Source organism: Actinoplanes sp. TBRC 11911 (assembly GCF_012933445.1).
In the GTDB taxonomy this organism is placed as follows: Bacteria; Actinomycetota; Actinomycetes; order Mycobacteriales; family Micromonosporaceae; genus Actinoplanes.
Genome location: NZ_JABBNC010000012.1, coordinates 171,262 through 227,657 on the forward strand (window position 1 = coordinate 171,262; position 56,396 = coordinate 227,657).

Consider the following 56,396-nt stretch of genomic DNA (forward strand, 5'->3'; position numbering starts at 1 on the left):
ACGGCCGCGCTCGCCACCCCGGTCGCGGCCGGCACCAAGCCCGGCGCGCAGTACGTCTACTCCGACATCGGGCTCATCGTGCTCGGCGTGCTGGCCGAGCGGGTGACCGGCAAAGGGCTCGCGCAGGCGGTCCACGACGGGGTGACCGGGCCGCTGGCGATGCGCGACACGGGCTTCAACCCGGCACCGGAGACTCGCGACCGGATCGCGGCGACGGAGGTCGAGGCGTACGCGGGAAGGGGTTTGGTCTGGGGTGTGGTGCACGACGAGAACGCCTGGAGCCTGGGCGGCGTCGCGGGCCACGCCGGCGTCTTCTCCACCGTCGATGACCTGGCGATCCTCTGTCAGACGCTGCTCAACGGCGGGGCGTACCGGGGAACGCGGATCCTCTCCGAACGGATGGTCCGCGCCGCGCTGGTGAACTACAACGAGGGCATCGAGGACAGGTTCCCGGACAGCGATCGCGGGCTCGGCTTCGAGCTCGGCAAGCACTCCTATATGGACGCGATGGCGTCGCCGGTGACGTTCGGGCACACCGGATTCACCGGCACGTCCGTGGTCATCGACCCGATCGCGCACTCGTTCCTGATCCTGCTGAGCAACCGCGTGCACCCGGACCGGAACTGGGGCACGAACACGGTGGCGCGACGCGCGTTGGCCCGCACGTTCGCCGAGGCGATCCCGATCGGCCACGGCTGGCACACGGCAGGGAAGGACAACGCGAGCCTCACCCTCGTCGGGCATCTGCCGCGACCCGCGCCCATCGGTGCCATCGCTTCCTTCCTGCTTTGGTACGACACGGAGCCGCGCTACGACACCGCACACATCGAGACGTCGGCCGATGGCGGGGCGAGCTGGCGGCCGTTGCCGATGACACTGCGCGCGGGCCACGACGGGTTCACCAGCGACGGCAGCCTCACCGGTTACGGCGGACGGAAATGGTGGCACGTCACCGCGGCGGTCCCGGCGGGCACCACCGATCTGCGCTGGAGCTACCGGACCGACGTCAGCGCCCGGGGCCGCGGCGTTCACCTCGACCACGTGCACGTCACCGGCTCCGGCGCGCCGGACATGGCGGCCGACGGCTGGACCTTCTCATGACCACGTAGCGGGAGGCAGCGGAGATGGCACATTCGATCAGCCGGCGCGGACTGTTGCAGGGGGCGGCGGCGGCCGGCGTGGGCGCGCTCACCGCCGGGTGCGCGACCGGTGGTGGCGGCGACGACGAGGGCGCCAAGGGGTCGGCGAACGCGAACAATCCGCTGGCAGTCAAGGAGGACGCGCCGCTCGAGGTGGTCATCTTCAACGGCGGGTTCGGTGAGGACTATGCCAAGGCGCACGAGGCGATGTACGCCGAGCGCTACCCGAAGGCGCAGATCAAGCACTCGGCCACGCAGCAGATCGGCGAGACGTTGCAGCCGCGGTTCGTGGCCGGGGACCCGCCGGACGTCATCGACAACTCCGGCAGCAGCCAGATCGACCTCGGCGGTCTCGTCTCCCAGAACGCGCTGACGGACCTCGGCGATCTGCTGAACGCGCCGAGCCTGGACGTGCCCGGCAAGACCGTCAAGGACACGTTGCTGCCGGGCATCGTGGACGTCGGGTCGTACGACGGGAAGTTTCTGGTCCTGAATTACGCCTACTCGGCGTACGGGATCTGGTATTCGGAAAAGCTGTTCTCCGCCCGCGGCTGGCAGTATCCGCGGACCTGGGACGACATGATCGCGCTGTGCCGGGAGATCAAGGCGAGCGGCATCGCGCCGTGGACCTACACGGGCGTGCACGCGCGGTACATGAGCTGGCCGATCCTGTCCGCGGCCGCGAAAATGGGCGGCGTCGACGTGCTGAAGGCGATCGACAATCTGGAGCCGAACGCGTGGCGGCACGACGCGGTGAAGGCGGCCGCGGACGCGTACTACCAGCTCGCGGCCGACGGCTTCCTGGAGGCCGGCGCGCCGGGCATGGACCACATCCAGTCGCAGACCGAGTGGTGCCGGGGCAAGGCCGCGTTCATCTCGTGCGGGTCCTGGCTGGAGAACGAGCAGAAGGCCGTCACCCCGGCCGATTTCGCGATGGCGGTCGCGCCCACGCCCAGCCTCACCACCGGCGACAAGCTGCCGTTCGCGGCCTTCCGCGGCACCGGCAGCGAGCCGTTCATCGTGCCGGCCAAGGCGAAGAACGCGCGCGGTGGCCTCGAATACCTGCGGGTGATGCTGTCCAAGAAGGGCGCGGCCGACTTCACCCGCAAGGTCTCCAGCCTCACCGCGGTTTCCGGGGCCAGCGACGGGATCCCGCTGCCGACCGGCCTCACCTCGGTCACCAAGATGATCGGCGCGGCCGGGCCGGACACGTTCAACTGGCTCTACAACTCGTTCTATCGCAAGCTGGAACGGCAACTGGTCAACGCGGCGTGCGCCGACATGTTCGCCAAGCGCATCAACGCTTCGCAGTGGGTGGACCGGTGCCAGCAGGCCGCCGACTCGATCGCCAAGGACTCGTCGATCAAGAAGTACAAGCGGGTCTGAGGTGCGGGGCAAACGGCTGTTCATCGCCGTCTTCCTGATTCCGCCGCTGCTCCTCTACGGCATTTTCGTCATTTCCCCGTACGCCCAGGCGTTCCAGATCTCCGGCACCGATTGGGGCGGGCTGACACCGGACTTCGAGTACGTGGGGGTGGCCAACTTCCGGCGGCTGCTCGGCGACGGGGTGTTCTGGAACGCGTTGCGGCACAACGGTTTGCTTCTGGTGCTGCTGCCCGTGACAACCATCCTGTTAGGACTCTTCTTCGCCTCGATGATCAGCGTGGGCGGGCGGCGGGACCGGGTCGGCGTGCACGGTGTGCGGGGCGCGGGGTTCTATCGGGTGGTCTACTTCTTCCCGCAGGTGCTGTCGGTGGCCATCATCGGCGTGTTGTGGAAGCAGATGTACGCCCCTAGTACCGGCTTGATAAATGGGACATTTCGGGCGGTTGGGCTGGACGCTTGGGCCACGCCGTGGCTGGGTGACCCGCGGTTCTCCTTCTGGTGCGTCTTCGCCGTCATGTTGTGGATGAACGTCGGCTTCTACGTGGTGCTGTTCAGCGCGGCGATGCAGTCGATTCCGCGCGACATCTACGAGGCGGCGCTGCTCGACGGGGCCGGCCGGGTGTCCACGCTGTTCCGGGTGACCGTGCCGCTGGTCTGGGACACCATCCAGGTCGCCTGGGTCTATCTGGCGGTCATCGCGATCGACGGGTTCGCGATCGTGCAGATCATCACGGACGGCGGGCCCGGGTTCTCCTCGGACGTGGTGGGGCTGCGGCTCTACAAGACGGCGTTCACCGACGCGCAGTTCGGGTACGCGTCGGCGATCGGGGTGGCGATGTTCTTCCTGACCCTGACGGTGGCGGCGGCCTTCCTGCGGGTGACGCGGCGCGATCGGGTGGAGCTCTGAGTGGCCGCCCGCCGTCCGGTCTTCTCGCACGTGTTCCTGGTCGGCTGGGCGCTGCTGACCACGTTGCCGCTGGCGTGGGCGGTGCTGAGCTCGTTCAAGAGCGACGAGGAGATTCTGACCGACCCGTGGGGGCTGCCCTCGACGTTGCGATGGGAGAACTGGTCGCGCGCGTGGGGTTCCGCCCACATTGGACGATACTTTCTGAACAGCGCGATAGTGGTCAGCGGCGCCCTGGTCCTCACCATGTTGTTCGGCGCGATGGCGGCCTACGTGCTGGCCCGCTACCGGTTCCGGGGGCGGCGGGTCGTCTACTTCGCGTTCGTCGGCGGCATGATGTTCCCGGTCTTCCTCGCGCTGGTGCCACTCTTCTTCGTGGTGCGCGATCTCGGCCTGCTGGGCTCGCTGGGCGGTCTCATTCTCGTGTACGCGGCGTACTCGTTGCCGTTCACGGTGTTCTTCCTGACCGCGTTCTTCCGGACGCTGCCCGCCACGGTGGCTGAGGCGGCGATGGTGGACGGGTGTGGCCACTTCGGACTGTTCTTCCGGGTGATGCTCCCGATGGCCCGGCCGGGGCTGGTCAGCGTCGGCATCTTCAACTTCCTGTTCCAGTGGAACCAGTACGTGCTGCCGATCGTGCTGATGCAGGGGGAAGGGGCCGAGAAGAAGTGGGTGCTCGCGCAGGGGTTGACGGCGCTGGCGGTGAACGAGGGGTACCGCGGTGACTTCAGCGGCCTGTTCGCCGGCATGGCGATCGCGATGGTGCCGGTGCTGATCGGGTATCTGGCGTTCCATCGGCAGGTGCAGAGCGGGCTGGCGGCGGGCCAGATGCGCTAGAAGAGTGAGCCCTGACCGTGGTGGTAGGCGGTGAGTGACCTGGTCAGGGTGTGGCAGCGCTGAGGCGCTGTGGCGATTCGTTCGCGGCCGGGCGATTTGTGCGCGGTCCCACTATGTGGACACCGCGGTCACATCGTGGATTTTTGTGAACCTTGGAGAGTTGCGCCCACATACGAGCCATAACTCTCCAAGGTTCACATTCGGCCGGAGAAAGCTGCCGGGCGAAAGCCTCGTTATGTGACAAAGATATTCTCCACAATGGACGTTAGTCTCACATCGCGGACGGTGGGTCCATGATGCGGGCGCGGGTCTCAGCAGGCGGTCACCCGTCTCACGGAATGGAAGCGCCGCGGGGCCGCGCGTCGAGCCCGCCCGTCCAGCGGCCCAGCCAATCCGGCAAATCTCAGGAAATGTCGGATATGCGAGACGGGGTGGCGGGGCTGACCGACGGACGGCGATCAGGTCGCGATCGCCTACGGCCACGGGTAGCGGTCCGTACTCGACGACGTTCGTACGGGAGATTGGATGTGCGCCTCGCGAGCGGCGAAATCGGCGTACTGGGAAGTGGTGGTAGACACCCCCACATAGTTGCGTGACGTCGCATAAGTCTGGGTAGCGTTCTCGGCATGAAAGCAATCTCTGTAGAGGAGTACGGCGACCACGATGTGCTGCAGCTCCGGGAGGTGCCCGATCCCCCCGTGGGCTCCGACACGGTGCGCATCCGGGTCAAGGCTGCAGGGGTGAATCCGGTCGACTCGTACATGCGGCTCGGGTCGATGCACAGCTCATATCCCCAGCATCTTCCGCTGATCCCGGGCTGGGACGTGGCGGGTGTGGTCGACCGGGTCGGTGCCGCCGTCACGCGGTTCGCCCCCGGGGACGAGGTCATGGCGTACGCGCGCAAGGACAGCGTGCAGCACGGCACGTACGCGGAGCTGGTCAGCGTGGCCGACACGGTGGTCGGGCGGAAGCCCAAGGCGCTGAGTTTCGCGCAGGCCGGCGGGATTCCGCTGGCCGGGCTGACCGCGTGGCAGGCGGCGCGCACACTCGATGTCGGGCCCGGTGACGTGGTGCTGGTGCACGCGGCCGCCGGTGGGGTCGGGCATTTCGGGGTGCAGATCGCGCGGGCGATGGGCGCGGCCCGGGTGATCGGGACGGCGTCGGTGGGAAACCACGAGTTCCTGCGCAGCCTGGGCGCCGAGCCGATCGAGTACGGTCCGGACCTTCCGTCCCGGCTCGCCGAGCTCGTCGGCGGTGACGGCCGGGTGGACGTGGCGCTGGACTTCTTCGGGGGCGACGCGTTGAAGCAGTCGCCGTTCCTGGTGCGGAACGCCGCCCGGCACGCCTCGATCGTGGATCCCGCGGTGAAGGAGCAGGGCGGGCAGTACGTCTATGTGCGCCCGAACGCCGACGACCTGAACGCGTTGGCGGATCTGGCCGATCGCGGGCGGCTGTGGACCGAGGTGTTCCGGGAGCTGCCGCTGGCTTCGGCGGCGGAAGCTCAGCGGCTGGTGGAGGAGCGGCACACGCGCGGCAAGGTCGTCCTCATTCCCTGAGGCGTCGCCGTTCCAGCCCCTCCAGCAAGAGATCCAGCACGAAGGCGAACTCGGCGTCGTCGTCACAGACGCCGAGGGCGCCGGTGTGCGAGACCTCGCCGGCCAGTTCCGAGATGTGCGGCAGGGCGGCGACCATCGCTTCCATCTGGGCGATCGTCGCCGGCGGCTGCGCCGTCTCGTTGAACAGGTCTTGGCTGAAGCCCATCAGACGGCTGCCGAACAGGTGCAGGGCGTGGTGGCTGAGATCCACCGAGCAGCCCCCGGCGCGCATGATGGCCAGGACCTTCTCGATGTGCGCGAGCACCGCCGGGGTCGGGTTGTCCTGTGCCTCGAGCACGCGGGCGGCCCACGGGTGGGTCAGCATCGTCCGGCGGGCCTGCATGATCAGCTCACGGAGTTGGTCGGTCCACGGGCGGCCGTTTTGCGTGTTTTCCCCGATGGACGCGGCGACCGCGTCGACCATTTCGGCCAGCAGCGTGTCCTTGTCGCGTACGTGGTAATAGATCGACATCGGGTCCACGCCCAGGTGCTGGGCCAGCCGCCGCATGCTCAGGGACGCCAGCCCGTCGGCGTCGGCGAGATCAACGGCGGCGGCGACTATCCCCTCTCGAGTCAGCCGGCCGGACTGTCTGGTCCCGGATCGCTCTGCGGCACGTCTTGGCACGCGAGAATCCTACGCTGTAGAGTGCCCCTACGCCGTAGACCTACGCCGTAGGGGAGGAACAATGCCCAGCAAGCTACCTCCGAGATGGTTCATCCGCACCGCCTGGGTCGTGCACCGGGTTCTGTTACGCATCGTCGGCGATCGGCGGGGGCTGCGCCGCCCGCGGCCCGGCGGCGGGTTCGGGATGCTGCGCCTGCACACGGTCGGTCGTCGCTCGGGGCAGCCCCGGGCGGTCGTGCTCGGCTACCTGGAGGATGACGACCGGTTCGTCACTCTCGCCATGAACGGCTGGGATCCGGCCGAGCCCGCGTGGTGGCTCAACCTGCAGGCACGGCCGGACGCCACGGTCGACCTGACCGGCGGCTCCCGCCCGGTGACGGCCTATCGCGCCGACGGTCCGGAACGCGAGCGACTATGGGCGCTGCTGCGCGACTGCACCGGCTACGGCGATCTCGAAGCGTTCGCCGCGGGTCGCGGGCGGGAGACGGCGGTGGTGGTGCTCAGACCGCGGCCGGCAGGTTCGTCGTCGTGAACGCGCGGCCGTCGTCGGTGACCACCGCCGACTCGTATCCGTCGGCCGCCCGCTTTGCCAGCCAGGGCAGGCCGCTCTCCCCCATGGCCAGGGCCGCGGTCGCGTACGCGTCGGCCAGCGCCAGGTCGGCGCCGACCACGGTCACCGAGCGCAAACCACGAGCCGGCGTACGCGTCCGGGGGTTGATCACATGATCCCCGCGTTCGTAGGTGCCGGAGGTCGCGATCGCGCCGTCGTGCAGGGCCAGTACCCAGCTGACCTTGTCGGCCTCCCACGGGTGCCGGATCCCGACCCGCCACGGACCGCCGTCCGGGTGCTCGCCACGCATCCGGATGTCGCCGCCCGCGTTGATGTAGTGGCTGGTCGAGCCGCGTTCCAGCAGCCGGGCGGAGGCGACCTCGACGGACCAGCCCTTGACGTATCCGGAGGGGTCGAGCAGGCCACCGGCGTACGCGTCGAAGTAACCGTCGGTGTCCCGCCAGAGATCGGCGCACGCGCCCAGCACCCACCGCAGGTCCGCGGACGCGTCATCCACCGCGAGCTCGCGCCGGCGCACGCGCATGACCTCGCTCCCCGGCTTGTACGTGCTGAAGCGCTGGTCCACCTCGTGCAGCCACGCGCACGTCTCGTCGATGAGCGAACGCAGCTCGGCGTCCGGCCGGTCGTCGGCCAGTTCGATGCTGACCGTCGTCCCCATCACATGTTCGACGTGGCGCACGAGGCGGAACCCTACTACGCCTTGGCGGCGTCCAACGCGGCCTGCAGCGACTCCTTGTACGACTTGCTGGTGTACGTGGCGCCGGAGACCGCGTTCACGTCGTCGGCCGTCTTCGCGGTCAGGGTTTCCTGCTTGAGACTGGCGATCGCGGGCGGGTTGATGGTCGCGCTGTCCCCGGTGAGGGGGAAGGTGGCCGACGCCGCCGCGATCTTGCCGTCGGTCACCCGGATCGAGACCTGGATGGTCCCGTACGGGTTGTTCGAGGCCTTGCCCTTGAAGACGCCGTCCTTGAAGGGGCTCTTCACCGCTTCCTTGTCGACGGCCGGCTTCTTGGCCTCCGGCTTCTTCGACGCCGATCCGGACGGTGGCGCCGACGGCTTGGCCGAGGTGTCGCTGTCGGCCAGGTCCAGCGGGGCCTGCGCGACAACCGGTGCGGCCGGCGGCTGCACACTCAGTCGCACCCCCACGATCAGGGCGGCGCCGGTCAGGGTGCCGATGGCAGCAGCGGTACTCCGTCGCATCGCGAAAACTCCCGGGGGATCAGAACTCGAAGGGGTCGAGGTGCAGCTGGCTGTCCGGAACGTCCAGCTCGCGCAGGGTGGTCACGGCCGCCTCGACGAGGCCGGGGGGCCCGCAGAGGTAGACGTCGCGCCGGCTCACGTCCGGCACCAGGCTGAGCAGGCCGTTCTGGGTGAACAGCCGGCGCGGGCCGGGGTCGTTGCGGGAACCGACGATGTAGCGGACCCAGGCGTCGCGGCTCTCCGCCAGGTCCTCCAGCTCGCCGCGGAAGACGAGTTCGTCCGGGCGGCTGGCGCGGTAGATGACGATCGTGTCCGGTGGCATGTCCTCGAGCAGGGCACGGATCGGCGCGATACCGCTGCCGCCGGCGATCAGCAGGGCCCGCCGGCGGGTCCGCCGCTGCGCGGTGAAGACGCCGAACGGGCCCTCGGCCCAGACCGGCGTGCCCGGCTTCATCTTCGCCAGGCGCGCGGTGTGGCCGCCGACCGCGGTGACGGTGAGGCGCAGCCACTGCGAGTTCGGGGCGGCGGAGAGCGAGAACGGGTGCGACTGCCACCAGCCGTTGCGGGTGAGGAAGCGCCAGCGCATGAACTGGCCGGCCTGCGCGGGCAGCTTCTCCAGCTTCTTGCCGTCGATGTAGACGGAGAAGGTGTTGGTGCCCTCGGAGACGACCTCGGCGACCTCGAAACGGTGCCGCACGTTCAGCCAGACCGGCTCGATCAGGCGGCCCCAGACCAGGGCCGAGATCACCAGCGCGCTCAGCCCCGGCCAGAAGACGGAGGCGAATTTGCCGCTCAGGTCGGCGCCGCTGGCGACCTGGTGGCCGTATCCGAGCAGCAGCACCACATAGCTGGTCAGATGGATCAGGTGCCACAGCTCGTACGGGAGTTTCGCGCGCGCGGCCCGGATCGAGATGAGCGCGATGACCACCAGGATCGTGGTGGCGGCGACGGCGCTGAGCATCTCCGGCAGCGTGGTGATGATCGTCCAGGTCTGCTCGACGACGCCGGTGTCCGCGGTCAGGGCGTAGCCGTAGACGATGAAGACGATGTGCGCGATGACCGCGACGACCAGCGTGGTGCCCAGCCAGCGGTGCCAGCGCAGCAGGTCGCGGGCGCCGACCCATTCCTCCAGCCAGGACACCCGGCTCATCATCAGCAACTGGATGAAGAGGAGGTATCCGCCGACCAGCCCGGTGATCCGGCCGGCCGCCAGCATGAAGGTGGCGGTGTCGTTGACCGCGCCGGCCTGCGTGTCGAACAGCCAGAGCGCGACGCTGGTGGCCAGCCCGGAGAAGAACAGCAGCACGGTGAGGAGCCGGTTGCCGGAGGTCGCCTCGGCCGGCGGGCGGTCGTCGGGGATCGGGGGTTGGGCGGGGCCGGTGGCTTTCCACCCACTCGGGTCCGTCTGCGACTCGAAGAGGATGTCGCTGCGGCGATAGGGATCCTCGCGGTACGGGTCGTTGGCGAGCCAGTTCTCCGGGTCGGCGTCGGCCGTGGGTGCGGTGGCGGGGGTCCAAGAGTCGGTCTCCGGGGCCGGGGGCCAAGGGTCCTTCTCCGGGGCCGGGCTCCACGGGTCGTCTGCGGGGGCGGGGGTCCAGCGGTCATCCGCGGGGGGCGTGGTCCAGGCCTCGTCCGTCGGGGTGGAGGTCCAGGCGTCGTCGGCCGGGGCCGGCTGGCGGTCGTCCGCCAGGTCCGAGGTCCACCGGCCTGATGACGGCGCGTTCCAGCGGTCGTCGGAGGCCGGGGTGTCCCAGCGATCATCGGAGGCCGCGGCGTCCCGGCGATCATCGGAGGCGGGTGCATCCCAGCGGTTGGTGGACGCGGGGGTGTCCCAGCGGTCGCCTCGGCGCCGCGCGGGGGTCCTGGCGTCGCCGTCCTCGTCGGGCGCTGGATGCCTGGGGGCGTGGCGGGCGGCCGGGCGATCGTCATACGGGTCGTCGTCGTAGCGGGTGTCGCCTAAGCGGGTCGCGCCGTGCTCGGTGTCGTCGAAGCCAGCGGTTTCGCGGCGGCGGTCGTCGAAGCGGGTCGCGTCGTGACCAGCGTCGTCGCGGCGGCGGTCGTCGAAGCGGGTGTCGTCGTGACCAGCGTCGTCGGGGCGGCGCTCGCTGCCGGCGCTGTCGTAACCAACGTGGTAGCGCTCGTCGAAAGGGGTGTCGTAACCAGCCTCGTCGCGGCGGCGCTCGTCGAAGCGGGTGTCGTCGTAGCGGCGGCTGGGCTCTGACTCGTCGGCGTACTCGTCGTCGTAGGTGCTGGTGGCGGGGCGCAGGTCGGCGAAGCGCGGGTCGGCCGGGCGGCGCTCGGTGCGGCGGTCGGACCACGGGTCGTCTTCCGGGTCGGCTCGCAGGTCGGCGAAGTACTGCTCGTCGTCGTCCGGCATGGAGCGCTGGTCTTGGGAGCTCTGGAACACCGGCGGTCCCTGCGCCATCGTTCTCACCGTCCCGGTTGTGTCGTGGCACCGGCCACCCCCTGCGGCCGGCGTGACGACCCGGTCTCCGGGAGCCGTCTCGCTGTTGTACGCATGTGACATCGGCATCGCTCAACCAGATGCGGAAAATTCACGGCCGGGACCACGCGCTACGGTCTGAGCGTGCAAGCCGACAACTCCGACCTGGTCACGGTGGTCGGCATCGGCGCCGGCGGATGGGCCGATCTTGCCGACGCGCCGCGCGAGGCGCTACGGAACGCCGGAGTGATCTTCGGAAGCGAGCGCCAGCTCGAGCTGCTCCCGGCCGAGGTGGAGGGCGAGCGGGTGCCGTGGCCGTCTCCGCTGCTGCCGGCGCTGCCGGGGCTGCTCCAGCGCCCCGGGCCACTCCAACAGCCAGGGCCAGTCCAACAGCCAGGGCCAGTGCCGGAGAAGGCTGGCGGGCGATGTGTGCTGGCCAGCGGTGACCCGATGTTCCACGGGATCGGGGCGACGCTGGTGCGGTTGCTCGGGGCCGAGAACGTGCGTGTGCTGCCGCATCCGTCGTCGGCCTCGCTGGCTGCGGCGCGGCTTGGGTGGTCGCTTGCTGCGGTCGACGTGTTCAGCCTGGTTACCGGGGAGGTCGCGGGGCTGCGGCGGCTGCTCAACCCGGGACGGCGGATCCTCGTGCTGTCGCGCGGCGCGGACACCCCGGCCGCGGTGGCCACCGAACTCACGGCGGCCGGCTACGGCGCGGCCCGGATGACCGTGCTTTCCCAGCTCGGCGGGCCGGGCGAGCTGGTCACGAGCGGTATCGCCGGAGACTGGGCGGAGCCGGCCGGTGATCCGCTCAACGTGATCGGGGTCGACTGCGGGGACGGGCCGGCCACGTCGGTCGTGCCGGGGCTGCCCGACGAGGCGTACGGGACGGATGGGCAGCTCACCAAGCGTGAGGTTCGGGCGGTGACGCTGGCCGCCCTGGGGCCGGTGCCGGGGGCGCTGCTGTGGGACGTCGGCGGCGGGTCGGGCAGCATCGGGATCGAGTGGATGCGGGCCCATCCGGCGTGCCGGGCGATCGCGATCGAACCGAACGAAGGCCGGGCCGCCACGATCCGGGCCAATGCCGACAAGCTGGGCGTTCCGGGGCTGCGGGTGGTTGAGGGGCGGGCCCCGGAGGCGCTGGCGGGGCTGCCTACGCCGGACACCATCTTCATCGGTGGCGGGGTGACTCGCGACGGTGTGCTGGAAACCTGCCTGGCCGCGCTGCGGGACGGCGGGCGCCTGGTGGCCAACGCCGTCACGGTGGAGTCCGAGGCGGTGCTCGCGGAGGCTTACCGGAAATTCGGCGGCGAGCTGACCCGGCTCACGGTCAGCCGCGGCTCGCCGGTGGGCGGCTTCACTGGTTGGCGAACGATGATGCCGGTAACCATCTGGTCGGTGACCCGGTGACCGCGACGCTATCTGGGCACGCCCACTCTCGTGGCGCGGATGGCATCTTGAAATCTGGGACGAATCGATCGCATCGTGGGATCGTTCCCAACCTTGGAGAGTTGCGCCCACATATGGACCCTAAGTCTCCAAGGTCTCGTTCGGGGCGGCGAAGCTCGACGGACGAAAGCCGCATGCCGGGAGGAATTTCCGTCCATAGTGGAGATCGATCTCACATCGCGGACTCGGATTCACGATGTGGACGCCGGTCCCAGCCAGTGGGCAGCCGTCCCAGCTTGTGGATGCGCCGATGGAGCCGCGAAGGGGGACGGGCGCGAAACAGCGCACACACGCGGGGAGCGGCGGACGCACGCGAGCGGAGCGCAGACAGAACCCGCCAACACGCCCGCAACGCGGCCACGAGCGGGCGCGGCGGGCGGCGCCCTGGGATCGGACGGAGATACACGGCGTGACTGTCTACTTTATCGGGGCCGGGCCGGGGGCCGCTGACCTGATCACCGTGCGCGGGCAGCGGTTGCTCTCGGAGGCGCGCGTCTGCCTCTACGCCGGCAGCCTGGTGCCCGCCGAGATGCTCGCGGTCTGCCCGCCCGGCTGCCGGCTTGTCGACACCGCGAACATGGACCTCGACGCGATCATCGGCGAGATGGTCGCTGCCCACGCGAACGGCCACGATGTCGCCCGGCTGCACTCGGGTGACCCCTCCGTGTTCAGCGCGGTCGCCGAGCAGATCCGCCGGCTCGACGCCGCGGAAATCCCGTACGCGATCGTGCCCGGCGTGCCGGCGTTCGCCGCCGCGGCCGCCTCGCTCGGGCGGGAATTCACCGTGCCCGAGGTGGCGCAGACCGTGATCCTCACGCGTACCGCCGAGCGCGCGACGGCGATGCCCGCCGGTGAGGACCTCGCCACGCTCGGCGCCAGCCGGTCCACGATGGTGCTGCACCTGGCCGTGCAGCGGATCGACGCCGTGGTGGCGGAGCTGGTCGGGAACTACGGCTCGGACTGCCCGGTCGCGGTGGTGGCGCGGGCGAGCCGCGCGGACGAGCTGATCGTGCGCGGCACGCTGGACGACATCGCGGGCAGGGTGCGCGCGGCGGGGATCAAGCGGACCGCGGTGATCGTGGTGGGTGCGGCGTTGACGGCGGCGCAGTTCCCGGACAGCCATCTCTACTCGGTGAGCCGATCCCGAGAAACTCCTCCTCCCGGTCGGCGGCCATGGCGACCGTCCTGATCCTCGGCGGCACGCGGGACGCCCGCGAGCTTGCCGGATCGTTGCCGGGCCACACCGTGATCAGCTCGCTGGCCGGCCGCACCACCTCGCCGCTGCTGCCGCCGGGTGAGGTGCGCGTCGGTGGTTTCGGTGGTGCCGAGGGTCTCGCTTCCTTCTTGCGTACGCGACGGGTCGACGTCCTGGTCGACGCCACTCATCCGTTCGCGGCCCGGATCAGCGCCAACGCCGCCGTGGCAGCGCAGGTCACCGGGGTGCCGCTGCTCGTGCTGCAACGGCCCGGGTGGGTTCCGGGGCCGGGTGACGACTGGCGTCGCGTACGGGATCTGTCGCAAGCCGCCGCCGAACTGCCCGGGCTGGGCGAACGGGTTTTCCTGACCACCGGGCGCCAGGAGATGGCGGCTTTCGCGGCGGTAAAAGAATGCTGGTTCCTGGCCCGCTCGATCGAGCCGCCGGAACCACCGATGCCGCAACGACTGGCGGTCATCAGAGACCGCGGACCGTTTACTTTGGACGGTGAGCGAAACATCCTGAAAGACCACCGCATCGACGTGCTGGTGACCAAGGACAGCGGCGGGCCGGCGCCGAAGCTGTCGGCGGCCCGGGAGCGCGGCATCCCGGTCCTTGTGGTGGACCGTCCGAGCGCGCCCCCGGGGACCGAGACGGCGGCCACCGTACCGGAGGCCGCCGCGACCATCGCTAGCTGGACTTCTTCACCAGGTCGATGATGTCGGCGGTGGTGCCGACCTCGCCCAGCCGCGGGAAGATCTTCTCGATGCTGTTCTGGTGGGTCTCCTCGTTGAGGTCGCTCACCGCGTCGACCGCGACGGTGACGTTATAGCCGTGCTCGTGCGCCGAACGGGCCGTCGACTCGACGCCGATCGCGGTGGCGATGCCGGTCAGCACGATCTGGGTGACGCCGCGCCGACGCAGGTGCAGGTCGAGGTCGGTGCCGTAGAAGGCGCCCCAGTTCCGCTTGGTGACGATGATGTCGCCGGGGCCGCGGACCTCGTCGACGATCACGTCCCAGCCGTCCGGCCGGGTCATCCGCTGCGCGCCGCCCTCGATGCGGCCGGGCGCCCAGTCCGAGCCGTCCGGCGCCGTGGAGACGTGCACGAGGACGACCGGCAGGCCACGTTCGCGGAAGGCGGCGGCCAGCTCGGCGGTGCGGGCGACGACGTCGGCGGCGGGGTAGGGCACGGTGGGCGCGCCGACGATGCCGGCCTGGAGGTCGATGACGATCAGGGCGGTCTTGGGGTCGATCGTGGTGACGGTCATGCGGTGGAACCTTCCGGGGTTGTTGTCTTCTTGCCGACCTTGCCGAGGGACCGGTCGGCCACGATCACCACGAGCGATATCGCGGCGACCACGATCAGGAAGTAGGCGAGGCTGTGCAGCCCGGCCGTGGTGGCACCATGCTTGAACGTGATGCCGGTGGCGGCGGACGAGACCATCGCGCCGAGGTAGACGAACGTGCGCAGCAGCCCGGCCGAGGCACCCATCCGGTCGGGGTGCGCCTGGTAGTACACGGCGTTCTGGTTGGCCAGGTTGTTCAGGCCCTGCGGCAGGCCCAGGATCAGCGCGACGCCGACCAGCAGCCAGATCCCGCTGCCGGCGTCGAGCACCAGCAGCAGACCGCAGACGACGATCTGGCTGATCGCGCCGACCATCAGCTTCGCCTTGAACTCCTTGCGCTTGCCGGTCAACGTGGACACGCCGATCGCGACCGCGGACATCGGCAGCTGCACCAGTCCCGCGTTGACCGCGGAGAAACCGTGCCCTTCCTCCAGCCACTGCGTGTAGCCGTAGAGGAAGGCGTACGCGATGGTCTGCGCCAGCAGCGTACGGACGTACGTGATGATCAGTGGCACGTTGCCGCCGAAGACGCGCAGGTCCAGGAACGGGTCCTCGGCTCGCCGCTCGCGCAGCACGAACCCGGCGCCGAGCAGGACCATCAGGGCGAGCAGCCACAGGTCGCGCAGCGTCGGGGTCATCAGGTAGAGCATCAGCGAGGTGAGCATGGCCGCGAACAGCCCGATGCCGAGAACGTCGATCGGCTTGCGCTCGCGAGACTCGGTGGCGATGCGCGGCAGCCGCCGGAAGGCCAGCCAGAGGCAGGCGATCGCGATCGGGATGTTCGCCGCGAAGATCGACCGCCAGCCGCCCAGCGCGATCAGCAGGCCGCCGATGGTGGGGCCGACGACGACCACGGTCTGCGCGGCGACGGCCAGGGCGGTGAGCACCCCTTGTGGGCTGTCCACGCCGGTGCGTTTGGCCTCGCTGCGGATCAGATACATGGCCGAGGGGTAGCCGGCGCAGGTGCCTAAGCCGAGCAGCACCCGGGAGGCGATCAGGACGCCCAGGTCGGGTGCCAGCCAGCCCATCACCCCGGCGACGCCGACCAGCACGCTGGCCACCAGGTACAGCGGTCGGGGGCCGTACCGGTCGACGAGCCGCCCGACGACCGGCTGGCCGGTCGCGGTGGCCAGGTAGAGCGCGGAGACCAGCCAGGCGGTCTGGGCCGGTAACGCGTGGAAGGTGACGCCGATCGGGACCAGCGCCACGGAGATCATCGACGAGTTGATCGGGTTCAGGATCGACCCGAGGATCATCGGCGATATCAGCTTGCGATTAAAATTCCCATTTTTTACGGATATGGGGGCGGTTTGTGTCATTTCTCGACCAGTTTGTCGAGCAGCAGCAACGCCTCCAGGACGGTCTGCCGCTGCTCTTCGGTGAAATCGTCGGCGAACGCGCGCGAAAGCCACTCCTCCCGGGCTCGACGCGAGCCGGCGATGGCTTCGCGGCCGGCCTCGGTGAGCGAGATGACCTGGCGCCGGCCGTCCTCGGGGTCGGGGGCGCGCTCGATCAGCCCGTGCTCCTGGATCGCGGCGAGGGTCGCGGCCATCGACTGCGGCCGCATGCGCTCGGCGGCGGCCAGGTCACTCATCGAGGCCGGGCCGTTCTTCTCCAGGCGGCTGAGCACCGCGGTCTGGGTGGGGGTCAGATCACCGAAGCCGGCCACCTCGCGCAGCCGCCGGCGCAGGCGGCTGACCACCACCCGCACCTCGCGTGCCGCCTGAAGGGCCGACTCCGGAACGTCCGTCACGGGTCAAGCGTAAACTCTTCAGTTAAAACTGACCAGTCTTGCCTGAAGAACCGTTACTGGCCCAGCAGCCACCGGTGCGGTGCCGCGAGCTGACGGGCCGCCGCCGGACCCCACGAGCCCGGCTTGTACGTGTGCGGCTTCGGCCGGTTGTCCAGCAGCGGCTCGATCGTCCGCCAGGTGGCGGCCAGGCCGTCCGGGCGGGTGAACAGCGCCCGGTTGCCGATCAGCACGTCGTGGATCAGCCGGGAGTACGCGGGCAGCGGGTCCGCGTCGGGCAGCCGGTCGAGCGGGAGCACGACCGAGGCCGGTTCCACGTCCGCCGTCACGCCCGGTTTCTTGGCCAGGAACGACAGCTCGATCTGGCCGTTGCCGGCGAGCGAGAAGGACAGCACGTTGCTCTGCGGCGGAAGATCCGGCCACGGGCTCTGTGGCTTCTTCAGCACGATGCTCACCCGCTGCGCGCTCTCCGCCAGCATCTTCCCGGTGCGCAGCAGGAACGGCACGCCCCGCCAGCGCGGATTGTCGATCCACACCTTGGCCGCCACGAACGTGTCCGTGACCGAGCCCCGGCGAACGCCCTTGAGCTGCTTGTACCCGGCGTACTGGCCGAGCACCACCTCGGCCGGGTCGATCGGCCGGAAGGCGCGGATCACCTTTTGCCGGGCGGCCTGCAGGGCGTTCGGGTCGAAGCTTTCCGGCGGTTCCATCGCGACCTCGGCGGCGACCTGGAACAGGTGGGTGACCACCATGTCGAGGATCGCGCCGGTGGCGTCGTAGAAAACCGCGCGGTCGCTGACGTCGAGCGTCTCCGGCACGTCGATCTGCACGCTCTCGACGTGCTCCCGGCTCCACATCGAGGCGAACGCCTCGTTGGCGAACCGGGTCACGTGCAGCTGCTGGGTCGCCTCCTTGCCGAGGAAGTGGTCGATCCGGTAGACCTGCTCCTCGCCGAGCACGCGGTGCACGAGCCGGTTGAGTTTGTGGAACGACTCGGGCGACGTACCGAAGGGCTTCTCGTAAACGACCCGCGCGCCCTCGGCGAGACCGTGGGCGCCGAGCCCGCGGGTGATCTCCGGGAACGCGACCGGCGGGATCGCCAGATAGTGGATCATCTGGGCCTCGGCGCCGAACTCCTTGCGCGCCTCGTCGATCACGTCGAGCAGGCTGCCCGGGTCGTCGCTGTCGAAGCCGCCGCCGGCGAACCGCAGCCGGGACGCGAACTCACGCCACGGACCCTTCGCGGGCGCCGGGCCGAACTGCGTCAGGGATTCCCGTACGCGCTGCCGGAAGTCCTCGTGCGAGACGTCGCCGCGACCGTTGCCGATGAGCACCCACTGCTCGGGCAGAAGTCCCTCGATCGCCAACGTGTAGAAGGCCGGCAGCACCAGGCGCTTGGAGAGGTCGCCGGTCGCACCGAACAGCACAAACACCACGGGGCCTGGAGTCGTCGCCATGCCGGAGATTGTCCCCCAGCACGGGCGTCCTCACACGGGCTGTGATCGGAACAACCCTCGATACGCCTGAGGCGTGGTGCTCAAACGCTGGCCGAAGTGATGCCGGAGAGTCGCGGCGCTGCCGAACCCGGCCCGCACCGCGATCGTGTCCACGCCCAGATCGCTGTCCTCCAGCAGGCGGCGGGCGAACAGCACCCGCTGGTTGGTGAGCCAGTCATGCGGAGTCGCGCCGATCTCGCTGCGGAACCGGCGGGCGAACGTCCGGGGTGCCATGTGCGCGAGCGCGGCCATCGACTCCACCGAGTGCGGCTGACCGATCGTCTCGATCACGTGGGCGAGCACCGGCTGCAGCGTCTCGCACTCGATCACCGGCAGCGGCGCCTCGACGTACTGCGCCTGGCCGCCGTCGCGCTGCGGCGGCACCACCATCCGGCGGGCGATCATGGCGGCGACCGCCGAGCCCTGCTCCCGGCGGATCAGGTGCAGCCCGGCGTCGATGCTCGCGGCGGTGCCGGCGCTGGAGAGGATCTTGCCGTCCTCGACGAACAGGACATCGGGGTCGACCTCGGCCAGCGGGTGCCGGCGGGCCAGGTCCGCGGCGTGCCGCCAGTGCGTCGTGCAGCGCCGGCCGTCGAGCAGGCCGGCCGCGCCGAGCGCGAACGCGCCGGTGCACACGCTCATCACCCAGGCGCCGCGCTCGGCTGCCCGGCGCAACGCCATGATCGCCTCGGCCGGTACGTCGTGGTCGAGCCCGTAGGGCACCACGGCCACCAGGTCGGCCTCGTCGAGGCGGGAGATGTCGTGCTGGACGTCGATCGAGATGCCCGCGCCGGTGCGCACCGGGCGGCCGTCGACCGTGGCGACGGCGAAGTCGTAGCCCGGGAGGCCGTCGGCGGTGCGGTCGCTTCCGAAGAGCTCGCAGAGCACTCCGAGCTCGAAGACACCCACGTCGGCCAGGGCGAGAACGGCGATGTTGCGCAGCATGTGACATAGCCTACGGCCGATTGGCAGGATTTTGAAGGTGTATGGCATCTCTGCCACTTCCGACCATGACTCAGCGCGACGATGCTGAACACATGGAAATCATTCTTGCAGCATTCGTCCTGGTCATCCTGGTTGCTTCGATCGCCGGCTGGACCGTCGACACGCGCGACAGCGCCGACTGGAAACCCACCAATGGCGGGTTCCGGTCAAACACCTGATATCGCCGCCACCCAACTGCAGCCCGGCGGAACTGTTTGGCACAGTGGACGGATGCTGACCGACGTCGACCTGCCCGCGCCGGGCCTGCTCTGGCCCCGATGGGTCACGCTCGCCGCGTCCCTGACCGGGATCGGCTGGTCGGACGTCTGGTACGTGGACGACGAGGGCGCGCACTACGACGATCACGGCGGGACGTGGGCACGGTTCGCACTGCTCGACGGCGCGCGGGCCGTTTTGTTCGGATATGACCGCGAGCACAGCGCCACGGCCGACGCCGATCCACCGATCGACCTGCTCACCGGCGCGCCTTCGTGGCTGCCGTGGGACGCACTGACCCCGCTGGCCGAGTCCGACCGGCTGGGTTTCGTGGTGTGGCACGAGCAGGGCCGCTGGTCCCGGGTCCGCTACCGCGACGGCGTCGGCGACGGGCTGGTCGAGGCGGTGGGCGCGGTGCTCAGCGGCGAGAACGCGATGGGCCAGCTGACCGAGATCATCGCCGAGTGGGGGCGGCACGAGCTGGACACGCCGCAGGAGCGCGACGAGGTCCGCGCCGCGAGCGAGCAGATGCTGGCGGCCGCGGTCCGGGGCGTGATCTCGGCGAACGAGTTCGAGCGGCTGCTGGGCCGGGTGCCCGCTCTCGATCTCAAGGCGGCGCTGTTCGCGGCCGGGCGCGGCGGCGTCACCGCCGGGACCCGCCCGCCGCGCATCCCGGCCGGGGTGCGGCCGACGATGCGCCGCGTCCGGCGGCTGAGCCGCGGCGAGCACGACCGGCTGATCTGGGCCGCCATGCAGGACGCGCGCGAGCTCGACCGGATGCGGCCGCCGCACACCGACGAGCTGGACGCACTGGTGGCGTGGATGCGCGAAAGCGCGGTCGGCACGGTCATGGCCTATTCGGACGCCACGAGCGTCAGCATCCAGGGGCGGGAAGCGGATCAGCAGCTCAGCCGGCTGCTGAGCGCTCTGCGCCGCGCCGAGGCCGACCCCCGGCACGGCAGCTGGCTGTTCCTGCTGGTCGAGACCACCGCCACCGACGTGCGCGCGGAACGCCACTACGACTCGTGGCCGCCGTGGTGGCCGGACGACGAGGGCCCGTGGCGCTCGCACCTGGTCGAGGAGATGGACGCCCGGGATCCACGGTGGCGGCCGGGCTGGACCAGGCTGCTCGACCCGTCAGTCGCCTACAAGGAGAGCTCTACGAGGTGAGCTGAGGCAGCACGTCGGACGCGATCACGTCGAGGTGGCCGAGGTCGGTCATGTCGGTCACCCGCAGGTGGACGCGGCCCGCCCCGATCTCGGCCATCTCGCCGATGCGCTGCACCAGTGCGGCCGGCGAGCCCTCCACCGGGTCCTCCGGCGGCAGCGCGCTCGACACGTGCAACGGTGCGGCGCGCTGGGCGATCTCGCGATCGTTGCGCCCGACGGCAACCACGATGCCGGCGGAAAGCAGCAGGTCACGGTCGTGCCGAAAACACGCCTCCCGTACGCGGTCGAACTGCTCCGCGGTCTGCGCCACCGACTTGAACGGCATGTTGTACTCGTCCGCGAACCGGGCGGCCAGGTCGGGGGCGCGTTTCTGACCTTTGCCGCCCATGATGATCGGCGGATGCGGACGCTGCACCGGGCGGGGCAGGGCGGGCGCGTCCACGAGGCGGTAATGCGAACCTTCGTACGAAAAGGTCGACCCATCCGGCGTACGCCATAAACCGGTGATCACCGCGAGTTGTTCGGCCAAGCGATCGAAACGCTCGCCGACCGGCGGGAAGGGGATGCCGTAGGCGACGTGTTCGCGTTCGAACCACCCGGCGCCCAGACCGAGCTCGACGCGGCCGCCGCTCATCTCGTCCACCTGAGCCACCATGATCGATAGTGGACCCGGGAGCCGGAACGTCACCGAGTTGACCATCGTGCCCAATCGGATGGTTTTCGTCTCGCGCGCCAGACCCGCAAGGGTGACCCACGCGTCGGTGGGACCGGGCGGCATCGGCGCCGGACTCATCGCCCGATAGTGGTCGGCGCGCAGCAGGCTCTCAAACCCCAGTTCCTCGGCGTGCCGGGCTAATCGCAGCTGCGTGTCGTATGTGGCGCCGCGATGCGGCTCGATGAACAGGCCTACGCGCATCTAGTGTCTCCTCGCATAACCGGCTCATCATGATCGATCAGTCGTTCGGCGTCTACTTCGACCTTTGAGACAAAGTTGTCATCGATACATCGACCAGTTTGCCCTACGATCGCCCGTCGGGGCACGACTGTCCCCCGAACGTCCCGGGAAGGATCACCGTGCAGAGAAGGACCCTCGTACTCGCCGGCGCTCTCGCCGTCGCGCTGAGCGTGACGGCCGGTTGCAGCGACGACTCGAAAGACGATGGTGGCGGCGGCAACGGCGGCCAGGCGCTGGAGAAGGTCGTCTACCTGACCTCGTTCGGCAACTTCGGGCGGGACTCCTACGCGTACGTGGCCAAGGAGAAGGGGTACTTCAAGGACGCCGGATTCGACGTCGACATCAAGCCGGGCGCCGGCACCGGCGAGAACATCAAGCAGATCGTCGCCGGGAACGCGCTGTTCACCCCGACCGACCTGACCGGCGGCCTGCTCTCGGCCGGCGGCAAGGACAAGGTCACCGGCTTCGTCGCGGTCGCGGGCATCCAGCAGCGCACGATGGCCGCGATCATGGCGCTCGACGGCAGCGGGATCACCTCCCCCAAGGATCTCGAGGGCAAGACGCTCGCCGACCAGCCGGGCTCGGTGGTGCGCATGCTGTTCCCGACCTACGCGAAGCTGGCGAAGGTCGACGACACCAAGGTCAAGTGGATCAACAACCCGGCACAGACGCTGATCGGCACGCTGGCCACCGGCAAGGTCGCGGGCATCGGCCAGTTCGTGGTCGGCAAGCCCACCGTGGAGAACGTCGCGAAGGGCAAGAAGGCGGTCGTCCTGCCGTACAGCGACTACCTCCAGGACCTCTACGGCAACGTGCTGATCACCAACACCGAGTACGCCAAGGCCAACCCGGAGAAGGTCAAGAAGTTCACCACGGCGCTGCTCAAGGGCCTGGCCGACTCGATCAACAACCCGGCCGAGGCCGGCAAGATCATGACCAAGTACGTGCCGACCTCCAACGCCGACGGTGTGGCCGCCGAGCTCACCCTGATGGAGCCGTTCGTGCGGTCCGCCGCGGCCGGTGTGCCGGTGGGCGCGCTGGACGCCGAGCGGGTCGCCCGTAGCATCGCCATCCTGCAGGGATCCGGCCAGATCGACGCGGGTCTGAAGCCGGAACAGGTCATCGACTTCGACCTGGTTCCCAAGGCCTGACGAGATCATTCGCGGTGGGCGGGCCGGCGTGCGCGCCCACCGCACCCGATAAGGAGCTTCGGTGCAGGAGACCATGACCGCGCCCGCCGCCGTATCGGCCGCCCGCCCCTCCCGGCGCTCGCCCTCGGCGGTGCTGTGGCCGTTGATCGGCGTGGTGGTGGCCGTAGCGGTCTGGTGGCTGGCGACGGCCGCCTTCGACATCCAGACGATCATCCTGCCGTCCCCGCCGGAGGTGGTGGACGGCTTCCGGCGCTACCCGTCGTTGCTGCTCAACGCCACCTGGGACACCACGCTCAACGCGGTGCTGGGCTTCACCCTCTCGGTCGTGGTCGGCGTCGCCATCGGCACCGCGATCGCCGCGTGGAAGCCGTTCGAGCGGGCGTTCGCGCCGCTCCTGGTCGCGATCAACGCGGTGCCGAAGGTCGCGCTGGCGCCGCTCATGGTGGTCTGGTTCGGCTTCGGCACCACGCCGATCCTGGCGATGGCCTTCCTGGTGTGCTTCTTCCCGATCGTGCTTTCCACCGCCACCGGCCTGATCAGCACGCCGGCGGATCTCGCGGAGCTGGCGCGCTCGCTGGACGCGTCGCGTTTCCAGACGTTCCGGGCGTTCCGCGTGCCGGCCGCCCTGCCGCAGATCTTCGTCGGTCTCAAGCTGGCGATGCCGCTCGCGGTCATCGGCGTCTCGGTCGGCGAGATGCAGTCCGGCGCCACCGACTCCGGCCTCGGCACGATCATCGTGCAGACCAGCGGTCAGGGTGACACCTCGACGGCCTTCGCGGCGCTGGTGCTGATGGCGCTGGTCAGCATCGTTCTCTACTACCTGCTGGTGCTGCTGGAGTGGCTCGCTCTGCCGTGGGTGCGCGCGACGACGGCGTAGCTAGCTGGCCCGGCGATACGCCGGGCCCTTCCACCAGCGCCGCCCTTCGGCGGCGACCCCTTCCAGCACGAACAGGGTGTTGCGCAGTCCGGTGGCATCCTGTGCGCCGGCCGCCAGGATGTCCGGGTCCTCGTCGGTCTCCGCCTGCCCGGGTTCGGTCACGTCGACCTCGATGCTGTCGCCGTTGACGAGAAACAGCCGGAACTCCCGGGCACCATCGTCGCGCTCCTGCACCCGGACGGCGGCCACCGCGTCGTAGCGGTAGTTGGTCCGCTCCCAGTCGTGCAACGTCGCCGCCGCGAAGTCCAGCTCGACGGTCACCTGCCGGACCCCGTCCGCGGTCAGCAGGAACACCAGCAGCTGGTAGCGCGAGAACCGCCACGGGCCGTTCTTCGCCCGCGCCTTGCGACTGTCGCCGCCGCGCGCCTCCAGCGAGGCGTACGCGCTGATGTCGCTCCACTTGAGCTGGTACGTCTCCAGCGCCCGGTGCAGCAGCATCCGGCGGTCACATTCGAGCCAGCGCGCCATGTCCATGTCCGTGGGCCGGTCGGACAGCCGATGCCGCCAGCGCTGAAACTCGAACCAGTACGTGGTCATGCGCTGGTCCCGCTGGAACTCCTCGACCGTTGCGCGCCGCCGCTCGGCGAGAATGTGCAGCCCGGTCAGCACCGCGACCCAGCCGGTTACGGCCAGCACGGCGACCGCCTCCACCGTGCGCAGCGGATTCTGCCGGGCCGCGGCCTGAATCGCCCACACCATCCCGACCATGGCGGCGACGGCGCCACCCGCGGTGAAAGCCTTGGTCTGCGGCAGGACACTCCAGCGCTGCCGGTAGCCGACCAGCGTGCCGTCCACCCACTGCTGTTTGATCTCGCGGACCTGGAACCTGATCAGCCACTTGATCTGGTCCGCCCGCACCCGCGTCTCCCGGTACGCCTCGACCATCTCGTCGCGGAGCAGGCTCATCGGCACGTACGAGTCGACATACCAGGTCGCGCTGCCGGGACCGTCCGGGGCGTACTTGCGGGCGTACCGGAGATACATCTTGTCGACCTTGCGAGCGAAACCCGCCCGGGGCGCGGCGTCACTCGGCAGCCGTGCGATCCGCCGCAGCCGCTCCTCCTTGCGCCGCTGCTCGTCCCGGAACCGCCACTCCGCCCCGTTGACGACGGCCACTCCCGCGGCGACCACGGCCAGCGTCAGCATGATCAGTGCCGGCGCGTCGTCGTTCTGGAGCAGCAGCCAGCCGATCACCCCGACGGCACCGGCGACGACCGCGGTGGTGAGCCCGGCGAGACCGAGCTGACCGGCGGAGACGTCGGCCGGCTTCACCGCCCGGGTCCGAGGGTTCGCCGGATCCGGTTCGAAGAACATCCACACCCGGTCCTCGCGGCGCTCGGTCTTCTGCCCGGCCCTGGCCTGATACACCTCCTCGTGCCACAGGTCGTCCTTGAGCGACCCGTGCAGGACGCGTTCGAGGTGTCGCAGCACTTCGCCGCGCATCTCGTCGTCGAGCCGATAGATGCTCGCCTGCACCTGCGCGGACACACCTTCGTCGGTGCTGCGGGACCGGCTGGCGGTAACCAGCTCGCGGACCGCGTCGATCCCCCGCGACCAGGTGTTGCGTGGCAGCGAGCCGATCTGCCGTTCCGCCGCGGTGTAGCTCTGCTCGTCCTCGGCGGTGAGCTCCCAGAGCGTGCGCCCGCTGAAGAAGGCGAGCAGCCAGTAGAACCAGACTTCGTTAGAGGCGCGAATCGAGCCGGTGACCTCGGAGAGCAGGGCGCGCGCCGTGGTCGCCTGCCCCGAGGCGAGGTGGTTGAGTGCGATCTCAAACTTCTCGTCCGGTGCGGCAGCGTCGGGAACTTGGTAGTAGCTGTTGTAAACGCCACCGTGAATTGTCCCAGCGACGGCCCCGTGGCTGCCCCCGTCCGCGCGGACGTTGGTGCCACCACCGTCGCCGGTCACGACGGCCGTCCTTGGTTGTGTACGTCGCCGTTGATGACCCCGGCGACCGCACCGTGCCGGCCGCCGTGCACCTCGACGTGGATGTCCGGGCCCTCCCCCGCGTCCGCTCGCGTCCCCGCCGGCACGGCGATGAGGTCGGCGGCCAGCGCGGCGGCGAAGCCCGCGGCGTTGCGCGCGGCTTCCGCCTGCGACCGCCGGTCGCCGTGCTGCGTGCCGCCCGCGCCTTTGGCGGCAGTTTGTGACTTCGTGCCGTCGGCGCGGTCGCTGATGGCGCGGATGACGCCGACCGGGGTGCCGCTGAGCTGCCCCGCCTGGGCGGCTCCGGCGGCCTCCATCTCGATCGCCAGCGCGTCGTCGTAGTGCTCGCCGATCCAGCGCCGGTGCGGGGAGTCCGTCGCGTCGTGCAGCACCTCCCCCGAGGCGACGGGACCGAACCGCACCCGGCCGAATCGCCGGGCGAGGTGATGGGCGGCCTGCTGGACGCGGTGATCGAGCTCCCAGACGCGGGGCCGCGACTTGGGCCCGGCGTCGCGGGCCGCCGCACCGTGGTACGCGTACACGTGCGTGGCCGCGACGATGTCGCCGAGTATCAGATCCGGCTTGAGGGCTCCCGCCACCCCGGCGAAGAGCACTGCGATCGGCGAGAACCTGCGGATGGCGCGCTCGGCGATGACCGCCGAGGGATGGTTCCCTTTGCCGGTGAGGGCCAGGACGACTTCCCCACCCGCGTAGAGGGTCCCGGTCTCGAACAGCGTGCCGGCCACGGAATCGAGCCGGTGGACGGTGACGAGCCGTTCCCGGACGGCTCGGTATTCAACGTCAAGGGCACTGAGAATCACGACCAGCGATCGACGCTCGTTCATGTCATCAACCCAACGTGGTGTCGGAGCAAGAACGGGTTACGAGGAGGCGATACACATCGTCGCCGCTGGTCCTACCGAAGACCTACCGCCGTTACGTCGTGACGTTCAGCCAGCCTCCGTCCACGTAATACGTCGAGCCCACCGAGTACGAGGCGCGCTCCGAACACAGGAACACGAAGAAGTCGGCCACCTCCTCGGGCGTCGCGAACCGGCCGATCGGCGCGTTCTCGTCGGCGATCTTCTGCAGGTACTGCTGCCAGGTCTGGCCGGTGCCCTCGGTCAGCAGCTTCGCGGTCTTGACCCAGTCGCCGGTCATGACCAGGCCCGGGTTCACCGCGTTCACCCGGATGTTGTCGCCGATCAGCTCGTTGGCCAGGGTCTTGGAGAACATGACCAGCGCGGCTTTCGTCACGTTGTAGATCGGCTCGTAGCCCAGCGGCTGCGTGGCGCAGATCGACGCGTTGTGCAGGATCACGCCGCCGCCGCGGGTCTTCATGCCGGGGGCGAGCGCACGCGCCAGCCGGACCGCGGCCATCACGTGCAGCTCCCAGTACATCTGCCAGCGCTCGTCCGGCGCCGTCATGATTTTTTCTTCGCTGCCGGTGCCGGCGTTGTTGATCAGGATGTCGGCAGCCCCGAACGACTCCCGCACGGCACCGGCGACCGCGTCGGCACCGGCCGGTTCGGTCAGGTCGGCGGGGACGGTGACGACGCGTACGTCCTTGATCTCGGCGGCGACCTCCGCCAACTGCTTCTCGTCGCGGGCGCACAACACGAGATCGACACCTTCGGCCGCGAGGCCGTGCGCGATCGAACGGCCGATACCGGCGCTTCCCCCGGTGATGACGGCAACCTTGCCGGCGAGGCGTAAGTCCATGGTGGCAGGCTAACGCCCGCGCAACTCGGCCCCGACGTCGTGCAGGTGGCGCAACCCTTGCGCGTACGACTCGGCGAGACCGGTCAGCTCGTACGGGACACCGATCTCCCGGCAGTACGCCTGCACGATGGGCTGGGCCTTGCGCAGGTTCGGTGTCGGCATCGCCGGGAACAGATGGTGCTCGATCTGGTAGTTCAGGCCGCCGAGCGCCGTGTCGACCAGCCACCCGCCGCGCACGTTGCGCGAGGTCAGCACCTGCTTGCGCAGATAGTCCTCGGTGCCGTCGGGATGCGGCATGCCCTTGTGGTTCGGCGCGAACGTGAGGCCCAGGTAGATCCCGAACAGCGCGTGGTGGACCACGAAGAACACGAGCGCCTGCACCGGGTTGAGCACCAGCAGCAGAGCCGAGACGTAGAAGATCAGGTGGGCGGCGAGCAGACCGGCCTCGAGGCGGCGCTGCTTGACCGTGCCGTCGCGCAGCGCCCGGATGCTGTCCCGCTTCAGCGACAGGCCCAGCAGGGTGAGCAGCGGGAAGAAGAAGTACGCCTGGTAGCGGGTCAGGAATCCCTTGCCGCGGGCCGCCTCCCGGCTCCAGACCAGCACGCCGGGCCCGACATCCGGGTCGAGATCGTCATGGTTCGGGTTGGCGTGGTGCTTGGTGTGCTTGTCCATCCAGTAGCCGTAGGACATGCCGATCGCCAGGTTGCCCGCGATCCGGCCGGCTCGGGCGCTCGGCTTGTTGGTACGGAAGACCTGCCGGTGCGCGAGGTCGTGCGCGACGAGGGCGACCTGCGCGAACACCACCGCGAGGAAGACCGCGACGAGGAGCGTCCACCAGGAGGCGCCGATGACGAAGAAGGCCGTCCAGCCGCCGATCAACGCGGCGGCGACGAGCCCGAGGCGTACGGCGTAATAGGCCGGTCGCCGCCGCAGCAGCCCCGCCGCGTTGATCCGTCGTTGCAGTTCGGAGAAATCGCTGCCGGCCGTTGTCGTGCGTGGCCGTTCCGCCGTCGTTGTCATGCGATCAAGGCAACCCGAGCGGGACGGCTTGCGCAGTCGGGCCAGTCCCCCTCTTTGTGGTCGTGCCAGGCCCACCAGGAACAGTAGTGCTAGCACTACTGAGATCATGGCACCGGCGGCCCAGGATGATGGGCATGGACTCACGGGACTGGGTGCGAGACGGATTGCGAGCGCTGGCCGGCGGCGTGCTTTCGATCGCGCTCGCGGTCGCCAGCCTCCCGCTGTTCGTGTTCTTCGTGCTGGCGCTGGCGCTGACCCCGGTGTGGGGCCTCGGCTTCATGCTGCTGCCGCTGGCCACCCGGCTGATCCGGGCGCGGGCCGACGTGGCCCGCAGCCTCGCGGGCGGCTTCGGTGTGCCGATCGCGAGCCCTTATCGGCCCCGGCCGGAGAAGGGCAGCGTGGTCGGCTGGCGCCGCTACAAATGGATCGTCACCGATCCGGCGACGTGGCGCGATTTCGCCTGGTTGCTGCCCGGCGCGATCATCGGCTTCGCGCTCGGCGTGCTGTCGCTGATCATTCCGCTGTACGGGCTGCAGGGCATCGTTCTGCTACCACTGTGGATCTATTTGGGCACCGGCTGGTACGGGTACGGCGTGACCTGGCCGATCCACAGCGTGGGCGAGGGTTTCCTGTCGCTGCCGCAGGGCGTGCTGATCCTCGCCATCGGGGTCGCCCTGGCGCCTTATCTGCGACGCTTCGACGCGTTGTTCGCCCGGCTCCTGCTGGCGCCCACCCGCAACGCCGAGCTGTCGCAGCGCGTCACCGAGCTGACCGTCACCCGGGCTGACACGGTCGACGCCCAGGCCGCCGAGCTGCGCCGCATCGAGCGCGACCTGCACGACGGCGCGCAGGCCCGGCTCGTGTCGCTGGGCATGACGATCGGCCTCGCCGAGGAGATGGTGGACCGCGACCCGGACACCGCACGCAAACTGCTCGCCGAGGCACGCGAGGTCAGTTCCACCGCACTGGTCGAGCTGCGTCATCTGGTCCGCGGCATTCATCCGCCGGTGCTGGCCGAGCGCGGGCTCGACGGTGCGGTGCGGGCACTCGCCCTCAACCTGCGGATACCCACCAATGTGGACTCCAGCGTCGAGGAGATCGGCCGGCTCGACACGCCGGTGGAGTCCGCCGCCTATTTCGCGATCGCCGAGATGCTTACGAACGCGACCATGCACAGCGGCGCCACGTTCGCCTTCGTCTCGATCAAGCGACTAGGCGACACCCTTCTCATCGAGGTGGGCGACGACGGCCACGGCGGGGCGGACCGATCGAAGGGCACCGGCCTGCGCGGAATTGAGCGTCGCCTGGCGGCCTTCGATGGCACGATGGCGGTGTCCAGTCCGCTGGGTGGGCCGACCATCGTGACCATGGAGCTGCCGTGCGTGTTGTCATCGCCGAGGACCATGCTCTCCTCCGGGACGGATTGACCCGGATCCTGGAGGCGTTCCACCTCGACGTCGTCGCCACGGTCGAGGACGGGCCGTCGCTGCTGCCCACGCTGGTCGAGCGGCAGCCGGACGTGGCGGTGGTCGACGTGCGGTTGCCGCCGACGTTCACCGACGAGGGCCTGCAGGCCGCCATCGCCGCTCGCACCGAGGTGCCGGGCATGCCGATCCTGGTGCTTTCCCAGCATGTCGAGCCCCTGTACGCGCGGGAGCTGCTCTCCGACCGCAACGGCGGCGTCGGATACCTGCTGAAGGATCGGGTGTCCAATGTGGCCCAGTTCGTGGACGCGGTGCACCAGGTGGCGGGCGGCGGCACGGTCATGGACCCGGAGGTCGTGGCCCGGTTGCTCGACCGCCGCGCGCCGCTGGACGTGCTGACGAGCCGCGAGCGCGAGGTGCTCGCGGAGATGGCGGCGGGCCGGTCGAACGTGGCGATCGCCGGGCGGCTGTTCGTCAGCGAGAAGGCGGTGAGCAAGCACATCAACAACATCTTCACGAAGCTGGGCATGCCACCGTCGGACGACAACAACCGCCGTGTGCTGGCCGTCCTGGCCTACCTGAACGGCTGACGCGGCGCGGACGCTCGCGCCGCCTGGGCGGCGGGCGGCTGGCGCCTGGGCGGCTGGCGGCTGGGCGGCTGGCGGCTGGCGGCTGGGCGGCTGGCGGCTGGCGGCGGCTGGGCGGCGTAGAAACCCGGCGCTAGTCGGCGTCTGCGGGCCCCTCCAGGCCGGCTTTCTCGTCGCGGGCCGCCCACTCCAGCAACGGCTCCAGCGAGAACGCCTCGTCGTCGATCGTGGCGTGCAGGTCGCCCAGTTCGGCGAAGCGGGCGGGCACCGTCTTCACCGTGAACTCCCGCGGCTCCACCGACGGGATCTCGTCCCAGGTCACCGGCGTCGAGACGGTCGCGGTGGGGACGCCGCGGACCGAGTACGCGCTGGCGATCGTGTGGTCGCGCGCGTTCTGGTTGTAGTCCACGAACAGCTTCGCCGGGTCGCGGTCCTTGCGCCACCACGTGGTCGTCACGTCGTCCGGCGCCCGGCGCTCCACCTCCCGGGCGAAGGCCAGCGCCGCCCGCCGCACGTCACCGAAGCCCCAGTCCGGATTTATCCGGACATAGATGTGCAGGCCGCGGCCGCCAGACGTCTTCGGATATCCCCGAATGCCCAGCGAATCCAGCACTTCGTGCGCGACCCCGGCCACCCGCCGAACCCGGTCGAACGGGCAATCCGGCATCGGATCCAGGTCGATGCGCCATTCGTCCGGCTTCTCCGTGTCGGCGCGGCGGGAATTCCACGGATGGAATTCGACCGTGGACATCTGCACCGCCCAGATCACATCGGCGGGCTTTGTCACGCACAGTTCGTCGGCATGCCGGTTATAGCGCGGAAACGTCACCCGCACCGTCTCCAGCCACGGCGGCGCACCATGCGGCACCCGCTTCTGGTGGACCTTTTCACCGGCCAGCCCGTCCGGGAACCGGTGCAGCATGCACGGCCGCTCCCGCAACGCGCGCACGATCCCGTCGCCCACGGACAGGTAGTAGTTGACCAGGTCGAGCTTCGTCAGGCCGAGGTCGGGAAAATAGACGCGGTCCGGGTTCGAGACGCGCACCGAGTAGTCGCCGACCTCGACGTCGGTCGCCGGGGACTTGCCAGCTGCCGCCATGAAGCCAACCTAGCCCGAGATCAGCGGTCAGAGGTGGGTGTCGTCCAGGTCGGCGAGCAGGGTGTCCCGCGACTCCAGCAGATCCAGCAGCGGCCCGATGCGCGGCAGCTCGTGTGTGAGGAAGTAGCGCGCGGCCAGCCGCTTACCCTCGTAGAACGCCTCGGTCGACCCCGCCGGGACGGCCGACAGCTGAGAAACCCACATCCAGGCGATCACGAGATGACCGGCCGCTTCCAGGTACGCCGTGGAGTTCGCCAGCGCCACGGTCGGCGAACCCGATTCCCACAGCCGGGCCGTGACCGCTTCGAGCCGATCACACGCGTCGAGGACCGCCGGCGACGACTTCGCGTCCGCCCGGATCCGCGACAAAAGTAATCGCAGCCCGGCCCCCTCGGACATGACGACCTTGCGACCGAGCAGATCCAGGCCCTGAATCCCATCCGTACCCTCATGAATGGAATTAAGCCTATTATCGCGATAAAACTGTTCTACCGGATATTCGCGCGTATACCCGTACCCGCCGTAGATCTGAATCGCGTGATCGTTGGCCAGACGGCACCACTGCGACGGCCACGCTTTCACGATCGGCGTCAGCACGTCCAGCAGCAGGTCGTTCTCCGGCGACGGCTCGTCCAGCAACTTTGCCGCGTAAAGGACAAGAGCGAGACCCCCTTCCACGTACGCCTTGGAGGCCAGCAGCATCCGGCGGACATCCGGGTGACGAATGAGAGGGACCGCGGGCGCCGACGGATCCTTGTCCGCCACGGGACGCCCCTGGGTTCGCTCACGGGCGTACGAAAGCGCATGTAAATATCCCGTGTAGCCGAGCGCCACCGCGCCCGCGCCGACCCCGATCCGGGCCTCGTTCATCATATGGAACATGTACGCGAGACCGCGCCCCTCCTCCCCCACGAGATAGCCGCTCGCGTCCTCGAACGACAGCACCGCGTTGGTGGTGCCACGGAACCCCATCTTGTGGTTCAGCCCGGCCAGGACGACGCCGTTGCGGCCGGTGACCGTCCCGTCGGCCGCGACGTGGTGTTTGGGCACGATGAACAGCGACAACCCCTTGACTCCGGCCGGTGCGCCGGCGGCCCGGGCCAGCACCAGATGCACGATCGTCTCGCTCAGCTCATGGTCGCCGCCGGAGATCCACATCTTGCTGCCGGTGATCCGGTACGTGCCGTCGCCGCGCGGGGTGGCCCTGGTCAGCACGTCACTGAGCGACGACCCGGCCTGCGGCTCGGACAGGCACATCGTCCCGGTGAAGCGCCCGTCGAGCATCGGCTTCGCGTACGTCTCGATCTGTTCCGGCGTCCCGTAGCGCAGCAGCAACGACGCGTTGGCCATGGTCAGCATCGCGTACGAGGCGGTCCCGATGTTCGCGGCCTGGAACCACGCGAAGCAGGCCCGCGCCACCACGTGCGGAAGCTGCAGCCCGCCGACCGAGGCGTCCATCGTGCTCGCCGGCAGCCCGGTCTCGTTGAACACCTTCAGCGCCGCGGCGACCTCGGGCACGGTGTCGACGCGTACCCCGTCAAAGGTTGGCTCTTCGAGGTCGTTGCGCCGGTTGTGCGGGGCGAAATCCCGCTCGGCGATCTGCGCGGACACGTCCAGGAACGCGTCGAACGTCTCGCGCGAATGCTCGGCGAACCGGTCCCGCTCGGTCAGCGCGGTCACGTCGAGCCATTCGTAGAGCAGGAAGTCGAGATCACGCCGCGACAGGATCGTGGACATCGGAGGCACCGCCGTTCGATCGAGGACCCTCATTCTGCGGGGGAATAGTCCAAGTTGTCGACGACCGCACAAGTTGCGCCTTGCCAGCGGTGGCCGAACAGGAAGATTCTGCGAACACCGGTGTTCCGGCGACGGGAGCGGGGTCGGATGCGCGTTCGGATTCCTGCTTCCGCGATCCGTGGCCTCAGCCTGACCGGCTTCGGCATGGCCGCGTTCTTCTACTGCCTGTCCTACACGCCGTCGCTGCTGCCCCGGCCGTGGTTTCTGCAGGGCGTGGTCGCCGGGCTCACCGCCTCGATCGGGTACGCGTTGGGCACCGCGATCGGCGCGCTGGTGCGGTTGTGGTGGTGGCCGTCGCGACGGGTCGAACGGATCGCGTGGGGCATCCTGCTGGCCCTCGTTCCCGTGCTGATCGTGGTCTTCCTCTGGCTCGGCACGCGCTGGCAACGAGAATTACGCGTACGCCTCGGCACCCAGCCCCAGCAGGAATACGACTGGATCCGCACGGTCGGGATCAGCCTGCTCACGTTCGGCCTGTTGCTGCTCGTGGCCCGGATGCTGCGCCTCGCCATCTACCTGACGTCGCGGTTGTTCTGCCGCCTGGTGCCCGAGTCGGCGGCGTACTGTGCGGGGTTCGTCATCGTCACCCTGCTCAGCTACACGGCCTTCGACGGACTGCTGGTCGACAACTTCTACACCACCGCCGACCGCTCCGCCGCGATCACCGACAGCGGCACCGGGCGCGGCGTCGTGCGACCCGCCTCGGCGCTGCGATCCGGCAGTCCACCATCGCTGGTCGCCTGGGAGTCGCTGGGCCGTCAGGGGCGCAACTTCGTGGCCGGCGCCCCGACCAGGCAACAACTTCAGGCATTCTCCGGCCGTACGCCCGTGGACCCCATCCGCCTGTACGCCGGGCTCGCCTCGGCCGGGACCCCGCAGGACCGCGCCGCACTCGTGGTCCGGGAGATGGACCGCACCGGTGCGTTCGACCGTGCCGTGATCGCGGTCTTCACCCCGACCGGGACCGGCTGGGTGGACAACGACGTCACCAGTTCCCTCGAATACATGTACGGCGGGGACACCGCGCTCGTCTCGATGCAGTATTCGTACCTGCCCAGCTGGATCTCCTTTCTCGTGGACCGGTCCAAGGTGGTCGAAACGGCGTCCGCGCTGATCACCGCGGTCCGGTCCCGCTGGGCCGCGATGCCGGTCGCCACCCGCCCGAAGCTGCTGATCTTCGGGGAGAGCCTGGGCACGTACGGGACGGAGAAGACGTTCGGCAGCGCGGAGAACATGGTGGCGGGCGCCGACGGGATCCTGCTGGAGGGGCCGACCTTCGCGAACCCGATCCATCAGCGGCTGACCAAGGCCCGCGTCCCGGGGACCCCGGTGTGGGACCCGACCTATGACGGGTTGCCGGTCTCGTTCGCCTCCACGGCCACCGAGCTGCGATCGTTGTCCGGCCCGCCACCGAAGGTCGTCTACATGCAGAACACGTCGGATCCGGTGGTGTACTGGAGTCCCTCGCTGCTCTGGCACAAACCACGGTGGCTCAGCGACCGGCGCGGCCCGGACATCAGCCCCGACATGCACTGGTACCCGGCGGTCACGTTCTGGCAGACCGCCACGGATCTGCTGTACGCCAACAAGGCGCCGATCGGGCACGGCCACGTCTACAAATCCGGCACCGTCGACGGCTGGGCGGCGCTGGCACCCCCGCCGGGCTGGACGGTTGCCGACACCGTACGGCTGCGGCAGTTGCTGGACCGCTGATACATTCTCGGCGCATGACGCTACAGCGAAAGTTGTCGATAGCTGTCGCCGGCGTGGCGGTACTCGTCGCCTCGGCCGGCTTCTCGTCGCACCCGTCCCCCGGGTGGCGGCTCACGTCCACCGGGGTGACCACCCAGTTCCGCGGCCTCGACCCGGTCAGCTCCCGGGTCGCCTGGGTGGCGGGCGCCGCCGGAACGATCCTGCGCACGGTCGACGGCGGCCGTTCCTGGCAGTCGGTGGGCCCCGCCGCGGCTGCCACCCTGGAGTTCCGCGACATCGAGGCGTTCGACGCCACCCGCGCCGTGGCCCTGACCATCGGCACCGGCACCGACTCCCGCCTGTATCGCACGTCCGACGGCGGCCGCTCGTGGACCGAGACGTTCCGCAACGAGGATCCGGCCGCGTTCTACGACTGCGTGACCTTCCTCGACGCGCGGCACGGCCTCGCCCTGTCCGACCCGGTGGACGGCAAGTTCCGCATCCTGGCCACTTTCGACGGTGGCCGGTCGTGGCAGGTCCGGCCGCCCGCCGGGATGCCGCCCGCGCTGACCGGCGAGTTCGCCTTCGCGGCGAGCGGCACCTGCCTGGTGTCGGCCGGCGGCCGCGCCTACTTCGCCAGCGGCGGCGGCAGCTCATCGCGCGTGTTCACCTCGCGCGACCTGGGGCGGACCTGGTCGGTGGTGTCGACGCCGATCCCGAGCGGCCCCAGCGCCGGCATCTACAGCCTGGCGGTGCGGCCGTCCGGCGAGGCGATCGCGGTGGGCGGCGATTACGTCACCCCGACGGCGGCACCGTCCGGGGCGGCTTATCTTCGCGGCCATTCGTGGACGGTCGCCCGTAAGGTCCCCGGCGAGTACCGCTCGGGTTCCGCGTGGGTGGGCCGTTCGTCGACGGCTTTGGCGGTGGGCCCGACCGGCAGCGACATCTCATACGACGCGGGCCGCACCTGGAAGCGCTTCGACACCGGAACCTTCGACGCGGTGGCGTGCGCGTCGGATGGTTCTTGCTGGGCGTCCGGCGCCCAGGGCCGCGTCGCGCGCCTGACCTTCCACTGACCGGCCGGGAGGGCCGCGCATCGGGCGCGGCCCTCCCGTTCGGCGCGTCGGCACCTGGCCCTCGCCGCGACATCTCCCGGCGGCTCGGGGACCGGACATGAGCTGGTGTCTAGCGAATTGACACTTGCTGTCCCATCGCTGGACACTTATCGTTTGTGAGACCAAGAGAAGTTGAATCGCGGATCCTTCAGCTGGGTGGCTGGCACGTCCGCACGAGGGGTTCACACCGTCTCTACCGTGCCTCGAAGACGGAAGTGAACGAGAGCATCACCGCACAGACGTCCGTAGCGTTTCACCCAGGGGACGTTCCCGGCGGAACACTTCATAAGATCCAGAAGGACATGGTCCCAGTGTTTGGGGAGGGATGGCTCCTGTGACCGATAAGACCTACCACGTCGTCGTCACCCATGAGAACGGCGCCTGGCTGGCGGACGTCCCCGGCCTGGCCGGCGCGCACACCTTTGCCAGGAACATCCCCAGCCTCCAAAAGGCGGTCCGCGAGCTCATCGCTCTGATCGAGGACCTTCCGGAGGGTGCCGAGGGCGACCTCAACCTGGACTTCGAGTACCGGATCGGCATCCCGGAAGTGGAAGCCGAGACACGGCAGTTGCGGGCCGATCGCGAGCGAATCCGCCGGGAGGAAGAGGATCTGGCTCAGCGCACCGTCGCCGCGGCCAAAACCCTGGTCGACCAGTACCGGTTCTCGGTCCGGGACGCGGCCGCACTGACGGGCGTTTCGAAACAGCGGATCTCGCAGCTGGCGCCGACCAAAAAGCCGGCCAAGCGAGCCGCGAACCAGCCTCCGGCACTCCGAAACAGCGACACGCCTAAGCGGAACGCTCGCTGAGGGCCCGCGAGCCACTGCGGGCCGCCGCATGCCTGAGTCCACGGGGCTGAATCGGTGCGCTACTCCCATTATTTGAGAGGCGTCCCGGCCACCGTAACTGTTCAGCTGGTTCCGTCGGCCGGGAGTCCACGTGCGAGGCGGCGCCGCCAGGTCCGGGCAGGTCCCAGCTCCCCACAGTGGCCGCCCCACCCGGGCGTGGGGAGCCGCGACGCCGAGGAGGTTGCGGTTGCCCACACCGCAGCCACCCCCACCCGGGCGTGGGCAGTCGCGACGCCGAGGAGGTTGCGGTTGCCCACACCGCAGGCACCCCCACCCCGGTGTGGGCACCCGCCACGACCGGGAGGTCCCGGCTCCCCACAGCGACGGTCCGCGCAGGTCCGCCGCGCATGGCCAACTCATCGGAGCGTGAGCGGCGCGAGAAACAGCTGAACAGTTCCACGATGCGAGCGGTTGGTCCACATAGTGAGACAGCTCGACGAGCGTCGCCATCGTCGCAACACAACCGCCGTCTCAGCGTCCGTCGGCCCGGACGCCGCGGAGGCGAGGATCGCTCGCCTTGCCGGAACTCGGCACCGGCGCCAGCACTCGGCGCCGCACCCGGGAAAGCTGCAAAGCACCGCCAGACGCGGCCATACTCGATGGTGTCGAGCACGTTCGCGAGGCTGGCGCGCAAGCCGGACGCCGTAATCGCCGGGGATCGCGCCTACGGGCGCCGATAGATGGTTATCGAGTAGCCGACCTCGTCGATCGGGGTCGACGTGTCGATCAGCTGCTTCAGCCGGCCGCTCGCCAGGGCCACTCGCGAGTCCGACACCACCAGCAACCCGTGCACCTGGTCGATCGGCACGGATGTCGGGTTCTTCGCGTGGATGCCGTAGTAGCCCGGCACGCCGCTGCCCTTGTACGACAACCACACCGGCTGCCCCGGATAACGCTGCCGCAGGTGCGTGGCCAGCCGGGCCAGATCCTGTCCCCAGTCGACGTTCGCGTCGTGCAGGTTGTTGTGTGTGTTGGCGGTGCCGCCGAAGGCCTCGTTCGAGTAGGGCAGGTAGTACGGGAACGTCCGCACCGAGCTCACCGCCACGAACACGACCAGCAGCACCGCCGCCACCTTGACCCAGGCCACCCGGGTCAGCACGACGGTGGACGCCACGATCGCGAAGAACATCGGCATGAAGATGACGTAGCGGGTGCCGTAGTCGCGCGCCCCGGTCATCGCGACCAGCATCAGCACCGCCGCCGGCGCGATCAGGTAGAGCGACGCCACCCGCAGCGTGCGCTTGGCCAGCAGCGTCAGCGTCCCGATCACCCACAGCGCCAGCATCCCCAGCGGCATCTTGATCAGCAGAGCGACGGGCAGGTAATACCAGAGGCTTCCCTGGTACGCCCGGCCGAGCAGAAACCCGTTGAAGGTCTCCGACTCGAACTTGAACTGAATCAACACCCCGTCCCGGTACGCCTTCGGCAGTGGCAGCAAGTCGACGGCCAGCCCGCGCAGCCCCCCGGGATGCGGCAGCCCGGCCGGCGTCGTCCACCGCAGCCGCGGGTCAACCGCGAGGTAGACGACCCACACGACGGCCGCCGCGATGATCCCGACCCCGATGGCCGCGACGACCCGAAGTCCGAACTCTCGCCAGCCCGCGCCGGAGCGAACCCTCGCGACGGCCGCGCGCAGCCGACCACCCGAGGGAACAACCTGCCCCGATTCAGCCACGCCACCGGAAGATCTCACGGCACCACCCAGGCGACGCAAAACCCACGGCGCCGGCGATAGCAACACCAACAACAACACCATCGGAATCGCCGGCAACGCACTCATCCGAGTAGCCAGCGACGCCCCCAACGCCACCCCCGCCAACGGCAGATAGAGACCCGGCCGCTCCCGGGACCGCCACAACATCCAGAACGTCGTCAGCAACAACCCCGCGGCCGGCACATCCAGGGTCGCCAGCGAGCCGTGCGCGATCACATCGGGCGAGAACGCGTACAACGCCAGCGCCATCAACCCGGCCCACCGCCCGGCGAGGTCGCGGGCGAAGAAGAACACCACCAACCCGAACAGCAGCGTCAGCACGATCATCGGCAGCCGGGCCGCGAGCATCAGCCGGAACGGGTTGTTGCCCGTCTCGTACAGCAGATGCCGGCCCAACTGGGTCTGATTGCCGCGGAACCCGGGGTCCAGCTTGGCGTGGGTGAACGCCAGCCCGGCCGCCATCACCAGCTTCGCCAGCGGCGGATGCTCCGGGTTGTAGAGCACGATGTGCTGCTGCCGGTAGACCTCCGCGGTCGACACGTACACCGGCTCGTCGATCGTGGGCGACTGCTCCACCGCCGTGGTGACCATCGCGAACGCCATCTGGCCCAGCAACAGCACCACGGCTAGCGGAAACAGCAGCCGTCGGAGCATCGCGCCAATCTAGCCCGGCCGACCTCCAAGATCACGGATCAACCGAGGAATTCTCCGGGCGGAGTGACACCGTCCTGTGCGTGCTTGGTGTGTTCGAGGGCGCGCAGTTCGACCCGCCGGATCTTTCCGGAGATCGTCTTGGGTAGGTCGGCGAACTCCAGGCGACGGATTCTGGCGTACGGCGGCATGTGCTCACGGGCGTACGCGAAAATGGCCGAAGCGGTCTCCGCCGAGGGTGACCACCCCTCGGCCAGGACGACGTAGGCCTTCGGCACGGCCAGCCGCACCGGGTCGGGCGAGGGCACGACCGCGGCCTCCACCACCGCCTCGTGCTCGATCAGCACGCTCTCCAGCTCGAACGGCGAGATCCGGTAGTCGGACGCCTTGAACACGTCGTCGGTCCGCCCGACATAGGTGATATATCCATCGTCGTCGCGCGAGGCAACGTCCCCGGTGTGGTAGTAGCCGTCGGTCATCCGGGACGCGGTCAGCTCCGCGTCGCCGTGGTATCCGACCATCAGCCCGGTCGGCCGCGGTTCCATCGCCACGCAGATCTCACCCTCCGGCGCGGGCGCTCCGGTCACCGGGTCGAGCAGCTCGATGCGGAAACCGGGCACCGGCCGGCCCATCGACCCGGGCAACACCCGCTGCCCCGGCGAATTCGCGATCAGCACGCTCGTCTCGGTCTGCCCGAAGCCGTCGCGCACGGTCACCCCCCACGCCTTGGCGACCTGGTCGATCACTTCCGGGTTCAGCGGTTCGCCGGCACCCACGACCAGGCGGGGAGGCGTACGTAAGGCGGTCAGATCGTTCTGGATCAGCATTCGCCAGACCGTGGGAGGCGCGCAGAAGCTGGTGACGCCGCCGCGATCCATGGCGGCCATCAGCCGGGCCGCGTCGAAGCGCGAGTAGTTGTAGATGAACACGCACGCCTGCGCGTTCCACGGCGCGAAGACGTTGCTCCACGCGTGCTTCGCCCAGCCCGGCGAGGAGATGTTGAGGTGCACGTCGCCGGGTCGCAGCCCGATCCAGTACATCGTCGACAGATGCCCCACCGGGTACGACTGGTGGGTGTGCTCGACCAGCTTCGGCGACGCGGTCGTCCCGGACGTGAAGTAGAGCAGCAGCGTGTCGGTCGCCCGGGTCACGCCGTCAACTTCGAAGACCCCGGTTCCCGCGTACGCCTCCGCGAAGTCCCGATCCACGGCGATCTTGGTGACCCCGTCCACCGCCGCGAACTTGTCCAGGAACGCGGTCGTGGTGACCACGTGCCGGGCGCCGCCACGGGCCACCCGGTCCGCCGCGTCGGCCGGCCCGAGCAGCGGCGTCGCCGGGATCAGCACCGCGCCCAGCTTGACCGCGGCGAGAATCGTCTCCCACAGTTCGGCCTGGTTGCCGAGCATGAGCACGATCCGGTCGCCGCGGCGCACGCCCTTGGCCCGCAGCCACATCGCCACCTGGCTCGACCGGTGCGACATCTCGGCGTACGAGAAACGCCGTTCGCTGCCGTCCTCCTCGACGATCCAGAGCGCGGGAGCGTCGTTGCCCGCGGCGATCACGTCGAACCAGTCCAGCGCCCAGTTGAACTCGTCGAGCTCGGGCCATCGGAAGCCGTCGACCGCGTGGTCGTAGTCCTCGCCGTGAGCGAGGAGAAAGTCGCGCGCGGCGCGGAAGGTCTCGGTGGCTGCCATGCGGCTCAGGGTCCTACCGGCCGCCTTCCGGCGCTACCCCCGCGCGGGGGTGGCGCTCGCTTGTCAGACGCCGACCATGCGGGTGGCCACGAAACCCCGATCGACGTCGCCGGTCACCGACGCCATCTCCAGCGACATGCCGTCGCGCAGGGCGTCGGCCGGGCTGGAGCGGGCCAGGTTGCGCTTGCTTTCCCCGTACGCCTCGGCCGAGTACGCCTGCACGCAGGCGTCACCCGGGAGCGCGAGTTGCGCCGCGGGCCGCCCGGCGACCTCGAAGTGCAGGTGCGGCCAGCGTCCGGCCTCGGTTGCCGGGAAGACGCTGGTGAAGGTCACCCAGCCGTTCGCGTCACTGCCGGCGAGCGAGCCGTCGCCGTCGCAGTGCCACAGCCGGACCTCGCCGCCGGAGATCGGGCGGCCGGAACTGGTGCTGGTGAGACGCAGTTTGACGGTGAGCGGCACCCCGCCCTCGACGCGCGATCGGTCCATGACGTCCATTAGGCGCCCGCCGGGTTGCAGCACGGTTGCCCGTTCGGTTAGATAACGGCTTCCTCGGGGATCTGGCGGGCGTAGTACTCGTTCTTCGCCGCCGTCAGCCGGCTCGGGAAGGCCCGCGTCGCCCGCCAGAACTTGTAGATCAGGAAGCACTCGAAGGCGACCAGCAGCGCGCCGGAGACGATCGTGACCGGGATGATCAGGCCGGTCAGCGGGCCGATGATGAAGACGCCCATGTGGTATTCGATGCCGCTGAACAGATGCGTGCGGATCCGGCGCGCGCGCAGCCACCGGCCCAGCCGCCGCTTCGGCGAGGCCTCCGGCTCGTCGCCCTCGTCCGCCCGGCTCAGCCGCACGGTGTCGTCGAGTGGCTGCTTGAACTCGGCGATCTGGTCCTTCATGCCGCGACGGATCTTGCTCATCTCGAGGCTGTTCAGGTATCGGAACATGTCGAGGAAGATCACGACGGCCGCGAGGTACAGATAGATCAGCTGGTGGGTGCGCGCGTACTGCCCGCCCATCAGCGCGAAGGCGCACGCCAGCACGCGGACCCGGTCGAACACGTAGTCGAGCCACTGCCCGAACAGCGAGCCGGTCCCGTTCAGCCGGGCGATCTTGCCGTCCATGCAGTCGACCACGAAGCTGAGGTGGAAGAGCACCGCGCCGACGACCAGCCACCAGCGCGAACCCTGCGCGAAGAAGGCCGCCGCGACCAGCCCGATGAGGGTCGCGATCACGGTCAGGAGATTCGGGGTGATCCGCTTGTGCGGCGCCACCACGCGAACCAGGCGCGATGCGAGCGGATCGACGAGAAGCACGGTCCACCATGCATCGACCGGCTTGTAGGTGCGCTCCCGGATCTCCGGCAAACTGACCTTCACGCCGGGACACTCTAGAGGTTAAATGCAGGCTAACGCCACGTGTCCGACGATGAACTGTCCTTCTTACGATGAGTGACGTTTAGGTTGCGCTGCACAGTGTGATCAGGCGTAGTACTGTCCGTTTCATGGGCGAACGTCGATCTCATGTCGCCTCGGCGTCCACTGTGGATGTCAGCGCCGACCCGCCCTCGATCCACTACGACGACGAGGAACTCCCGGCCCGCGCATTGACCGGTCGCGTCGCCCTCCAGAACGCCCGCAAGACCGACCCGATCCCACTGCACCGAGGCGCGGCCAAGGCCCTGGACGACCTCGGGGCGCCGAGGTTGACAGTCCCGCGCACTTTCCGAACCACTCCATAATCGAATTCGGAGCGAACGCCGCGATAAAAGGATTGTCATCGGGGCGGGTGGCCGCTAATGTTTGACGCGTCCGCAGGGAGAGCGCGCGAAAGGGGATCGAGATGATGTGGCAGGCCGCCGGTCTGGTCGACCTCGCCGCACGTGCTGCGACGATCGATGGCCCCGCCATGCGACGAGCGATGCAGTGGCGTTCCCCGGGAGTGAGCTGGCGAAACGGCTGATGCCGTAACGGTTTCCGCCGCCGCCCTCCCGCTCGGGGATGGGCGGCTTCTTCGTCTTCCGGCCGTTTCGTGCGAGCGCCGGGAGAGGCTCACGGGCGTAGCTCAATTGGCAGAGCAACGGCCTCCAAAACCGTGTGTTGCGGGTTCGATTCCTGCCGCCCGTGCGTATTCGAAAGCGTATTCCTGATTGCAGTAAATAGTGGACGAGAGGCGGCGGCATCGCGGGCCGGCTCATGAGGGCTCGCCGGCCGGGATTACTTGCGCTACCCGGCCAACGCGGCAGCCGTCGCCTCTCGTCCGGAACACCAGAGGGCTCGTAGCTCATTGGGTAGAGCACCCGTCTTGCAAACGGGAGGCGGCCGGTTCGAACCCGGCCGGGTCCACGGCGCGCCCACGGCGCGCCAGCCGCGCCGACGTCGTCGTAGCTCAGCGGAAGAGCGCCGCCCTCATAAGGCGGAGGCCGGATGGTTCGACACCACCCGACGACACGCCCCTGTGGCACAGCAGGAAAGCGCACCGGATTGCGAATCCGGAGGTCGGGAGTTCAAGTCTCCCCGGGGGCACTAGCAGGGCAGAGCAGTTCGGAGTGCTCGCGGGCCTCATAAGCCCGAGATCGCGGGTTCAAATCCCGCCCCTGCCACGAAAGCACGGAACGGGACGGCCGCCACCGACGCGGCCGCCCCCTGGGCCGTCAATGGAAAGCCAGGCGCGCGCAGCGGTCCCGGACGCCGGACCCTAGCAGCAACCGTCCGGCGTGCACGCGAACGCCCACCCGACCGACCCGATCCCGCAGCACCGAGGCGCGGCCAAGGCCCTGGATGATTGGGGGGCGCCGAAGTTGCGCACTAACGACGTCGCGGTGTGAACACCGGCATTTGCGGTACGACCTGGGCGGCGGCGTCGACGATCCGCTCTGCGGCGGGCAAGTCTCTCTCGACATCGTCGGGGTGCACTGCGCCTTCGGAGGCTTGATAGTCGCCCGCGCCGCGGACACGGCGCAGACGTCGGTAGGGACGCAGGATCGGCCCGGCGGGTGGCAGCACAGCGGTCAGTGCCTTTCGCGCTGCGGCGTAGAGCGCATCGTAGGCGATTTCCGGGTCGACCTCGGCCAGGTTGCGCGCGGTCTGGAGGTGGAGCCGGGCTTTGTCGATCAGGTAGGCCGCCTCGTCGGGATTGGCGGGTACCTGCTCAAGGTAGCCCTTGTCGATGAGGCTCTGAATCTCGTCGGCACCTTTCTGCCAGCTCAAGGTGTGTCACTCCGGGTCTCGGTCGGCTGCGCCTCGGGCGTTTCCACGGGTGGGGCGATCAGGGTGACCAATGGGCGCTGCCTCACTTCGGTAAGGAATGGACCGTCGCTTGCCTGCCATCGTGCCGTGCTGGAGAACTGAGGGTTAACCTCGCGTTCGAGGCGGTCCTGTGCGCGCTCGGCGGCGTCGTAGGCCTCGTCGCGGTCGACGTTGCCGACGATGAGGACGTCGATGTCGCCCGGTTCCGGGCCTTCCTGGCCGTTGTACCGAGCTGCCCAGGAGCCGTAGATCAGGAGTCCTTCGAGGCCGCTCAAGTCGCTGAACTCCTGCGTGATGACTTCCCGTGGACCGAACGCGACCAGCACCAGATCGCGCAGCGGCCGGTACGCGGGGCTTGCGCTGTTGGGGCTCAGCATCCTCGAGCGTCCGATGCGACGCTCTGTCAGTAGACCGGCTTTGAGGAGGCGTTCCACTTCACGGTGGACTGTGGCGTAGGGGGCGTTCAACCTCGAAGCCAGGTCGGACACCGAGTGCCGGCCGGGGGAAAGCATGACCGAGGTCAGGATCTCCGCTTGGACCTGGCTGCGGAAGATGGCCATGAGAGGCGGGGCGGTAGCTTTGGCCATCTCTGCTCCCCCCACGCGCGCAGGTTATCCAATATCTTGATGATGATATCAGCTTATCGGATATAAAGGGGTAGTCGTATCAGGAGTCGGACTTGAGGAGGCCGACCGCCTGTTCGCGCATCTCTACCTTGCGGACCTTGCCGGTCACCGTCATCGGGAAGCCGTCGACCAGGTGGACGTAGCGCGGGATCTTGTAGTGGCTCAGGCGGCCCCTGCAGAACTCGCGGATGGCCTCGGCGGTCAGCGGGGCGACGCCCGGGCGCAGGACGATCCAGGCCATCAGCTCCTCGCCGTACCTGTCGTCGGGGACGCCGATCACCTGGACGTCGGCGATGTCCGGGTGCGTGTAGAGGAACTCCTCGACCTCGCGGGGGTAGATGTTCTCGCCGCCCCGGATGACCAGGTCCTTGATGCGGCCGACGATGTTCACGTAGCCGTCCGGATCCATCGTGGCCAGGTCGCCGGTGTGCATCCAGCGGGCCGCGTCGATCGCCTCGGAGGTCGCGGCGGGCTGGTCCCAGTAGCCGAGCATGACCGAATAGCCGCGGGTGCAGAGTTCGCCGGCCTCGCCTCGGGGCGCCGGTCGGCCGGTCGCGGGGTCGATGACCTTGGACTCCAGGTGCGGCATCACGCGGCCGACTGTCTCGGTGCGGCGGCTCAGGGTGTCGTCGGGGCGGGTCATCGTGGAGACCGGGGACGTCTCGGTCATGCCGTAGCAGATGGCCACCTCGGTCATGTTCATCTCGGCGACGACCCGTTTCATCACCTCGACGGGGCAGGGCGAGCCGGCCATGATGCCGGTGCGCAAGGAGGACAGGTCGTACGTGCTGAAGTCCGGCAGGCCCAGTTCGGCGATGAACATGGTGGGTACGCCGTACAGGGAAGTGATCCTCTCGGCCTGGACCGCGGCGAGCGTGGCGGCGGGGTCGAAGCCGCGGGACGGCAGCACGATGCAGGCGCCGTGCGAGGTGGCGCCGAGATTGCCCATCACCATGCCGAAGCAGTGGTAGAGCGGCACCGGCAGGCACACCCGGTCCTCGGCGGTGTAGCCGATGAGTTCGCCGACGAAGTAGCCGTTGTTCAGGATGTTGTGGTGCGAGAGGGTGGCGCCCTTGGGGAAGCCGGTGGTCCCGGACGTGTACTGGATGTTGATCGGGTCGTCAAACGCCAATGTCGCCGCACGTGCCGAAATTTCGGTCATGTCGCCGGAGACGAATAAATCGGAAAAGGAGTCGAGGTATACGACCTTCTCGAAGCCGATCGACGACACCATCGCCCGGTAGTCGGACGTCTTGAACGACACGGCGCTGATCAGCAACGACAAACCGGACTGGCGCACCACATAGTCGAGCTCATGCGTCCGGTACGCCGGATTGATGTTGACCAGGATGGCGCCGATCTTGGCGGTCGCGTACTGGGTCAGCACCCACTCCGCGCAGTTCGGGGCCCAGATGCCGACCCGGTCGCCCTTCGCGATGCCGCGGGCCAGCAACCCGCGCGCCAGCCGGTTCACGTCTTCGTCGAATGACGCGTAGGTCCATCGCCGGCCGGCCGCCACGTCGACCAGGGCCTCCCGGTCGCCGAAGCGAGCCACCGCGCGGTCCAGGTTCGCCCCGATGGTCTCGCCGAGAAGGGGCTGGTCAGACGTGCCCGACGCGTAGGACAACATTTCCGCACTATGAACCCGTCCGGCCCGGCACACCACCCCCGTTCGGGGGCATGCTGTGAGCATGCCGGAATCGTTGGACCTCTCCGTCGCGCTCGGGCGCGTCCGCCGGATCACCGGGCTGCCGGTCGCCTTCGGGGGCCGGGTCGGGGGCAACGGCCGGCACCTACGGCTCACCGACTTCGCCGGGACGGCCACGCTCGCGCTGCACGGGCTCGTGGTCAGCGCCGGCAACGGGCTCGGCGGCAGCGTCGTGGCCACCGCCATGCCGAACAAGGTCGAGGATTACCCGGCCGACCCGCGGATCAGCCACGAGTATGACGCTCCGGTCTGCGCCGAGGGCCTGCGGGCGATCGCCGCCGTTCCGGTGACCGCGGACAGTAACGTGCTCGGCGTCCTCTACGCGGGCACGCGCGAGCCGCTCGCCGTGGGCGTTCGGGCGGTGGATGCCATGCGGCACGTGGCGCAGACGGTCGGCAACGAGATCGCGGTGCGGCGTCAGGTCGAGTGGCGGGTCGCCGAGATCGAGGCGGCCGCGGCGTCCAGGCGTACGCAGGCAAGGGAATGGGAAGAGGTGCGCCTGGCCCACGCCGACCTGCGCACGCTCGCCGCCGAGACCACCGACCCGGTGCTGCGGGAGCGGCTGCAGCGGATCGCCGACCGGCTGACCGGTGGCGAGACGCCGGGCACGAACCCGCTGTCGCCGCGCGAACGGGACGTGCTGGCCATGGTGGCGGTCGGCTGCGGCAACGCCGAGGCGGCCCGGCGGCTGGGCCTGCTGCCGGAGACGGTGAAGAGCTACCTGCGCAGCGCGATGCGCAAGCTGGGCACGCACGGACGCATCGAGACCGTGGTCACCGCGCGCCGTCTAGGCTTCCTGCCGTGAACATGCTTCGGGTGATCGTCTCGGCGGACGGTGTCGCGGTCCGGGATGCGGAGGTGCCCCGGCCCGGCGCCGGCGAGGTGCAGGTCCGCACGGTGGTGGCCGGTGTCTGCGGCTCGGACGCGCACGCCTTACAGGGGCGGCATCCGTTCATCACGCTGCCCTACGCGCCCGGTCACGAGGTCGCCGGCGTGGTCACCGAGATCGGCGCCGGCGTCACCAACGTGGCGGTCGGCGACCGGGTCACCATGGAACCGTTCCTGCCGTGCTGGGAGTGCAAGCAGTGCCTCGCCGGGCGGCAGAACGTGTGCGAGCGGCTGGGTTTCTTCGGCTGCGGGCACGATCAGGGCGCGATGGCCGAGTTCTTCACCGTCGACCAGCGGCGGCTGCACGGCATCCCGGATCAGCTGGACTGGACGCAGGCCGCGTTCATCGAGCCGCTGTCCACGCCGGTGCACGCGATCCGGCTGGCCGGCGGGGTGGCGGGCAAGACGGTGGCGATCCTCGGGGCGGGCACGATCGGGCTGCTCACGCTGCGGGCCGCTCGGGCGTACGGGGCGAAACGGGTTGTGATGACCGCGCGCTCGGAGCTGAATCGGGCCCGGGCGCTCAAGTTCGGGCCGGACGCGGTGGTCGACGCGAACGCGGAGGATGCCGTTCTCCTCGAGGCGCTCGGCGAGAGCGCGGACGTGGTGTTCGACTGCGTGGCCGAGCAGAGCACGATGGATCAGGCGCTGGCGCTGGCCAACAAGGCCGGGACGGTGGTCGTGGTGGGGGTGCCGCCGGAGCCGGTGACCGTGCCGCTGCCGATGATCCAGGACAGCCAGCTCAGCATCCGGGGCAGCGCCACCTATCTGCCGGAGGACTTCGCCGACGCGATGCGGCTGCTCACCGACGGATCGGTGGTGGTCGACGAGATGGTCACCTCGCTGCGTCCGCTGGCCGAGGCCGCCGGCGCGTTCGACGACGCGTGCTCGGGAGCACACATCAAAGTTCTTCTGGATCTGCGTCAATAGGATCATGACCGACTACGACATCGTGATCGTGGGCAGCGGCTTCGGCGGCAGCGTCAGCGCCCTGCGCCTCACCGAGAAGGGCTACCGGGTCGGCGTGCTCGAGGCCGGCCGGCGCTTCACGCCGGAGACGATGCCGAAAACCTCCTGGGACCTGCGCAACTTCCTCTGGGCGCCCAAGGTCGGCCTGCGCGGCATGCAGCGCATCACGCTGCTCAAGGACATCATCGTGCTGTCGGCGGCCGGGGTGGGTGGCGGTTCCCTGGTGTACGCCAACACCCTGTACCGCCCGCCCGCCAGTTTCTTCGACGACCCGCGCTGGTCGGGCATCACCGACTGGCAGTCCGAGCTGGGACCGTACTACGACCAGGCCTCGCGCATGCTCGGGGTGACGGTGCAGCCGACCATGACACCGTCCGATGTGGTGGTCCGGCAGGTCGCCGAGGACATGGGCGTGGGTGACACCTTCCGCCGTACGCCTGTGGGAGTCTTCTTCGGGCCGCCGGGTGAGACGGTGCCCGACCCGTACTTCGGCGGTGCCGGGCCGGCGCGCACCGGTTGCACCCAATGCGGCGACTGCATGATCGGGTGCCGGGTCGGCGCGAAGAACCGTCTCGACCTCAACTACCTCCACCTGGCCGAGCGGGCCGGCGCCGCGGTGCACCCCTCGACCGAGGTGACCGCGTTGCGCCCGGTCGCCTCCGGCTGGCTGATCGAGACGACCAAGGGCGTCTTCACCGCGCGCGACGTCATCCTGGCCGCGGGCGCGCTCGGCACCCAGCGGCTGCTGCACGACATGCGCGACACCGGCGTACTCCCCCGGTTGTCGCCGCGCCTCGGCTTCTGGACCAGGACCAACTCGGAGGCGCTGGTCGGTGCGCAGACGAGCGCGGTGCCCGACCCGCCGTACTCGCGGGGCGTGGCGATCACCTCGTCGTTCCACCCGGATGCCCGGACCCACATCGAGCCTGTTCGATACGGTCCGGGCAGCAACGCGATGGGCCTTCTCACCACGCTTCTGGTGGACGGCGGCGGGCGGCTGCCCCGGCCGGTGAAATTCCTCGGACAGGCAATTCGTCATCCGTACGTGTTGTTGCGGTCGCTCTCCGTCCGGAAGTGGAGCGAACGGACCATCATTGCCCTGGTGATGCAGACCGTCGACAATTCCTTGACGGTCCGCCGGACCAAACGCGGCCGATTGACGACAAACCCGGGAGACGGCGAGTCGAACCCCCGGTGGATTCCGGTTGCCCATGAGGTGGTGCGCCGGATCGCGGAACGGATCGGCGGATACCCGGGCGGGAGTATCGGTGACGTCTTCAACATTCCGGCGACCGCGCACATTCTCGGCGGAGCCACCATCGGTGATTCAGAACGCAACGGTGTCGTCGACGCGTATCACCGGGTATTCGGGTACGCCGGATTGCATGTGATCGACGGGTCGGCCGTTCCGGCGAATCTCGGGGTGAACCCGGCGCTGACCATCGCGGCGCTCGCGGAACGGGCCGTCGCGTTGTGGCCGAACAAGGACGAATCGGATGAGCGGCCGCCGATCGGGGCCGAATATCGCCGGATGGAACCGGTCGCGCCGCGCAATCCGGCCGTTCCGATGCACGCGGCGGCGGCGTTGCGTTTCTGAATCATTTCGGGCTGGACGAACCGCCCCGGCGCCGGAGCATCGGCGACGGGGCGGCTCGGGTCTCAGGCGACGGCGATGGCGGCGGCGATGGCGGCGGCGCAGGTGGAGCCGTTGAGCGTGAAGCCCGCCGGCCGGGCGAAGCTCCCGCCGTAGGTGCCCTGGAAACCGAACGACGTGCTGCCGCCGGCCGGGATGCTGCCGTTCCAGGCGATGTTGCGAGCGGTCACCGCGCCGCCGGTGCCGCTCAGCGTGGCGTTCCACGAGCTGGTGATGGCCTGGCCGGACGGCAGCGTGAAGCCCAGCGCCCAGCCGTTGATCGCCGCGGTACCGGTGTTGGCGACCGTGACGTTCGCGGTGAAGCCGCCGCCCCAGACGTTGGTCCCGTAGGTGACCCGGCAGGCCACCGTCTGGCTCGGCGGGGGCGTGGTGGTGCCGCCGCCCCCATTGACCGCCGCGGCGAAGCTGGTCACCGCCAGGCCGGTGCCGCCGATCCACGGCTCGAACCCGGCCTGGATGCTGGTCAGATACCACGAACTGGTGATCGCGCCGCGGTTCTTCACGTCGTTGATGAAGTCCAGCACGCTGAAGCTCCAGCTCGCGATCGGGCTGGGCGCCACGTACGAGACGACCGCGTTGGTGCCGTTGCCGCCGCGCCAGACCTCCCAGGTCCGGCCGCCGATGGTGGCGTTGCCGACGACCGAGCCGATCGGCTGGATCGAGCCCTGCCGGTTGAACCAGATCATGATTTCCTGCTGGTTGACCCCGTCGGTCCGAGGCGCCGGGTCCAGCCAGATGTCGTACGCGGCGTCGTAGGTCGCGCCGGACACGAAGCTGTAGCCGATGCTGCTCGTGGCGCTGGCGATGTCGCTGACCCGGATCGGCAGATTGGTGCCGGGCGAGCAGTTCGCGTAGTGGCATCCGAGATAGACGGCCGGGTAACTCACCGGGGCGCCGCTGGTGTTGCCGGTGCCCTGCTGGCTGGTGATGGAAAAGCCGGTGCCGGTGACGTTGATGCACTGCTGGGCGGAGGTGCCCCAGCGGTTGTTCATCACCACGTAGCGTCCGCCGATCGTGGTGGTGCCGTATTGCTCGCAAATCTGGGTGTCGGCTTGTGCCGGCACGGCCACTACCAATGCCGTGAGCACCGTGAACAGGGCTGCGACCGCGCTGATTAGACGTCTCATTGCGACTCCTCAGGGAGGGGGATACCCGCGGGGACGGGTGGGTGGGAGCGCTCCCAAGTCACGCTACAGCACATTCACGAGCATGAAAAGTGTCGGTTGCCGGGGGCCGGCCGAGGCGCCCGCGAACCCTTGCCGAACTGCAACAGAATTGCGACACGAGGAAGGGGCAATTTGCGCTGGCCAGGAAAGGGAGACAGAATGCAACAGTATCGACATTGTCGTCGTCCCTTGAATGACATCGCTGTAGGAGCGGGCACACCATGGCCAAGCAGGTAATAACCCTTCTGACCGACGACCTCGACGGCGGAGAGGCCGACCGTACCGTCGAGTTCGGACTCGACGGTGTGAACTACACGATCGACCTCTCGGAGAAGAACGCCGGCAAGTTGCGCAAGGCGCTCGACCCGTTCCTGAACGCGGCGACCCGCGTCGGCCGCACCACGGTCGGCTCGGTCCGTCGCAGCGCTCCCGCGAGCACCGGCCGCGCGAGCCGCGACCAGAATCAGGCTATTCGCGAGTGGGCGAACAAGAACGGTTACGAGGTCTCCGAGCGCGGGCGTATCCCGAGCCACATCGTGGAGGCGTACCACAGCAAGCGATAGATGGATCAGTAAGTGCGAAATATGCGGCGTCGCCATCCAGGCGGCGCCGTTTTGGCGTTCCCCAGGCGGCCGCGGCTCGCATCAAAGGCCGCGCGGGAACCCGCAACGCCCCCACACCCCTAAACGGCGGCCGGCGCCCACCCGCAGCGGGACGAGCGCCGACCAGCGCACGAGCTCAGGGCAGGAAGTAGGTCGGGTTCGGCAGCTTGAAGGTCTTGTCGGCGAAGCCGCCCTTCAGGTCGCTGTACTGGTCGCCGAAGTTGGCCACGATGTCGTAGCCGAGCGACTCGATGTGCTTCCGCACGGCCGTCTTGTAGTCGATGGTCGTGCACGCGCCGTTCGGGTCGTCGGCGCACGCCTGCTTCAGGTACGCCGGGTAGTCGGCCTGGGCTGGCTTGGTGAAGAGGCCGTCCTCGCCGCCCTTGGCGGTCGTCGGCTTCGGGAAGCCGGCGTCGACGCCCTTGCCGTCGGCGGTCAGGTTGCCGAGCGTGTCCGCCTGCTGGGTGGCCGGACGCCCGGTCAGGTAGAAGATCGCGTAGCCCTCGCGCTCGGCGGCCTTGGCCATGCTCACCATGCCGGGCGTCGCCGGGAACACCTGGCCGGTCACGGCCGCCGCGTTCGTCGTCGGGTTGAACGCGAAGTTGCTCTGGATCTCGTAGATGTAGTTCGTCAGCACGGTGTCGTCGACGTCGAGGACGATCGCCTTGGTCGCCTTGCCCTTGGGGTGGGCGGTCGCCAGGTAGCGCGTGCCGTCGGCCGCGACCGACTTCGCCTCCTTGGCGTAGTTGCTGGTGTCCGAGAACGTCCCGGTGCTCAGCGGGTCGCCGTAGTAGTTCTTGATCTGCTGGCGAATGATATCGATGTTGGTGAAGTCCTTCTCGGAGCGCGGCGTGCTGGTCTGGATGGCCGGCTTCGCGGTCGAGGTGGGTGTCGGGGCCGGCTTGGCCGCCGCGTCGTTGGTCGTGGCCGCGTAACCGACTCCGGCGCTCGCGAAGGCCGCAACCGCGGCCGCCGCGACGACACCCACGGCTAGGCCGCGACTCCGAGTGATTTTCATGGACACAGTGCTCTCCTAGAACTGGTTGCCATTGCTCGGCAGTCACTATGCAACCAATGGATGAGTTCCGCTCATCGTGCCCAGCGCCTCGGTGCCGTCCACCGGGCTCGAAAACAGGTATCCCTGACCCAGTGGACAGTCCATCCGGGCCAGCAACTCGCGATGCCGCTCGGTCTCGATACCCTCCGCAATCACCACGAGGTCCAGTGACTTCGCAAGTTGGAGAATGCCGGCGATCGATTCAGTCTGCCGTGGATCGTCCACCATGTCGTCGATGAACGCTTTATCGATCTTCACCACATCGATCGGCCGGTGACCGAGATAACCGAGTGATGAATATCCCGTCCCGAGGTCGTCGATCGCCACCCGGACACCCTGTGCACGCAGGACGGACAGGTCGGGCCACACGGGCGAATTGTCGTCTGCCAGCACGTTTTCGGCCAGTTCCAGCATCAGGGCTTGGGGCGGCACACCGGCGTACGAAAGCAATTGAAGAATTTGATCTGCGAAGCCCGGGTCGCGGAACTGTCGTGGGGAGACGTTCACGCTGACGTAAATCTCTCGTTCCCGTGGCATAATGCGGCGCCACTGGGCCACGGTGTGTAGTGCCTGCTCGATCACCCACCGTCCCATCGGCACGATCAGCCCGCTCTCCTCGGCCACTTCGAGGAACTCGTCCGGCGCGACCACCCCGCGCACCGGGTGATGCCAGCGCACCAACGCCTCGAACCCGGCCGTCTCGTCGGTCGCCAGGTCCACGATCGGCTGATAAAAGAGCAAAAACTGTCCCTCGTGTACGGCGTGGTCCAGAGCCGACCGCAGCTCGAGCCGTTCCACCATGGCGTCGTGCAGGCGCTTCTCGTAGCGGCGCCACTGGTTCTTCCCGGCGCCCTTGGCCACGTACAGGGCGAGGTCGGCTTGGCGCAGCAGCTCGTCCGCCGAGCCGGCCTCGGGTGTGGTGGTGATGCCGATGCTCGCCACGGCACGCAGCGTGGTGCCGTCCTCGGTGACGATCGGTGGCGCGAACTCCCGCAGAATGCGCTGCGCGGTCTCCTCCACCGCCCCCGCGTCGTGGACGTTCTCCACCAGCGCCGCGAACTCGTCGCCGCCGAGCCGGGCCGCGGTGTCGTCGGCACGCAGCGCGCCCGCGAGCCGGTGCGCCACCGAGATGAGCAGCTGATCGCCGGCCGCGTGCCCGTACGTGTCGTTGACGATCTTGAAGTCGTCCAGGTCGATGAAGAGCACACCGACGATCGAGCCGTCCCGGGCGGCGCGGGCCAGCGCGTGCCGCAGCCGGTCGTGGAACAGCACCCGGTTCGGCAGCCCGGTCATCGCGTCGTGGAAGGCCTGGTGGGTGAGCTCGCGCTCGAGACGGCGCCGTTCGGTGACGTCGCGCAACGTGATGACGGTGCCGGCGACGGTCGGGTCGTGGCGCAGGTCGCGGCTGTCGGTCTCCAGCAGCACCCCGGTTCGCAGCGCGCGGACGTCGTCGTTCCCGGCCGACTCGATGAGCTGCGCCAGCCGCATCCCGGTCGGGTCCTGGCCGAAGGTCGCGGTGGCGGACGGGCTGGCGTACCGGATGCCGTGCTCGTCGTCGACGATGAGGATGACGTCGGCGGTGTTCTGGATCAGCGTCCGGAAGTAGTTCTCGCTGTTGCGCCGGATCACCTCTTGGCTCAGGCCGATCCGTTCCAGCGCGAGCGCCACCTGCCCGGCCAGCGCCTCGACCGAGCGCCGCAGGCCGGGCAGCGCGTCCGAGGGGGCGGCCACGTGCAGGACGCCGACGAGCGGGTCGCCGGTCGGGCGGTCGGTCAGCACCAGCGGGCAGCGCAGCGTCGTGGGGAACTGGTTGAGGCGTACCGAGACGGCCCAGTCCACCTCCCGGGTGGCTACCAGGCGCGCCGTCGTGCCCGAGCGCCGGTCCTGGATCGCCTGCTGGGCGGCCTCCGGGCCAAGCGGCCCGTCCTGCGCGATGGTGACGGCCAGAACGACGCCGTGCGGGGTGTCCTCCGGCAGCAGGTGCGTGACGGCGGTGCGCACGGCGGCGTTGACCGCGTCGGTGTCGGCGGCGGAGACCAGTTCGGCTGAGGCCTGGCGGAGGGCGCGCTCGCGGGCCAGGGCCAGGCGGTGGCTCGCCATGATGCCCGCCATTCGGCCCAGGACCAGCAGGAACGTGAGGGCGCTGAGGAGGGCGACCACCGTCAGATCGGGGAGTTCGCCGTCGATGAACATCCGGGTGAGGAGTACGGCCGGGGCGACCATGCTGGCCACGCCGAGGAGGGCGAGTCTGGCCGGGGTGAGCTCGTCGCTGGGTGGGGGGCCGGGGCGGGTGAGCTCGACCATCGACGGGTGGATCGCGGCAAGGCCGGCGGCGGTGTAGAGGGCGAAGCGGCCCAGGTCGGCGACAATCTCGACATTTCCGGCGAATGCCGAAATTTCATAGCCAAGGTCGGCGATGAGCATGAGGACGAGCCCGAACCCCAGCAGGTTACCCGCCGTAACCGTCCGTCCGGTGCTCAGCAGCAGCCGCGTGAGCACCCCCAAACACAGTAAGTCACCAAGCGGAAAGAGAATCACCCGCAGCGACCCGTCATACAGATGCGGCCCGAGCAGGAAACTCCAGACGAGCAGGGCGACCCCGGAGGTCAGCGTGAGCGCGTCGAACTGGGCCGCCCGGTCCTTGGCCGTGTGCCGCCGGATGAACACCAGCAGCACCGCCGCGAGCGCCGGGTAGGCCGCCACCAGCAACACGGTCCCCAGCGGGCGCAGCAGTTCCGGATAGCTCCCCGGCGCCGCGTAGGCGGTCCCGCCCAGCGCGGACAGCCCGACCGCGGCCACCAGCATCCGCCAGGACACCCGGTCCGAGGGCCGGTGGCGGCGCATCGCCACGACCACCGCCAGTGCCGCGGAGCCGCCGGCGAGCAGCCGCAATTCGGTCCGGGCGCCCGGTTCCAGCACGAACGTGGCCGCCAGCAGTGCCATCCACCCAAGAAAGAGGGCGGAGGCCACCCGAGCCGGCATGCGTGCTCCCCTTCCCGGTCGCGTCGCCCTCACATCGGCCCGTCCGTGGCCCAACTGAGCGAAACCGGCACAATCAGGAGGTGCTCCTGGAGTTCATCCGCACCCACACGATCCCGCGCCCGGTACCCTTCGTCCCTGAAATCAGGCTTTATCAGGCCGAAGAGCCAATTGCCCTCTGGGAGAAAACGGAGTCCGAAAGCGCGACCCAACAGCCGCCCCCGTTCTGGGCGTTCGCCTGGGCGGGAGGCCAGGCCCTGGCCCGCCACATCCTGGACAACCCGACGCTGGTCGCGGACCGCCCGGCCCTGGACCTGGCGACCGGCTCGGGCCTGGTAGCGGTGGCGGCGGCAAAGGCGGGCGCACACCCGGTAACCGCAAACGACATAGACCCTCTGTCACTGGCGGCAGCAACGGTGAACGCCGAGCTGAACAACGTCCGCGTACGCACCATCGAGGCCGACATGCTGTCAGCCGACCCGCCCGAGCCGGTAGTTTTGGCGGGCGACGTCTTCTACAGCCGCGAGATGGCGGCCCGGGTCCTGCCGTTCCTGCGCCGGGCAGCGGGCCGGGGCGCGCTGGTCCTGGTCGGCGACCCGGGCCGCGCCTACCTCCCCACCGACCGCATGATCCGCCAGACGACGTACGAGGTCCCGGTAGAAATCACCCTGGAAAGCGTCCCAACCAGGCCCACCACGATCTGGCAGGTCCTCCCCTGACCCATCCCGTACGAGGCAGCGTCCGGTCCCCGCCCAGCGGGTCCGGCTCCCTGCCTGCTCCAGGCCGTCCGCCGTGTTCCGGCCGTCCTGCCACCCAGCCGGTTTTCTCTCCGCCCGTGGCTCGCTCACGGTTGGTCGGTTGGACTTTCCTACT

Annotated in this window: 50 protein-coding genes and 5 tRNA genes (1 of these 55 running past the window's edge); 29 read left to right on the forward strand and 26 right to left on the reverse strand. The window is 69.2% G+C overall.

Translation table 11 applies throughout. The features are described 5' to 3' along the window. The 5 genes from HH310_RS19065 to HH310_RS19085 form a co-directional block, all read left to right on the forward strand. Nucleotides 1-1,101: the 3' portion of a serine hydrolase gene (locus HH310_RS19065; RefSeq protein ID WP_169176916.1), read on the forward strand. The gene continues 534 nt to the left of window position 1, outside the view; only the last 1,101 of its 1,635 coding nucleotides appear in the window; its start codon lies off the left edge, out of view; the stop codon is at nucleotides 1,099-1,101. A gap of 23 nt (nucleotides 1,102-1,124) precedes the next feature. Then, entirely contained in the window at nucleotides 1,125-2,525 is a 1,401-nt protein-coding gene (gene ngcE / locus HH310_RS19070) for an N-acetylglucosamine/diacetylchitobiose ABC transporter substrate-binding protein (protein ID WP_211192330.1), read from the forward strand. A gap of 1 nt (nucleotide 2,526) precedes the next feature. Next, on the forward strand, nucleotides 2,527-3,432 hold the full coding sequence (locus HH310_RS19075) for a carbohydrate ABC transporter permease (protein ID WP_169176917.1): 906 nt from the start codon (nucleotides 2,527-2,529) through the stop codon (nucleotides 3,430-3,432). Then, entirely contained in the window at nucleotides 3,433-4,266 is an 834-nt protein-coding gene (locus HH310_RS19080; protein WP_169176918.1) for a carbohydrate ABC transporter permease, read from the forward strand. It begins immediately after the preceding gene. 626 nt (nucleotides 4,267-4,892) lie between these two features. Continuing rightward, a complete protein-coding gene (locus HH310_RS19085) occupies nucleotides 4,893-5,822 on the forward strand; it encodes an NADP-dependent oxidoreductase (protein WP_169176919.1) in 930 nt (309 codons plus the stop codon). Here HH310_RS19085 and HH310_RS19090 read toward each other — a convergent pair. After that, entirely contained in the window at nucleotides 5,812-6,486 is a 675-nt protein-coding gene (locus tag HH310_RS19090; protein ID WP_169176920.1) for a TetR/AcrR family transcriptional regulator, read from the reverse strand. The two genes, HH310_RS19085 and HH310_RS19090, sit on opposite strands and share 11 nt — an antisense overlap. Before the next feature lie 61 nt (nucleotides 6,487-6,547). Between HH310_RS19090 and HH310_RS19095 the strand changes: the two genes are divergently transcribed. Beyond that, entirely contained in the window at nucleotides 6,548-7,018 is a 471-nt protein-coding gene (locus HH310_RS19095) for a nitroreductase/quinone reductase family protein (protein ID WP_169176921.1), read from the forward strand. Here the strand turns inward: HH310_RS19095 and HH310_RS19100 are convergent. The 3 genes from HH310_RS19100 to HH310_RS19110 are packed head-to-tail and all read right to left on the reverse strand — an operon-like array spanning nucleotide 6,987 to nucleotide 10,682. Next, entirely contained in the window at nucleotides 6,987-7,715 is a 729-nt protein-coding gene (locus tag HH310_RS19100; protein WP_169176987.1) for an FAD:protein FMN transferase, read from the reverse strand. The two genes, HH310_RS19095 and HH310_RS19100, sit on opposite strands and share 32 nt — an antisense overlap. Nucleotides 7,716-7,750: 35 nt before the next feature. Further along, nucleotides 7,751-8,257, reverse strand: coding sequence for an FMN-binding protein (locus HH310_RS19105; protein ID WP_169176922.1), 507 nt, complete (start codon nucleotides 8,255-8,257; stop codon nucleotides 7,751-7,753). 19 nt (nucleotides 8,258-8,276) lie between these two features. Further along, entirely contained in the window at nucleotides 8,277-10,682 is a 2,406-nt protein-coding gene (locus HH310_RS19110) for a ferric reductase-like transmembrane domain-containing protein (RefSeq protein WP_248294142.1), read from the reverse strand. A gap of 162 nt (nucleotides 10,683-10,844) precedes the next feature. Between HH310_RS19110 and cbiE the strand changes: the two genes are divergently transcribed. The 3 genes from cbiE (at nucleotide 10,845) to HH310_RS19125 (ending at nucleotide 14,060) form a co-directional block, all read left to right on the forward strand. Next, complete coding sequence (gene cbiE, locus HH310_RS19115) at nucleotides 10,845-12,107, forward strand: precorrin-6y C5,15-methyltransferase (decarboxylating) subunit CbiE (protein ID WP_169176923.1); 1,263 nt, start codon at nucleotides 10,845-10,847, stop codon at nucleotides 12,105-12,107. Nucleotides 12,108-12,555: 448 nt separating this feature from the next. After that, on the forward strand, nucleotides 12,556-13,335 hold the full coding sequence (gene cobM / locus HH310_RS19120) for a precorrin-4 C(11)-methyltransferase (protein WP_169176924.1): 780 nt from the start codon (nucleotides 12,556-12,558) through the stop codon (nucleotides 13,333-13,335). Beyond that, nucleotides 13,320-14,060 carry a cobalt-precorrin-6A reductase gene (locus HH310_RS19125; RefSeq protein ID WP_169176925.1) on the forward strand — a complete coding sequence of 247 codons (741 nt, stop codon included), beginning with the start codon at nucleotides 13,320-13,322 and terminating at the stop codon, nucleotides 14,058-14,060. Before cobM ends, HH310_RS19125 begins: the two co-directional genes overlap by 16 nt. Here the strand turns inward: HH310_RS19125 and HH310_RS19130 are convergent. The 5 genes from HH310_RS19130 to HH310_RS19150 are packed head-to-tail and all read right to left on the reverse strand — an operon-like array spanning nucleotide 14,032 to nucleotide 18,879. Next, entirely contained in the window at nucleotides 14,032-14,610 is a 579-nt protein-coding gene (locus HH310_RS19130; protein WP_169176926.1) for an isochorismatase family protein, read from the reverse strand. The genes HH310_RS19125 and HH310_RS19130 overlap by 29 nt on opposite strands. Further along, a complete protein-coding gene (locus tag HH310_RS19135) occupies nucleotides 14,607-15,944 on the reverse strand; it encodes an MFS transporter (RefSeq protein WP_169176927.1) in 1,338 nt (445 codons plus the stop codon). The genes HH310_RS19130 and HH310_RS19135 overlap by 4 nt, the downstream gene beginning before the upstream one ends. A 59-nt stretch (nucleotides 15,945-16,003) precedes the next feature. Beyond that, nucleotides 16,004-16,441: a MarR family winged helix-turn-helix transcriptional regulator gene (locus HH310_RS19140; protein ID WP_169176928.1), complete on the reverse strand. Its 438-nt coding sequence runs from the start codon at nucleotides 16,439-16,441 to the stop codon at nucleotides 16,004-16,006. Between the two features lie 53 nt (nucleotides 16,442-16,494). Further along, nucleotides 16,495-17,895, reverse strand: a complete 1,401-nt coding sequence (gene zwf / locus HH310_RS19145) for a glucose-6-phosphate dehydrogenase (protein WP_169176929.1) — start codon at nucleotides 17,893-17,895, stop codon at nucleotides 16,495-16,497. Nucleotides 17,896-17,925: 30 nt separating this feature from the next. Then, nucleotides 17,926-18,879, reverse strand: a complete 954-nt coding sequence (locus tag HH310_RS19150; protein WP_169176930.1) for a GlxA family transcriptional regulator — start codon at nucleotides 18,877-18,879, stop codon at nucleotides 17,926-17,928. A gap of 65 nt (nucleotides 18,880-18,944) precedes the next feature. Between HH310_RS19150 and HH310_RS19155 the strand changes: the two genes are divergently transcribed. Both HH310_RS19155 and HH310_RS19160 read left to right on the forward strand, forming a co-directional pair. Further along, nucleotides 18,945-19,097, forward strand: a complete 153-nt coding sequence (locus tag HH310_RS19155) for a hypothetical protein (RefSeq protein WP_169176788.1) — start codon at nucleotides 18,945-18,947, stop codon at nucleotides 19,095-19,097. A gap of 52 nt (nucleotides 19,098-19,149) precedes the next feature. Beyond that, nucleotides 19,150-20,304, forward strand: coding sequence for a hypothetical protein (locus tag HH310_RS19160; RefSeq protein WP_169176931.1), 1,155 nt, complete (start codon nucleotides 19,150-19,152; stop codon nucleotides 20,302-20,304). Here the strand turns inward: HH310_RS19160 and HH310_RS19165 are convergent. Then, nucleotides 20,294-21,220: an LLM class F420-dependent oxidoreductase gene (locus HH310_RS19165; RefSeq protein ID WP_169176932.1), complete on the reverse strand. Its 927-nt coding sequence runs from the start codon at nucleotides 21,218-21,220 to the stop codon at nucleotides 20,294-20,296. The genes HH310_RS19160 and HH310_RS19165 overlap by 11 nt on opposite strands. A gap of 158 nt (nucleotides 21,221-21,378) precedes the next feature. On the opposite strand from HH310_RS19165, the gene HH310_RS19170 reads away from it, so the two are divergent. Together HH310_RS19170 and HH310_RS19175 are read left to right on the forward strand one after the other, a co-directional pair. Then, the gene (locus tag HH310_RS19170) at nucleotides 21,379-22,410 is read left to right on the forward strand and encodes an ABC transporter substrate-binding protein (RefSeq protein WP_169176933.1); all 1,032 of its coding nucleotides are present in this window, start codon (nucleotides 21,379-21,381) and stop codon (nucleotides 22,408-22,410) included. Between the two features lie 73 nt (nucleotides 22,411-22,483). After that, nucleotides 22,484-23,287: an ABC transporter permease gene (locus HH310_RS19175; protein ID WP_169176989.1), complete on the forward strand. Its 804-nt coding sequence runs from the start codon at nucleotides 22,484-22,486 to the stop codon at nucleotides 23,285-23,287. Here HH310_RS19175 and HH310_RS19180 read toward each other — a convergent pair whose 3' ends face one another. The 4 genes from HH310_RS19180 to HH310_RS19195 form a co-directional block, all read right to left on the reverse strand. Continuing rightward, entirely contained in the window at nucleotides 23,288-25,252 is a 1,965-nt protein-coding gene (locus HH310_RS19180; protein WP_169176934.1) for a hypothetical protein, read from the reverse strand. It lies immediately after the preceding gene. After that, complete coding sequence (locus HH310_RS19185; RefSeq protein WP_169176935.1) at nucleotides 25,249-26,115, reverse strand: 5'-methylthioadenosine/S-adenosylhomocysteine nucleosidase; 867 nt, start codon at nucleotides 26,113-26,115, stop codon at nucleotides 25,249-25,251. The genes HH310_RS19180 and HH310_RS19185 overlap by 4 nt, the downstream gene beginning before the upstream one ends. Before the next feature lie 91 nt (nucleotides 26,116-26,206). Beyond that, on the reverse strand, nucleotides 26,207-26,992 hold the full coding sequence (locus tag HH310_RS19190; protein ID WP_169176936.1) for an SDR family NAD(P)-dependent oxidoreductase: 786 nt from the start codon (nucleotides 26,990-26,992) through the stop codon (nucleotides 26,207-26,209). A gap of 9 nt (nucleotides 26,993-27,001) precedes the next feature. Next, the gene (locus HH310_RS19195) at nucleotides 27,002-28,012 is read right to left on the reverse strand and encodes an acyl-CoA desaturase (RefSeq protein ID WP_169176937.1); all 1,011 of its coding nucleotides are present in this window, start codon (nucleotides 28,010-28,012) and stop codon (nucleotides 27,002-27,004) included. Between the two features lie 134 nt (nucleotides 28,013-28,146). On the opposite strand from HH310_RS19195, the gene HH310_RS19200 reads away from it, so the two are divergent. Together HH310_RS19200 and HH310_RS19205 are read left to right on the forward strand one after the other, a co-directional pair. After that, complete coding sequence (locus tag HH310_RS19200) at nucleotides 28,147-29,439, forward strand: sensor histidine kinase (protein WP_169176938.1); 1,293 nt, start codon at nucleotides 28,147-28,149, stop codon at nucleotides 29,437-29,439. Next, complete coding sequence (locus tag HH310_RS19205) at nucleotides 29,391-30,026, forward strand: response regulator transcription factor (RefSeq protein ID WP_169176939.1); 636 nt, start codon at nucleotides 29,391-29,393, stop codon at nucleotides 30,024-30,026. Before HH310_RS19200 ends, HH310_RS19205 begins: the two co-directional genes overlap by 49 nt. A 130-nt stretch (nucleotides 30,027-30,156) precedes the next feature. Here the strand turns inward: HH310_RS19205 and ligD are convergent, their stop codons facing one another. Together ligD and HH310_RS19215 are read right to left on the reverse strand one after the other, a co-directional pair. Continuing rightward, nucleotides 30,157-31,122: a non-homologous end-joining DNA ligase gene (gene ligD, locus HH310_RS19210; protein WP_169176940.1), complete on the reverse strand. Its 966-nt coding sequence runs from the start codon at nucleotides 31,120-31,122 to the stop codon at nucleotides 30,157-30,159. A gap of 27 nt (nucleotides 31,123-31,149) precedes the next feature. Next, the gene (locus HH310_RS19215) at nucleotides 31,150-32,859 is read right to left on the reverse strand and encodes an acyl-CoA dehydrogenase (RefSeq protein ID WP_169176941.1); all 1,710 of its coding nucleotides are present in this window, start codon (nucleotides 32,857-32,859) and stop codon (nucleotides 31,150-31,152) included. Between the two features lie 147 nt (nucleotides 32,860-33,006). Between HH310_RS19215 and HH310_RS19220 the strand changes: the two genes are divergently transcribed. The 3 genes from HH310_RS19220 (at nucleotide 33,007) to HH310_RS19230 (ending at nucleotide 36,534) form a co-directional block, all read left to right on the forward strand. Further along, entirely contained in the window at nucleotides 33,007-34,632 is a 1,626-nt protein-coding gene (locus HH310_RS19220; protein ID WP_169176942.1) for an alpha/beta-hydrolase family protein, read from the forward strand. Nucleotides 34,633-34,646: 14 nt separating this feature from the next. Then, entirely contained in the window at nucleotides 34,647-35,687 is a 1,041-nt protein-coding gene (locus tag HH310_RS19225; RefSeq protein ID WP_169176943.1) for an oxidoreductase, read from the forward strand. A 373-nt stretch (nucleotides 35,688-36,060) separates the two neighbouring features. After that, nucleotides 36,061-36,534: a hypothetical protein gene (locus HH310_RS19230; RefSeq protein ID WP_211192333.1), complete on the forward strand. Its 474-nt coding sequence runs from the start codon at nucleotides 36,061-36,063 to the stop codon at nucleotides 36,532-36,534. A 703-nt stretch (nucleotides 36,535-37,237) separates the two neighbouring features. On the opposite strand, the gene HH310_RS19235 is transcribed toward HH310_RS19230, so the two are convergent. From HH310_RS19235 to HH310_RS19250, 4 genes are all read right to left on the reverse strand, one after another. Further along, nucleotides 37,238-38,941: a glycosyltransferase family 39 protein gene (locus tag HH310_RS19235; protein WP_169176944.1), complete on the reverse strand. Its 1,704-nt coding sequence runs from the start codon at nucleotides 38,939-38,941 to the stop codon at nucleotides 37,238-37,240. A 38-nt stretch (nucleotides 38,942-38,979) separates the two neighbouring features. Next, on the reverse strand, nucleotides 38,980-40,632 hold the full coding sequence (locus tag HH310_RS19240; protein ID WP_169176945.1) for an AMP-binding protein: 1,653 nt from the start codon (nucleotides 40,630-40,632) through the stop codon (nucleotides 38,980-38,982). A gap of 63 nt (nucleotides 40,633-40,695) precedes the next feature. Then, the gene (locus HH310_RS19245; protein WP_169176946.1) at nucleotides 40,696-41,118 is read right to left on the reverse strand and encodes a hypothetical protein; all 423 of its coding nucleotides are present in this window, start codon (nucleotides 41,116-41,118) and stop codon (nucleotides 40,696-40,698) included. A gap of 47 nt (nucleotides 41,119-41,165) precedes the next feature. Next, nucleotides 41,166-42,005, reverse strand: a complete 840-nt coding sequence (locus HH310_RS19250; protein ID WP_169176947.1) for a CDP-alcohol phosphatidyltransferase family protein — start codon at nucleotides 42,003-42,005, stop codon at nucleotides 41,166-41,168. Between the two features lie 125 nt (nucleotides 42,006-42,130). Here HH310_RS19250 and HH310_RS19255 point away from each other — a divergent pair, with 125 nt between their 5' ends. The 6 genes from HH310_RS19255 (at nucleotide 42,131) to HH310_RS19280 (ending at nucleotide 43,228) form a co-directional block, all read left to right on the forward strand. After that, complete coding sequence (locus tag HH310_RS19255; protein ID WP_169176789.1) at nucleotides 42,131-42,367, forward strand: hypothetical protein; 237 nt, start codon at nucleotides 42,131-42,133, stop codon at nucleotides 42,365-42,367. Between the two features lie 312 nt (nucleotides 42,368-42,679). Continuing rightward, a tRNA-Trp gene (locus HH310_RS19260) sits at nucleotides 42,680-42,752 on the forward strand. 146 nt (nucleotides 42,753-42,898) lie between these two features. Further along, nucleotides 42,899-42,971 (forward strand) — tRNA-Ala (locus tag HH310_RS19265). 32 nt (nucleotides 42,972-43,003) lie between these two features. Next, a tRNA-Met gene (locus HH310_RS19270) sits at nucleotides 43,004-43,076 on the forward strand. A gap of 1 nt (nucleotide 43,077) precedes the next feature. Continuing rightward, nucleotides 43,078-43,151, forward strand: a tRNA-Arg gene (locus HH310_RS19275). 2 nt (nucleotides 43,152-43,153) lie between these two features. Beyond that, a tRNA-Met gene (locus tag HH310_RS19280) sits at nucleotides 43,154-43,228 on the forward strand. 205 nt (nucleotides 43,229-43,433) lie between these two features. Here the strand turns inward: HH310_RS19280 and HH310_RS19285 are convergent. From HH310_RS19285 to HH310_RS19295, 3 genes are all read right to left on the reverse strand, one after another. Then, nucleotides 43,434-43,835: a hypothetical protein gene (locus HH310_RS19285; protein ID WP_169176948.1), complete on the reverse strand. Its 402-nt coding sequence runs from the start codon at nucleotides 43,833-43,835 to the stop codon at nucleotides 43,434-43,436. Continuing rightward, nucleotides 43,832-44,461 (reverse strand): winged helix-turn-helix domain-containing protein, encoded by a 630-nt coding sequence (locus HH310_RS19290; RefSeq protein ID WP_169176949.1) that lies wholly within the window; start codon nucleotides 44,459-44,461, stop codon nucleotides 43,832-43,834. Before HH310_RS19290 ends, HH310_RS19285 begins: the two co-directional genes overlap by 4 nt. Nucleotides 44,462-44,540: 79 nt before the next feature. Further along, nucleotides 44,541-46,130 (reverse strand): AMP-binding protein, encoded by a 1,590-nt coding sequence (locus tag HH310_RS19295; protein ID WP_169176950.1) that lies wholly within the window; start codon nucleotides 46,128-46,130, stop codon nucleotides 44,541-44,543. Nucleotides 46,131-46,191: 61 nt separating this feature from the next. On the opposite strand from HH310_RS19295, the gene HH310_RS19300 reads away from it, so the two are divergent. Genes HH310_RS19300 through HH310_RS19310 form a run of 3 tightly spaced genes read left to right on the forward strand, consistent with a single transcriptional unit; the run spans nucleotide 46,192 to nucleotide 49,662 of the window. Next, complete coding sequence (locus HH310_RS19300; RefSeq protein WP_169176951.1) at nucleotides 46,192-47,013, forward strand: LuxR C-terminal-related transcriptional regulator; 822 nt, start codon at nucleotides 46,192-46,194, stop codon at nucleotides 47,011-47,013. Nucleotides 47,014-47,015: 2 nt separating this feature from the next. Then, nucleotides 47,016-48,026, forward strand: coding sequence for a zinc-binding dehydrogenase (locus HH310_RS19305; RefSeq protein ID WP_169176990.1), 1,011 nt, complete (start codon nucleotides 47,016-47,018; stop codon nucleotides 48,024-48,026). Nucleotides 48,027-48,030: 4 nt separating this feature from the next. Beyond that, nucleotides 48,031-49,662, forward strand: coding sequence for a GMC oxidoreductase (locus HH310_RS19310; protein WP_169176952.1), 1,632 nt, complete (start codon nucleotides 48,031-48,033; stop codon nucleotides 49,660-49,662). A 62-nt stretch (nucleotides 49,663-49,724) separates the two neighbouring features. Here the strand turns inward: HH310_RS19310 and HH310_RS19315 are convergent, their stop codons facing one another. Beyond that, nucleotides 49,725-50,846: a GH12 family glycosyl hydrolase domain-containing protein gene (locus tag HH310_RS19315; protein WP_169176953.1), complete on the reverse strand. Its 1,122-nt coding sequence runs from the start codon at nucleotides 50,844-50,846 to the stop codon at nucleotides 49,725-49,727. Nucleotides 50,847-51,106: 260 nt separating this feature from the next. On the opposite strand from HH310_RS19315, the gene HH310_RS19320 reads away from it, so the two are divergent. Further along, the gene (locus tag HH310_RS19320) at nucleotides 51,107-51,448 is read left to right on the forward strand and encodes an Lsr2 family protein (protein WP_169176954.1); all 342 of its coding nucleotides are present in this window, start codon (nucleotides 51,107-51,109) and stop codon (nucleotides 51,446-51,448) included. 175 nt (nucleotides 51,449-51,623) lie between these two features. Here HH310_RS19320 and HH310_RS19325 read toward each other — a convergent pair whose 3' ends face one another. Both HH310_RS19325 and HH310_RS19330 read right to left on the reverse strand, forming a co-directional pair. After that, nucleotides 51,624-52,505: an HAD family acid phosphatase gene (locus HH310_RS19325; protein WP_169176955.1), complete on the reverse strand. Its 882-nt coding sequence runs from the start codon at nucleotides 52,503-52,505 to the stop codon at nucleotides 51,624-51,626. A gap of 45 nt (nucleotides 52,506-52,550) precedes the next feature. Further along, nucleotides 52,551-55,487, reverse strand: a complete 2,937-nt coding sequence (locus HH310_RS19330) for an EAL domain-containing protein (RefSeq protein ID WP_248294143.1) — start codon at nucleotides 55,485-55,487, stop codon at nucleotides 52,551-52,553. Between the two features lie 119 nt (nucleotides 55,488-55,606). Here HH310_RS19330 and HH310_RS19335 point away from each other — a divergent pair, with 119 nt between their 5' ends. Beyond that, nucleotides 55,607-56,242, forward strand: coding sequence for a methyltransferase (locus tag HH310_RS19335; protein WP_169176957.1), 636 nt, complete (start codon nucleotides 55,607-55,609; stop codon nucleotides 56,240-56,242). The last annotated feature ends 154 nt before the right edge of the window (nucleotides 56,243-56,396 follow it).

Excerpts from the sequence above, each read along its gene's own strand:
- ngcE (WP_211192330.1), top strand. The coding sequence starts at position 1,125 with ATGGCACATTCGATCAGCCGGCGCGGACTGTTGCAGGGGGCGGCGGCG.
- HH310_RS19085 (WP_169176919.1), top strand. The coding sequence starts at position 4,893 with ATGAAAGCAATCTCTGTAGAGGAGTACGGCGACCACGATGTGCTGCAG.
- HH310_RS19095 (WP_169176921.1), top strand. The coding sequence starts at position 6,548 with ATGCCCAGCAAGCTACCTCCGAGATGGTTCATCCGCACCGCCTGGGTC.
- HH310_RS19100 (WP_169176987.1), bottom strand. The coding sequence starts at position 7,715 with ATGGGGACGACGGTCAGCATCGAACTGGCCGACGACCGGCCGGACGCC.
- HH310_RS19105 (WP_169176922.1), bottom strand. The coding sequence starts at position 8,257 with ATGCGACGGAGTACCGCTGCTGCCATCGGCACCCTGACCGGCGCCGCC.
- HH310_RS19110 (WP_248294142.1), bottom strand. The coding sequence starts at position 10,682 with ATGGCGCAGGGACCGCCGGTGTTCCAGAGCTCCCAAGACCAGCGCTCC.
- HH310_RS19125 (WP_169176925.1), top strand. The coding sequence starts at position 13,320 with ATGGCGACCGTCCTGATCCTCGGCGGCACGCGGGACGCCCGCGAGCTT.
- HH310_RS19130 (WP_169176926.1), bottom strand. The coding sequence starts at position 14,610 with ATGACCGTCACCACGATCGACCCCAAGACCGCCCTGATCGTCATCGAC.
- HH310_RS19135 (WP_169176927.1), bottom strand. The coding sequence starts at position 15,944 with ATGATCCTCGGGTCGATCCTGAACCCGATCAACTCGTCGATGATCTCC.
- zwf (WP_169176929.1), bottom strand. The coding sequence starts at position 17,895 with ATGGCGACGACTCCAGGCCCCGTGGTGTTTGTGCTGTTCGGTGCGACC.
- HH310_RS19150 (WP_169176930.1), bottom strand. The coding sequence starts at position 18,879 with ATGCTGCGCAACATCGCCGTTCTCGCCCTGGCCGACGTGGGTGTCTTC.
- HH310_RS19155 (WP_169176788.1), top strand. The coding sequence starts at position 18,945 with ATGACTCAGCGCGACGATGCTGAACACATGGAAATCATTCTTGCAGCA.
- HH310_RS19160 (WP_169176931.1), top strand. The coding sequence starts at position 19,150 with ATGCTGACCGACGTCGACCTGCCCGCGCCGGGCCTGCTCTGGCCCCGA.
- HH310_RS19165 (WP_169176932.1), bottom strand. The coding sequence starts at position 21,220 with ATGCGCGTAGGCCTGTTCATCGAGCCGCATCGCGGCGCCACATACGAC.
- HH310_RS19175 (WP_169176989.1), top strand. The coding sequence starts at position 22,484 with ATGACCGCGCCCGCCGCCGTATCGGCCGCCCGCCCCTCCCGGCGCTCG.
- HH310_RS19185 (WP_169176935.1), bottom strand. The coding sequence starts at position 26,115 with ATGAACGAGCGTCGATCGCTGGTCGTGATTCTCAGTGCCCTTGACGTT.
- HH310_RS19190 (WP_169176936.1), bottom strand. The coding sequence starts at position 26,992 with ATGGACTTACGCCTCGCCGGCAAGGTTGCCGTCATCACCGGGGGAAGC.
- HH310_RS19195 (WP_169176937.1), bottom strand. The coding sequence starts at position 28,012 with ATGACAACGACGGCGGAACGGCCACGCACGACAACGGCCGGCAGCGAT.
- HH310_RS19200 (WP_169176938.1), top strand. The coding sequence starts at position 28,147 with ATGGACTCACGGGACTGGGTGCGAGACGGATTGCGAGCGCTGGCCGGC.
- ligD (WP_169176940.1), bottom strand. The coding sequence starts at position 31,122 with ATGGCGGCAGCTGGCAAGTCCCCGGCGACCGACGTCGAGGTCGGCGAC.
- HH310_RS19215 (WP_169176941.1), bottom strand. The coding sequence starts at position 32,859 with ATGTCCACGATCCTGTCGCGGCGTGATCTCGACTTCCTGCTCTACGAA.
- HH310_RS19220 (WP_169176942.1), top strand. The coding sequence starts at position 33,007 with ATGCGCGTTCGGATTCCTGCTTCCGCGATCCGTGGCCTCAGCCTGACC.
- HH310_RS19225 (WP_169176943.1), top strand. The coding sequence starts at position 34,647 with ATGACGCTACAGCGAAAGTTGTCGATAGCTGTCGCCGGCGTGGCGGTA.
- HH310_RS19235 (WP_169176944.1), bottom strand. The coding sequence starts at position 38,941 with ATGCTCCGACGGCTGCTGTTTCCGCTAGCCGTGGTGCTGTTGCTGGGC.
- HH310_RS19240 (WP_169176945.1), bottom strand. The coding sequence starts at position 40,632 with ATGGCAGCCACCGAGACCTTCCGCGCCGCGCGCGACTTTCTCCTCGCT.
- HH310_RS19245 (WP_169176946.1), bottom strand. The coding sequence starts at position 41,118 with ATGGACCGATCGCGCGTCGAGGGCGGGGTGCCGCTCACCGTCAAACTG.
- HH310_RS19255 (WP_169176789.1), top strand. The coding sequence starts at position 42,131 with ATGGGCGAACGTCGATCTCATGTCGCCTCGGCGTCCACTGTGGATGTC.
- HH310_RS19290 (WP_169176949.1), bottom strand. The coding sequence starts at position 44,461 with ATGGCCAAAGCTACCGCCCCGCCTCTCATGGCCATCTTCCGCAGCCAG.
- HH310_RS19295 (WP_169176950.1), bottom strand. The coding sequence starts at position 46,130 with ATGTTGTCCTACGCGTCGGGCACGTCTGACCAGCCCCTTCTCGGCGAG.
- HH310_RS19300 (WP_169176951.1), top strand. The coding sequence starts at position 46,192 with ATGCCGGAATCGTTGGACCTCTCCGTCGCGCTCGGGCGCGTCCGCCGG.
- HH310_RS19305 (WP_169176990.1), top strand. The coding sequence starts at position 47,016 with ATGCTTCGGGTGATCGTCTCGGCGGACGGTGTCGCGGTCCGGGATGCG.
- HH310_RS19310 (WP_169176952.1), top strand. The coding sequence starts at position 48,031 with ATGACCGACTACGACATCGTGATCGTGGGCAGCGGCTTCGGCGGCAGC.
- HH310_RS19315 (WP_169176953.1), bottom strand. The coding sequence starts at position 50,846 with ATGAGACGTCTAATCAGCGCGGTCGCAGCCCTGTTCACGGTGCTCACG.
- HH310_RS19320 (WP_169176954.1), top strand. The coding sequence starts at position 51,107 with ATGGCCAAGCAGGTAATAACCCTTCTGACCGACGACCTCGACGGCGGA.
- HH310_RS19325 (WP_169176955.1), bottom strand. The coding sequence starts at position 52,505 with ATGAAAATCACTCGGAGTCGCGGCCTAGCCGTGGGTGTCGTCGCGGCG.
- HH310_RS19330 (WP_248294143.1), bottom strand. The coding sequence starts at position 55,487 with ATGGCACTGCTGGCGGCCACGTTCGTGCTGGAACCGGGCGCCCGGACC.